The organism is Bradyrhizobium sp. Mp19 (assembly GCF_029952935.1).
Classification (GTDB): domain Bacteria; phylum Pseudomonadota; class Alphaproteobacteria; order Rhizobiales; family Xanthobacteraceae; genus Bradyrhizobium; species Bradyrhizobium elkanii.
Map to the genome: position 1 here is coordinate 1 of NZ_JASAUT010000068.1, position 41511 is coordinate 41511.

Genomic DNA, 41511 nt, shown 5'->3' on the forward strand with positions numbered 1-41511 from the left:
CTATGCGCAGACCGAGGAGTTCGGTATAGCCGCGTGACTCAAACCAAATGGCCTCCGGCAATCCCGGGGCGGTTCACTTTCCCCGTTTCCAGGGTGCTCGCGAGATCTGGCCACAGACGGGCGCCGCTGACGCGGATGAGTGCATGCTATGGTTGTGGGGATGCCGGCGCGAGCCGTTTTGGGGCGGGGGCTGGAGCAGGCGCCGCCGGTGGAGGGGAGGGCCGGGACGAAGGGCAGCCGTTTGCGGCCTCGGACCCCGGCTCCGGATCGCCCGCACCGGAGGGGCACTTCCGCCGGCGTGGGGCCGGTCGGCGCCGTCGGCGGCATCGGTCCGCCGCTCCAAATTTGCAGAGGCGGCGCGGCCCACCGACACCGGCGCCGCTGCGTCCGCGCCCTTGCTCCGCCCAAGTCTCGACGAATCGACGTGCTCGAAGGACCTGCTTGGCCCACGACCTTCGGCCCGCGGATGGCCCACATGACCTCGCCGGCTTCCTTGAGCAGGCGGCTCGCACAGACTTTGTAGGATAGCCCGATCTTGTGTACCGAGCACTCTTGGCGCGCTCGGCAGGCTGATCGCCAGAAATGCGTAGCAGCCCTTGGCCGCCTGAAAATCCGACGACATTGTGCCGCCAGCAGGAGCGACGCCTCCACAAGAAGGCGGCTCTACGGAAGTAGCTTCTTCATCAAATCGCTGAGGAGCGGACTAGCCTGGGTCAGCGCATAGGCGAAGCTTGCTAGCAGCAGCTTGGCGATGATCGATTCGATTACAGTGATTGAGCGAAACAGGACATTGGTGCTGTTGCTGTAACCATACTTCAGCTCCCAGGCTGTTCTAACGCTGAACATAAGGGCCGTACTCGCACGAGCAACGCTTCGCGACACAGGCCCTTTTCCGCCTGCTGGGTTCGGTAACTGGGTCCAATAGATTCCGGAAAAGACCAAGACGGTGACAACAAACCAGAACAGGACTCGAAGAGGGCGCAGGCCGTAACCCCAGAACCAGCGCGAGGCGACGCTCGTTATTTTTGCGAATGGCTCGTCCTCTGACCCTTGGCCGATTTCCTCTGAAACGCGAAGTTTGTATTCGGCATAGTTTTTGAGCTCGACATTCTGAGCAAGATCAAAGGCCCGCACCAATTGCCGCCAGACCCGACGATCGTCTCTCGTCCGGCGATCGTTGGCGTACAAGCGCGGCGTGTCTTCCCTCCAGACTGCCCACCAAGGTGGTCTGACGAGGAACTGTTTCGCATCAATGTAGAGCCCCCTATTCAAGGTAATGTCTTCGATGTTGATCTCGGAATTACCCTCATCGCCGGATTCGTCCGCGTTGGGCCCCATACCCGGCAACTTCACGTCTTCGAAGTGCAGGTCCCCATCGAATGAAACTGTCCGAAATTTGAGGCTGGAGCGAACTTCACAGCTTTGGAAATCGACGGAATTTTTGAACGCCGTGCGGATGAATATCAGCTTGTCAAATGCTGCGCGCCGGAAGACGGCTTCGCCGTCTACGATCATTGAGCCTCCAAAATTATTGAATTCAAGCTCTCTGATCGATCTGGCGTCGTCAAATCCGAGCCGCCCCGAAAAGGCGACGCCGTAAAATTGAAGTCGCTTTCCCGATGCGCCGCGGAAGTCGGCGCCTGCGCGGAAAGTGCTTCGAAGAAATCGAAGGCCGGTAAAGTGGGCAGTTCGGAAGTTGGCGAAGCCCCCGAACTCCGTGCCATAGAACGGGCCAGAGGCGGGACCCACCACGCCAGTTGACGCCAACGTGGCGCCACTGAAGCTGACGCCGCTGACGAACTGCACGTTTCTGAAGTCCATGCGGTTCATGAACATGGTGTTGATGAAGCTTGCTTGACGACTGAAAACGGCTTCTCGAAAATCCGCGTTTCCTTCAAATGTCGACTTGCGTCGGATCATTCGAGTAAATTCCAGGTTCCCAACGAACTTTGCGCGCCAGAAGCTGGTGTTCGACTTGAACTCGGAACCAAGGATCGCGGCGCCGGTTTTGAATTCGGCGCCGACAGCCGACACATTTGCTTGGAAGGTGGCGGAGCGGATATCGATGCCGCTTTCAAAAGTCGATCGGCTAAGATCCATCGGGCAGGCAACCCCGAGAGAGTCGAGCTGAAAGCGATCGTTTACGATGCTTTCCTTGATGAGCAATGGAATCGAAAGCCAACGTTCCGGTCCGCCTGTTGTATCGTCGGTTTTTGTGTTGTCCGTATCCTCTTCATCTGGATCTTGGGCGGTCGGTTTGGAGGGCGACGTCTTGAAGTCGAGCTTCACATCGCCCCGAATGACGCCTTTTTCGATACGCAAGCCTGCGTTTGGTAGGCATTTGCTATCGGACGTTATCCACGTTCTGAGAACTGCAACTATGTCCTCACCGTCGATCTCACGGCCAATGATCGTTTCGCCCTTCTCGACGGCGTTCTTCAGTTCAGCTCGCGTGATCGATTTGGAGACGGGTAGAGGGTCCGGCTCGGCGGCGAGTGTCGCGTTCACTTGCGAAAGACCGAGCGTCAACGCAAGGACGAATAGAGGCGCTGTAATCCGCAGTTCTTTGCAGTTGATCTCGACGCGACGACGTAACCTTAGTCCGCACATCCGAGTGGTGCCCCCTTAATCGCAGCAGAACTGTCAAGTAGATCGACGCTCGGTCCTATTCTTCGGCAATAGTGTACGAGGTCCCGTGATTGTCGAAACACCTCCACGCCTGACTGTCCTTGAACACGATTGCATCCGATCCGGTAGCTCGTGTTTCTCGCGTCTCGTTCGCTCGTGATCATTACGTGCAAGTCTTTGAAGCTGTCGGAGACAGGATGAAGGACGTTAGATAATGAAAGAAGAAGCCATCTTAAATAATCCGTCGACAGAGTATCGGGTAGATGCGCCTGCCAGCGAGGCTTCACCCAATGCAAAGCTAAAACCGCAGGGTGGCCTTCAGCGGACAGTGGTCCGAGATCGCCAGCAGCGGGTCCGGGTGGTTTTGGCTCGCTGGTCGCGTCCCACCCAATCGACCGATCGCCACCTTGGTGGCGGGGGCAGCAGCAGTCAGGCTGGTGCTGATAAGCATCTGGTCCAAGCCAATCGGATTGCGGCAACCCAGGCTGTCTGCGCGCCTCAGCGGCTTCAATGCGTCCTGGTCGAATAGTTCACGCTTCGATCGCTCGCAGATTTGTTTCGCAACAGCATTCACCGGACATTCGGGCTCGAGATGAGTAAGTGCGCTATCCGCCGGTGCCCCATCATTCACTTCGCCGTATAGGCTGCGCACGAGAACGCCCGCCGGTAGGGGCGAGACAGGGTCGCTGCCATCGGAGCGGATCGCAGATGGCATGATCTTGTTCTTCTCGTGAGAGAGGTGGCGATTGAAATCTCCCATGACGATGACCGAAATGCCGGAGGATCGCGCCTCGAGCCACGCTTCGAGAGGACTTATCTGTTGCTGCAAGATCGGGCATGCGTTGCCCCCGCCATCGAGCTTGCCGCGCTCTTCGAGCGGGCTGACACATGACGATTTGAGGTGCACGGTCAGGATCCTCAATGGCTTCCCATCTATCTGCAATGTCATCGACAATCCTGGTCGAATCTGATCGGTCGGACCGAGCAGCGGTAGCGATAGCGGCTTGTCGACCATGCAATCGGATGAAGTGCCCAGGGCCCGCTTCCAGGCGATCGCAAGCCGCTGGACCTTGAAGCCGTCGAACGAACAGATTTCGAAATCGGCGCCGTTGTTCGGCAGCACCTCTCTGACGGCAGTCTCGCCGCTCACTTCCTGAAAGGCCAGGATATCGGCATCCAAATTCGCCCCAATGAAGTCTCTGATCTGTTGCGCGCGCTTTTGATAGGCAACTTCGGTGACCGGGACTATCTTATGAAAATCGGTCTGAAACACATCGCAAGGTGGCTTTTGTGCGATGTCCCACTTTATCTTGGCATCGCGTCCCCATTTGAGCTCCCAACCAGGCTTGGTTGCTCCCGTTGTCGAAGGCTCGAAAAGACCGCTCGACTGGTTAAAGGCGAACGGCTGCCCGCAGTCCCTGATCCATGCCTGGGCTTCTGCCTGGCTTAGATGCCATCCGAGATTCCACGTCGCGACGGTGAGGTCTCGAGCGTGTGCACCATCTGTGAGTCCTACGAGTAAAGCTGCTGCTACAAAAATCGCTCTTTTGAGTATCATCATCTGCCCCATAATCGCTGCGGCGGGACGAATTACTTATGAACTGTGCTCTGACACAAGGCACACCTTCGTCGTTCTGTAGGTGGCTATTGTGCATTCATGCGCATCTACTAGGAAAAGCGGACTCCTCTAGCGTATTCGCGATTATCATGCACGATTAAGACGCTCGCGCAATACGTGCATTGAGTCTGTAGCGCGCGCTCATTTGTCGCCGCTCCAAGGCAGCATTGCCACCCGTATCCGAAAACCTGGTGCCGACCGGGTTGAAGCTTCTGGTCGTTTGGCTGCGCGAGCGGCCAATCGGTATCGCCATCCAGCCACCGCTAAAATCGACATTCTTTGGTTGGAGTCGATTCAGCCGGTCGTCCGTGGCTCCCGGTTCGAGCGGAAGCGCAAGCCGAAGCCGCGCCACGCGAAGGCCTCCTGAATCTTTACGTCACCAAATCAGCACCCCGGGGACTCCAAGACGTCAGCGATCCGCTTGTTTACCTTGTCGAAGATAGCCTGGTATTGCGCCCAGATCGCATCGCCGTCCGGGCGCTGCTTCGCGTATCTTGCACGACGAGAAGTGCCCGGTTTAGTTTCGTCCGGAACGGACCGAATCCCGCGGACTATTTGATCCCGAAGTGTCCTAGCGCCCAACGTCCAGTCGTGAGCTGCTAATGTGGGAACGCGATCGAGTTAGGCTCGCTTCGGCAGCAGTTCGGCTGTCCGGTCCGCGCCCGAATTCTCGCTTCTTTCAGCGAGTAGCGTACGGTTCGGACGGTGTCGAAAGAATAAGGCCCGCGTTCGCCTCTTCGATTTGTCAACCGAGCTTGACCGTGCACGCGATCTATGTACGATCGGCAATCAAAGATTGCAGATGAATTTTCGATCGGAATTTGTTGCTGAATAGGTATTGTCGCGGCACCCGGAGAGGGCGGCGCTTTCATGGCATCGCGAGCATTCGAGCGAATCGGCGGCTTGTTTCCCGCGCGATCTCTGATGGACCGCCGGATGCAGCATGCTGGGATTTGTGACCTTGGCGTGACGTCGGGACGTTCGGACATGTGGAGCGCGGCCGCGTCCCGATGTCCGCTCCACGTGCTTTCGAGGGGGATGGGCTGACTTATGGAAATAGATCAGGCGCGCTTCCGCAATGTCGTCGAGCAGACGCGCGAAGATCGCGATCGCGTGCGCAAGCTCGTAGAAGGCAAGCAGTGGCGCCAAGCCGAGCCGGACCGGACGCGCATGGCGATGTTCAGCTTGCGGACCGCACGACAAACCATGCCGCGAGGCGCTGAGGCTGTGCAGGGGCCCGACGACATGCAGGCTTCGTGGTTTCTGCCGGGTGGCGCGACGGCACGGCGGGCGATCGCATTCGTCGAAGCGACGGGCGGAGGCAAGTGGACGGCAGGCTCCGGCTTTCTGATAAGCCCGACGCTCTTCATGACGAACCAGCACGTGGTCCAGGACGAAGCGGCTGCGCTTTCGGCCCAAATCACTTTCGACCGGGAAATGGGAGAAGACGGTTCGATGCGGCCCACCACCGCCTTCCGTTTGGCGCCCGACCGTTTCGCCCTGTTCTCGCAACAGGAAGAATTGGACTACGCTCTCGTCGCGCTCGGGCAGAGAGTGGCCGGCGACGGCGATGCGCGCGATTTCCGATATTGTGTCCTGTCCGATCGGCCCGACAAGCATGCGATCGGCATGAACATGAATATCGTGCAGCATCCGAATGGTCTGCCGAAGATGATCGCCATTCGGAACAATATTTTGCAGTATCGAACCGATCGTACGCTTCTGTACGAGACGGACACGGATCACGGTTCGTCAGGCGCGGCGGTCTTCAACGATGCCTGGGAGCTCGTCGCGCTTCATCATTTCGGAGAGCCGTTCCTCGAACGTAAGGACGAGAACGGCAATCCCATTCCGACGAACGTTAATGAGGGGGTGCGGATCAGCGCCATCTATCGACATCTCTCGGAAAGGCTCGCGAGCCTCGACGGGGAGCGTCGCGACCTGCTGCGGGCCGCGCTCGATCTGTCGAAGACGGCTCTCGTGCAGACGGGCGGAAAGCGACTCTCGCCGCCCCATCCTTCTTCGGATGCACAAGAGAGTCTGGTGATCGGGGAGGAGGGCGTGATGGCCAGCGAAGCCGGTGGAAACGAGATCAAGGTGACTATTCCGATCGAGGTGAGCGTTCGGGTGGGGGGAAACTATGTCGCTGCCGCTCCAGTAGCGCCCGCGCCGCAGAAGACGCTCACGCGCGCGGCGGAGAAGATATCGGTCGACCAGGACTATTCCAACCGTGACGGCTACGACCCGCGGTTCGTGCACGGCGTGACGTTTCCGCTGCCCACGCCGGTCGGCAAGCTTTCGAAGCAGGTCGCTCCCCTGCGGGCTGGCGAACGGGACGCCGAGGCCGGTGAACTGAAGTACGAACACTTCAGCATCAAGATGAACAAGGCCAAGAAGATGGCTCTCTTCACGGCCACGAACATCGACGGCAAGAGTTTCCTGAACGTGGATCGCTCTACCGGCGAGGTTACCGATGGCGCCGAGGGAGAGACCTGGTACGGCGACCCCCGCATCAGCGCGAGTTTCTTCATCGACCAGACCTTCTATTCGGGGTGGTCCAATCTTTTCGACAGGGGCCATTTGACCCGCCGCATGGACCCGGACTGGGGAAGCAAGGAGCAGGCCGAACGCGCGAATGCCGACACCTATCATTTCACCAACTGCACCCCGCAGCACTTCCGCTTCAACGAGAGCACCAAATTCTGGCAGGGCGCCGAGCAATATGTCCTGGAAAACGGAGCCATTTCGGAAGAGACCGCGAACCGCATCTGCGTCTTCCAGGGACCGATTTTCGACGACAAGGTCGATCTTTGGGCTGACGACATCCAGATTCCATCCTCGTTCTTCAAGGTGATCGCCTGGAAGGGCAAGAACGGCGTGAAATCTGTTGGGCTCGTCGTCGATCAGCGTCAGTTGCTGTCCGAGCAGCGCAAGGGAGGAATTCCGCCGAAGCCGCCGGCTTTCGTCGACGTCTCGCAATGGCGGGTCGCCATCACCGAGATCGAACGCCGGACCGGCCTGGATTTCGGCGACCAAGTTAGGTCGGCCGATACGTTCGAGACCAAGGATCAGCCCGTCATAGGCGAGGCGCGGCCGGCGGTTCCTGTGAAATCCGCGTCGGATCTTCTGCCTCGGAACCTATGACGATGGCGACGCCTGACGCAGGTCTTGGAATACTGCTGACGTTAGTGCCGGCTGCCGCGCTTGGATTCTCGCTCTACCAGTATCGTATCAACAGCTTGAGCTCCGAACGCCAACGCATGCGCGAGCGCGCGATCAAGGCCGCGGACGAAATGGCCATCCTGCGCAGCGATGGCGACGTCTCGCTTGCATTAAAGCTGCTTGACTATGGAGATGTCTCAATTGAGGTGGTCGACAGGAGTTCCGGTAGCAAGACCCAGGTCAACGTGAACCGGCAGCAATTCGCGCAGGCTCTCGACTATCACGGCAAGCGCGAGAAAGCATCGGGTACGCAATCAACGGAAGACAAATTCGGGCCGTTCGAGATCAGAATTCGGGATATCGTCGATGCGCTCCTCGTCTATCTGGAACGCGTCGACGCGCTGATCGCCGCGGGCGTGATCGACAAAGCCGAATTTGGCGATCTGTTTTCCTATTGGCTCAAGCTGATGGCCGAGCAACCGCTTCCACAGGATTCCAAGCTCGATCATTTCGACGACGTGAGCCGCGCTGCGCTGTGGAACTACATACGCAAGTATGAATTCATCGGCGTCGTACGGCTGTTTCGCCGGTATGACCGTGCGGCGGTCATGAACGCGGCGTCCGAGGACGCGTTCAAGCCCAGGGCGGCGGCAGCTCTCCTCAAGCCCTGAGATCCTCCCGAGCCAAGCCCGGTCATGGTCATTGGTCGCTTTTCGGCGGCTTCTGCGATGCCTTCGCCACCAGATAGGTGGCATGGCTGAGACCGAGCAAGGCGGTGAAGGAATCGCTCACGTCCGGCATCGCCGGAAACAGCGGATTGCCGGTGTTCAGTGCCGACACGACCGACGCGGCGGGAATGTTCCGGACGCGCGCGAACAGCAGCCCGGCATAGGCGACGACCAAGATTGCCGTAATGATCAGATTTTGCACCCTGGAGATATCGATCTCGTTCGCGTTCCCGGCTTCTTCGCCCGTGAAAAAATCCATCACGGTGGCGTAGGCCGGCGAAGGATTCTTGACGAGCGGACTAGGTGCGATCATGCCACCAGTGAAGCGTTGGACGTCTCCTTCCCGGCGCAAGCCGCCCTCGGCGAGGCTCAATTGAGTGTCGCCTTCCTTGGCCTTCAATATCAGCTTCGACGCCATCGGCGAAACGAAGGAGATGCCGAGGGCAAGAAACAGCGTCTGGTTCATGGCGGGAAAAAGATCCTTGTCGCCCACGCCAAGAAAAGCCACGTTGAACAGCGAGAGGATGCCGTAGCCGCCGAGGATCGTGAGCGTCCATACGCTGACCTGCGCACGAGCGAGCGACATCCTGTTCTGTGCATTGATCCACAAACCCAGGACGTGGTTCTTCAATCCGAGACCCGCGGCCATCACCAGCAGCGTGATCGCAAGCATCATGCCGGCCATTTGCAGACCGAGCGATAGCTCTCCGGTGGAATTCGCCATGCCACGGAGATGGCTCCCGAATATTGAGGAGAGGATCCATTCGACTGTTCCACCAGCCGAATCCGCGGCGAGCAGCGCAAGCCGCCATGCGACCGCGCATTCCTTCTCCAGTGGCGGGATCGGCGCTCCGGCCGCCGGCGGCGCAGTAGGGGTGCATTTATTCGTCCGGATATCTTGAGACCATCCGTCGAACTTCTGACATGCGGCGGCGTTGGCCGCATTGGCTTCGCATATTTTCGATTTCTTGAGGTCCGCCGCAAACTTCTCACTGCCCGTCGTAATTTGCCCGCGCAGCAGGGCATGAGCCTCGGCCGCGGATCGTCCGGTCCACATCACCGTTCCCCCCACGTAGGTGAACAGCAGGATGGCCAGATAGAGCACGAGGAAGGGGGCACCAAGCAGGTTGGGCTTGCGTAGGACCGGCGCGCGGCCGTTGCCCGTCACGTCGGAGATGAAGCGCACTTCGCCCGCAGCAGGCTCGGTCGTCCGTTCGTACAGTCCGAACTTGCGCCCGCCGCCGTCTTTGCGCTGCGAGAAGATTGGCGCTTGCGGCGTATTGTCGATGATCCTGCGTTGCCATTCGGAAAAGCCGCCGGGCGGTAAAACCGGGCGTCCGGCCGCGTTCAACTCCAACAGCATGACGATGCCTGGAAGATCGCGGCCATTGTACTGGCCGTTGCTACCGGCCTCGGCCGCCGTCCGCATTCGATCGAATGCCTCACGGTCCGCCGACACGATTGACGGAACGAACCGTGATGGGAAAGCCGCGGCGCGCTCGTCAATGGGCGTGCGGTCCGCGATCCGTGCCACTGCGGCCTGCAGGCGCGTCAGCATCGGCGCTCCGTCTTCGGCCACGAGATCCCCGGTCTCCGCCCAATCGATCGCGAGGATTTCTGGACTGAGAGGCATGTCGACCCCCATGCAAAATTCGCATCGGCATTGCGCCGACGCAGATCATCAATTCTGCCGCCACCAGGGGCGAGGAATGAAAAAAGAACGCAGTTGTTGACTTGCAACGAAGATTACTGGAAGTTGATATCTCTTAAACTAGTCGTCAAGTGATTTTTCGGTTCATTTCGGGCGCGCCGCCTTGGTTGACCTAGTTGTTTTCAACGAAGCCAATTTGCGGCTCTGGTTCACTGCCGGACAGGCAGCGGACGGCCTCTTCGACGTCACAGCGCTGCATGCAAAGGCTTCACCCGACCAGTCGCTGGATCTGACCTTCGCGCAGAGCGTCAAGCTCGTGCTTCCGGAGCAGCTTTTCTCGACTGACGGCGACAACCGGACACTCAAGAGCGCTGCGGCGCTGAAGGCCGAAGCGCAACTGATCGCGGACGAAATGCAAGCGGCCGCGAGCGCAGCCTTGAAGGAAGAAAAGGCGCGCCGGCTCGAAAAGCTGCGCGAGTCCTTGTCAGTGGCGCGACAGATCGACATGGCGCTTGACGCCTCCGGCGATATCTTCGGGATTACCGGGATCGCCGGCGCCACCTCGCTCACCGCGAGAGCCTCGCTGGACCTGTCGCATCTCTTGCCGACCGACACCTTCGACGATCCGCCCTCACCACGCACACTCGCATTGAGTGTCGTGCTCGACGCCGATGCGCAAGCCAAGGTCGGGGCCCTGAACGCGGACGTGTCGGTGCACGTCGAAATTGCCCTCGATCTCGCCCTCGCAGAGTTTCACTGCGATTTCGGTCTCGATCTGCCGCGGTTGCCGCGCCTTCCGCCGTTGCGATTGAAGCTGCCTCACTTCACCTTGCCCAAGTGGCGCTTCGGAGCGATCGCGCTGCCCAGACTGAGGGCAGAGTGGCTGCGCTTCCTGCGGCTCGATCTCCACGTTCCGTTGGATGTCGAGATCTCAAACGACCCGCAGATGTCCATCGACGTCTCGCAGGGCAAGCTGACGATCGGTACGACGACGCCCGTCGACGGCCGTCTCACCTGCAAGGACGACGCGAATAACAACGTCGAGATCCTGGGCTTTACCGGAGTTGGGATCAGCGTCCCGTCCGGCGGAGCCATTTCGTTCACGGGCATCCTGCAGACGCCAAAACTCTCGCCACCGAAAGTGACGATCCCGCCGCGTGATATCGACGCGGCCTTCCTGCCGTTCACGATTCGGATTGCGGCCGCCACGGTAACAATCGGCGCAGGCGCGGCAGCGAGCTTCGATCTTGCCGCCGGTACAGGCGAACTCTCCGCCAAGAACGTGGTGGACTTTCCGCGGATCGAGCTGAGATCGAAGGCCGATCCGTCATTGACGATTGCGCTGGCCGCCACCTACGAGGTGGACCTGAGCACCCGGGGCGGCGAGCACGGCAAGCTCACGCGGCTCGAGATACTGACCCCTTATCCGCTGGCGCTGATCGCGCGGGCGGGCAAGGAGGTCATCGCGGGCATTCTGCGTCTGGCCTCGATGATCAAATTGCCGGACGCGCCCGATGGACCGGACTTTCCGCCGATGCCGAATCCGGCGCCACTGCTCGAGCATCTCGGCGCGTTCCTGCTGTCCTGCGTGCGATGGCTTGCCCGCCAGGCCGGCGGCGCAGCCAATGCGCTGTTTGGCCTCGTCGAGGCCGCGCTCGAGGCCGTCGGTCGAATGCTGGAGGCGGTTCGCCATGCGGCCAGCGAGGCTGTCAGCCATGTCGTTGTCGAAGTCCGGCTCGATGCGGACAGCCTGGCGCTGCGGCAGATCGTCATCACGCCGCTGCACCGCGACGGGGCGGCTACTGCGGCCAAGAAGGACATCGTTTTTGCCGGGTTCACCCTGACGCTTCCAGGCGATGCGCGCCCGTCGCTGGTCGTCGATCTGTCGGAGCCGCGCGCCGTGGTCGCGCTCGTCGTGACCCCGACATCGGACTGGGCAACGCTGTCGACTGATCTGTGGCTTAATCGAACGTCGGGCACCGAAGCCGTGCGCGACAAGGCCGACAAGGCACAGACGGACAAGGACAAGCGGCCTCTGCTTGCCGTCGACGTCAAGAATCCCAATCCCATCGCGCTGGTCGCGCTCGCCGGAGAGAAGCCGCGGTTCTTCCAGGAGCTTGTGGTCGACGGTCCGCTGGACGAAACCGAAGTTGTCAGCGGTAGACAGTACAGGATGATGCTGCTGAAGGGCCGTCCGCGCTTTTCGAGCATCAAATTTGCCGGCGCGCTCAATGTCTCCCTCAACACGGACAAGGTCGCGCGGCTATTGCCTTTCCTGTCCTCGCCGACCAAAGAGTCAGCCGGGGACGATTCCATCTTCAAGGGGTTGGGCCAGTTCATCCGGATCAAGCATGAGCAGAACGAGGCCACGATCGACGGGCGGGTCGCGAAGGTGCCGATTGATGTCCAGATTGTCGTCGGAGGCGACGACAAGAGCGGCATCGAAACCACTCTGCAGGTCGTCCTCGACATCGAAACGCTGGAATCCCGCATCGAAGGCGGCCGCACCATTACGATTCAGGGTACTGACGCGCCCCGCGATCTCCTCGGGCTGCAGCTCCAGATCAAATCTCTGGATCCGCAAGTCGGGCACAACCCATTTCCGCAGTTCGTTCTCGATTTTTCCGGCGGCGATGCGCGTATGGCACTCGCGCCGGACGCCATCGCGGAACTCTCCTATACCCGCGTCGCATCGCGGGGCCGGGGCATTCTGTTCAAGGTCGACCAGTTCGCAATCACGCGCGAGGGGATCGATCTCGACGCTACGGTCAACGCGGACGAGCCGGTGCAACTCGCCGGCGTCGATATGCCGTTTCGCTTCTCCAGGGGACAGCTGTCGATCAAGCGCGGCGAGGTGCAAAGCTTCTGCATCGATGGTGCGGGGCAACTTCCGCCGGCGTTGGTCGGTGAGGCCAATGCGAAGATATCCATCGCGATGGGACGTGACGGATCGGGCAGGCTTAGAGTCCAGGCGGCCGATGCGGAGCTCGAAAAGGCCGGCAGTCCGCTGGTTTGCAAGACGACCCGGTTCACGTTTTCGATCAGCAAGCTCGGACTTTCGTTCCACGATTTCGGACCCGACGGCACCCACTTCTTCTTCCTGCTGACCGGGACAGCGCGATTCACGCCGGGAAGCGGCGAGTTCTCATCGGGTCTTCTGAAATATCTGCCAGACCTGACGATCACTCTGGATAAGGCGCCGCTGGCCGGCGATCCGCGGATGTTGCTGCGCCGGATGTCATTCCAGGTGGCGGTCACGCCGCCGCGGCGGATCAAGTTCTTCGAATTATTTGACTTCGAATTGCGCGGGATCGGCTTTCATCCATCCAGCGATCTCTTCGGGGGCAAGCCGGCGCTTTCGATCTCGGGGCAGGTCAGCTTCATCGAAGCCGGCGACGCCATCAGCACGACGATCGACTTCCATCAGCTCTGGATCGCGCCGCCGAAGAACCGCGAGGCACTGCCGCAGGTTCGTTTCGATGGGCTGACGGTGGCGCTGGGCCTCGGCGGCGTCGGCTCGGTCGAGGGGACGGCGATCACGGTCGACGGCCAGATGCCGACCCTCTACAAGCCGGACATACTGCCGTCCGATGTGACCGCTCGCGGATTTTTGGCTTCCGGCCGGCTGAACATCACGGGCTGGGCACCGCTCTCCGCCGCCATGGGTTTTCTCGAGATGGAGAAGGCAGGCGGCGATCTACGCCACGCCTTCTTCCTTTACGGACAGCTCAATCGCCTGAGTGTGACGATCCCGACCCCGATCGGCTCGCTCTACCTGCGCGAAGCGGGCTTCGGCTTCGGATTCCGCTATACGCTCGCCGCGCTCGCGCAGGCCGATCAGGTCACCGATCCCAAGGCGCTGGTCAAGGTTCTCGACAGCGTCAGCCGATATCAGGGTGAACTTGCGAACGTCCGCGCATGGCAGCCGGAGCCTGACGGCGATCGCGTGACCCTGGCCATGCGCGCGATGTTCTCGATGTCGTCGCTGTCGAAGAGCGGACAACTCGACGAACGGGAAGAGAAGCTGCCGAATCCCGTATTGTTCGATGCCACGGTAGCGCTGCGTTCCGACCTCACTCTCCTGATGACGGCGCGCGCCTGGATTGCCGTGAACTACTGGACCTGGGATCACAGCATCTCCACGGCCCCTCTGCGCGATCATCCCAGTCTGCGCGGCTACATGTACGTCTCGGTCCCGCGCCAGGAATTTTTGGCGCGGCTCGTCGCCTCGCGCGACGGCATCATCGGCGACACACCGCCGCTGCATCCAGCCTTGAAGATGATGCTGCAGGCCGTGGACTGGTCCTCCACGCTGTTCATCCGGCCGGGCTTGTTCCATCAGGAATTCGGCTGGCCCTACGAACTCGGCTTTGCGCTGAAAGACGACAACGGGAATTTCGGGGTCGACTGCCGGGGCGGCATGATTCTGCGTATCGAGGACGGGGCCGTGCTGCAGGGTGTGGCGTTCCGTGCCTCCGGCTTTGCCCAGTTCGGAGGCTCGGTCGGCGGCGGCTCGCTCGGCGCTTCGGTCTATGCGCGAGCAGACTTTGCGATCGATGCGAAGTTCATCAGCTATATTTCGCTGAAGCGGATCGATGAAACGCTCTTCTACGGCTCGCTCGCCTTCAGCATCACTTTGCGCGTCAGCGTTCGGGTCTGGCTCGATCTCGGGTCCGGCCCTTTCCACATCCACCTCGAAGTTGGATTCAGTGCGTCCTTCTGTCTGACGGTGGCGTTGGAGCTTGCGGCCTCGCCGCAGGGGCTCGCGGGACGGGGGGCCGCGCATCTGTCGGTCTCGGCATTTGGCCGGTCGCTTGGGCTCGGCATCGGATTCGGCTTCAACGAGGGTATGCTGCAGGGCGCACGCGGCCGCGTCGACCGCTTCCTGTCGCTTGGTCTTGCATCCTCGGTGCCGGACCCAGCGGCCGGTTTGACACCGACGCCACCGCCTCTGGTCCAGGCACCGCAACAGGCCGCGGCGGATGCGGACCAGGCATCGCAAGATGCGATGCGGGCGCACGATACGCTCAACGACGGCCCGCAAGACGATTCGGGCCTGGTCGAGATCGGACAGTCGCGCTTCTGGGCGATGATCCGTCCGGCGGTGCTGGCCGATGGTTACGTGATGACCCTGATCCCCCGCGATCGGACACACCACGCCTCGGAAGGCTTGCCGACCCTCTCTGACGGCGACGGCGCAACCTATTTTGGCGACAGCGAGTTCTATGCCCCCGATCGCACGGTCTACGAGTTCGCGCTCGAATCGACCCGGGCCACGCTGTGGCACCTGATGCCAACGGCGGCGGCGCCCCTGGCAGCCGGGCCGACGAATATCAGAGCCGACTACGCCAGGGTCGTTGTGCAGGGAGACGATCCGACCAAGAGCGCTTCGCTTGCGGATATCGTGGCTCAATGCTTCGTCAGGGACAGGCTTGGAAATCTTCGCCAGCTCAAGTCGCCATTGCGCACCAACGCCGCCAAGCAGCGGCTGCCGCAGGATGCGGACAAAGCCAACGCCGAGTTGCGCAAGGCCGCCGAAAGGCTGGCCAGCGCACCCGACCGCGTGCAGGAGATGATCGCGGCCGAACAGAGGCGATCGAGCCTCGTCGCCGCGGTCAATGACAGCGTCGCCGACATCGCCGCCCGCATCGTCATCGTCAATGGCATTCCGACTGCGCCCCCGCCGCCAGAGTCAGTGCCTGGCCGCACGCCGGTGATCGACGCGCGCGATTTCGGCCTCACTTTCTTCGTGTCGCGGACGGACATCCATGAGCTCTTCGAACCCGAAGCGCAGCCGAATCCCGAGAAAGGATTCCTGCCGGGTCGTTCGAAATTCACGGTTAGATCGATGGATGCACCCGGCGTGGCCGGCGTCGCCTATCTTTTAAACCCGCCCGAGCGTTTCTTCGCCAACAAGTCGCCGGCACTCGCCGGAGCCAAGGTCGCAGCCGAGGCCGACGCGATTCGCCTCGACTGGGACCTCGAGCCCTGGCATGCGCGATCGCGCGGTGTCTACGATGATCCGGAATTTCATCTCGTGCACTATCGCGTCGCGCGCACGATTGTTGCGGATGGTGCCGTTCTTGCCAATTTCCCCGCCAGGCCCGTGACGGTGAAGGCGGCCGCGCCGCTGCATCTGATCGGGGATTCCTGGACCCCGATCCGTCCGGCCGCGCAGTACACGGACCGGCTGGACGACATGCCGGAAGCCAGCCGACGCGCGTTGCTCGGCTCGGGTGATAATCCGGCCGAAGATTGGACGAAATCCTTCGCCGCCGACAAGATCGTCCTCACCTATACGGTCGTGCCGGTCGATCTCGCCGGGACCGCAGGCACGACGCGAATACTTACCCTCGAGATCCGAAAGCCGGCAGCGCAGACGAAGCCGCTCGCCTCGGCCCAAATTGTCTTCACGTACCCGGCGTTGCCCGCGCTGGGCGAGAGCTCAATCAATCCATCGGTGCTGCTGTCGATCGTCGATCCGCAGCCAATCGTGTCCGACCCGACCTACACGCTCAGGCTGCGCCGCGAACGCGGCATCTTTGGCGGGCTCTATGGCGCAGATTCGGTGACCGAAGGCATGCAGCGCCCGCAACCGTCCAGCTTTGCGAAAAAATTCACCGACGACCAGGACTACGTGGTTACGCTGAAGGGATCACTCAAGGCGCTATCTGCCGGATCCGACCCGATCGAAATCCTGGATCGCGATCCGGGCGGAGGCCGTGCCTGGTATCAGCTGCGTGATAAGAAAGTCGCCGATCTGCAGGCGGAGCTGCTTAAAGGGGCGGCCGGCCGCGATCCGTATTCAAGGCGAATTGGCGTTCTTCGCGGCCGCTATGTCGAGGGGGTGAAATCCCCAGCCTGGTGCGTGGCCGATCTGGCGGTCTCGATCAAGGCCGCGCCCAAGCAGGGCCAATCTCAGGAATCGCCCGCTGCGCTCGTCTCGGTCGAAACCTTCGAGCATCCGGTGCGGATTTCGTTCGATGCCCTGCATTTCGACGACCTTAATGGCTTGGCGGGCCGTGTACGGATCCTGCACCCGACGTGCGGCGGCACGATCCAGGATTTGATCCAGGGTGACGGTGCCGCGTTGTTGCGCGACCAGAAGCGTCGGGTCGGCGCGCGCCTGATCTGGAACGCGCGGCCGTCCAGGGGAACAGGCAATGCCGGTCTGACCCAGGCATCGGAGCGGCCCGGCTTCGTCGGCGGCTTCGACGTCTTTTCGATCGATCGTACCTCGCTTCTCACCGCCGAGCGTTCCGCAGCGGAGGCGCGTCGCGTCGCTCGCGTCCAGGCGCTGCCGGCGCGCATGCGCGCAATCGATCCCGCGCAGATCGACGACTTCGGCGCGATCGAATCCTACTATCCCAGCCTGACTGCGCGGATGACGTTTCCAGGCGCCGACCAGCATGCGCAAAGAAGGTCCGCAGATGGTCTGCGGCCGTGGTTCTCTCCCGCCGAGAGCCTGTTGGCGTGGCCGAAATGGGGCGTCCGTCGTTCGCTGGGCCTGGATTTCGAGGAAGCCGACCTCACTCCGCTGTTCGCCAAGGGCACGCCGACCGCGTTCCGCTTCGAGCTCGATCGGCCCGACGGATTGCCTGCGCTGAAACTGATCGGCGACGCCGGTTTCGTGGGCGTGGTCAAACTGCAGGATGGAGACAAGCCGCAGTCAAGGTTGCGCCAGGCGTTACGTGCGCTGGTGTTCGATCGAGGTGGTTGTTCGGACGTGGACGAGCGAATCCGCACGGCTCGCGCGGCCACTCCCCTGCCGGACGCCGCACCCGACCCGCTCAAGTCGGTCAGGCTCAAAATTACCAGCTTCAGGGAGAATCGGGAGCAGGGCACAGCCTTTGTCCCGCTCGATCTGCTGCCTGTCGTTCATCCCGTCATCGCCGACGTGATCGACTGGATGCGATGGGCAGGCGACGCCGCGGGAGAGGTTCCTCATCGCCGCTTCACGCCGGTGATCGATGCCCCGCCGCAGACCAAGGCGAAGACGATCGGCGCCTTCCTCGACGAACGGCCGGAGCCACGCGATCCGTATGGCTGGGCGGTGCTGCGCACCTTCGGCCTCGCCACGGGCTTCAAGTTGTTTGACATGGAGCGTGCCGACTATTGCTCGCCGAAAGAGACGCTCACCAAGCTGAGGAAGGCGTTGGAGGCGATCCTGCCGCGCTATGAGGGTCTCTGGCTCGGTGCCCCCTTCGTCGACGTGCTGTCACGTCCTGACGGCCTGATCTGGCTCGAATCCTTCGACGGCAACACGCGCTCGAATGCACCGGAAGCCAGCACGATGCTGGAAGACGAAGCGCTCTCGCTGGTTCAGGTCGCGCTGCGGCCGGTGCCGGAGATCATGACGGGAGCTCCAGAGGACGTGCTGGCGGTGCGATACTTCCGTATCGCAGACAGCGCCGGTTCCACCATCTCGATTGACCTCGACCGCCTCGACGCGCCGGCGGCGATAATAACCAGATCGCCCAGCGTGCTGGTCGAGGTCATCGACTTGACCACGGGGCTCGCCGCTTCGCGTCCCACTGCGCTCGCACGGAAAAACGACTACGTCGCCCGCTACCTGCTCTCCCGCAACAAGCCTGCCGGCGCGAAACTGGCAATCAAGCAGCGCGGCCAATCAGCGGCCTTTGTGCGTGTCGTTGCCCTTCCGCCGGATGGCGCGCCGGTCGATCTGGAAGCGTTGCTGCGAAGCTGCATCGAGGTTACGAAGCCAGGGAGCGAGTCCGCCGCACCCAATGGAGTCGCGCCTGATCACGTGGTGGTTGCGATCGACCAGCCACGCGCCACGCGAAACGACGTCTTGGATCAGGAGCGCGAGCCGTTCGGCGCGTTCGATCCGCTTTCTGCCGGTTGCGTGAAGGCGCTGATCTTCGGGACTTCGCTCGAGGATATCGAAGCGAGACGTGACCCGCAGGACAATCCGCCGGCAGAGGATCAAGTCAAATATCCGCCTCATTCGGTGGCGGTGTGCTACTACAATGCTCTTGTTGCCGCGGCCAAGCCGCAATTCGCCGACGGCTGGCCCACACCGACGGCGGCGGCGACTGCGCAACTCAATTTTGCTGAGCGGGTGGTAACGCTCTCGCGGCGCTTCCTCGCACATGGTCCGGTTGGGCCGGCCCGCGTCGATGCGACGCCGTTCTCGCTGACGTCGCTGCTGCGCGTCGATCCCTGGCGCGTGGCACCCACGCCGGACGGACAGATGGAGATCACGCTGCTGTTCGAGGACCGGTACGCGTTGCGGCAACGCTACGTGGTCCGGCCGTTCGGGCGCTACGAGAATCTCGACGCGGCGCTGGCGCAGCCCGCAGAAGGCGTGGCCAAGGCCTTTGGCCGCCAGCCTGTGCTTACCGACATCGCCGACAATGATGCGGCATTTTCCGCGCGCTCGCTCGATATCGTCGTGCCGCGCACCCATCCCATCGACCCGCCTGTCATCCTGTCGACAGGACGGCTCGATTCTTGGGCCAACCCCGACGAAGTCGGATCCGGCGCCGTCGCTCCGATCAGGAAGCTCGGCGCAGTCCAGGAGATCGTCCTGTCGCGTCATCCCGAGGAGATCCTCAGCGAGGCAAATTTCGACGTCGCCGATCGGCTGTCCTTTGCGCATGTCGGGGTGGGGTTCCTGCGGGGGTTCGCGTCTGTCGCCTGGGGGACATTGTTCGCGCGCGACGCCGTCGACCTCGAGGAAGGATTTGGAGACGGCATGATCGGGAGCGTGCCGGCGCTGAGCTTCGAGGCGGATTCCTTCAGCAAGGATGCGGCCGTGGGCGAGAGCCAGACGCATTTCTCGCTCGCCGAACGCATTCCCGATGGATGGCGGGGATTGACGGCGCTGCGGATTCGACAGACCCCGCATGCCATCAGCCTGCACGCAGTCGCCTATGCGGCAGCGGGCGTCGTGGTGTCGTCCCCGGTCGCGGCGCCGGTGGCCCAATCGCGCTACACGCTCGCGTTTCCGTGGGGACGGGGAGCGCCACTTCCGCTCGACGAGCCGGCCTGGTCGGTGAACGACGCCAGAATGATCGAACTCGTCATTCCATTGGTGCGCTATCTGGACGGCATGTTCCCCGAGGATCGGCGCGATTGGTTCGGCAACGGCGATCCTCCCAGGCTGTTCAAGCTTCCGGACTACGACGTTAGCTTCGCGCTCGAACTTGCGCGCGCGATCTCCGCTCAGGGCGCCGGATCGATTCCCTCCGCGCCCAGGAGTGTTGCAACCGAGATCGAGCTGGCGCCCAAGCTTATCGATCGGGCAACCGATCCATCTTACGCTGCAAGGGCCAAAGGCTCGCGCTTCCAGGTGGAAAAGAGCAAGGTTGAGCTCGATCCCAGCGCGAAGGGCTGGACCCTGAAGCTAGAAATCGCGCGACAGCCGCTTGCGCCAGTCAAGCCGCCGTCCGGTCTGCTCTCACCCGGTGACTATGATGGTCTGAAGGAGCTGGAAATTGCGGCGTTGAAATGGGCGGCCTGGAAACCGCTCGCGCCGATGTCGTTGGCCAACGTCACGATCAGGCGGCCCGATGACGTGCCGGCCCCGGGACAGATCGACTGGGCACCCTTCAGAACCGAGACCGGCGCCGCGGCTGACTTCTACCTGGCCTATACGGGCTCGCCCGAGGCGCAAACGCTTGCGGCCGACCTGCAGCGGTTCCGCAACGTCGCCTCGCTGAGCGACTGGCTCGCACTCGAGCCCAATTCGAACGAACACTCGTCAGCAGTGCCGGCACTGCCCTATGGCCTGCCGTGCCCCGGCGGGACCTTGCTGCCAGCCGCGACGTTCCTGAGGATCAAGCTCGATGAAACGAAGCGGACACCGCCGCCGGTCCCTGTCGATACCGATGGCGCATCACGCGGCAATCGCAGCGTGCTTGGTCAGGATCCCGCCGGTAGCATCTACCGCAAGGCATTGCGCCGCCTCGATATGGGCGCGCGCGCTGCGATCGAAGCGCAGCCGAGCGCAAGCACCCATTACGCGGCTTTGTCATTTGCCCTGCCGAACTACGACAGCCCCGCAGAGATGGCCCAGGCGGCACTAAGTCGGATCGTAGCCATGTCGTTCTGTGAGCCAAGGAGTTGCCAGACATATTTGTCTTCCTAAGACCGCTTGGCCTCCGACTTGTGAGCCAAGGAGTTGCCAGACATATTTGTCTTCCTAAGACCGCTTGGCCTCCGACTTGCTCGAGGCGAAGAGTGGAGCAAACGGACGGCTGCGAAAAGGAGTAGGCGACGCCACTGCCGTACTCGCCTCCCTGGCCGACCGCGGCAAGGCCGATGTTCGGCTGACCTTGCCGCACCGCCTGACCGCGGACCCATCGATTGCAACCGAGTTGCAGGCCTTCCGAAGCAGCGTCGGTGATGGCGGGGAGCCACGCCAAAGAGCGGCCGGACTCGTGCTGCACGAACCACCGAGCCAGACGGAGCTGGCCGCGATACGACGCGCGTGCGACGATCTGGCGGCGGCGAAGCCTGCGTTGCGGCGCGCCGTCGAAAGGCTTCGCCTCGAGATCGAGGCGCGTGCACACGAGCAGCTCTTCGGTCCCGACCGCGAGTTGCAGTGGAGCGCGTTCCATGGCTTTGCCGATCCCGTGCATCAGATCCTGGCGAGGAAGTCATGAGCGGCAACAACGGCCTGCGTGTGATCCGGCTCCATGGTCCCGCCGTCAAGGGGCAGCCCAGCCTGTGGAGCGGTGACTTCGATCTATCGGTGGTCCCGGAGAGCGTCCTGCTGGGCGACGGACTGGTCCGGCATTTTTCGCTGCGTCTGCAGACTATGGCGGCCGCACGCAGCAGGCTGGCCTGGTCCGGACACTTCGATGCGCCGTTCCACGAGCCCGGCCTGTTCGATGCCACCCTGTCGCTCGATCGAGACGGCGGGCACGGTGAGGGCGTGGTGAACGTTCTCGACGCGACCGAAAAGTTCAAAACCGACCCCGTCGCCACCCGAATTCGTCCGCTGGACGATGGCGCCTGGCCCGACAAGCAGACGGAGCAGATCGAGGCGCCCGATATGCGCCTTGTCGCTGGCGAGGTCTCGCTGGCCCTGGCGCCGGGCGAGCGCAAGCTGTGCTCGCTGTTTGGCATGCGTCCCCTCGGCTGGATCGCCAACAGGCCCGAGCAGATCTTTGGACCGGGAATTTCGATCGGCATCTCTTCGAGACTTCGTGCAGAGGCGAAACTGGTGCCCGACGGCATCGTCTTCGACTTGAAGATACTCGATCCATTCCGTGGGATCGTCAGCGCCGCGGCCAAGCCGGACGACCCGCCGCATGAGCTTACCGTGCTGCTCTATCCCGCAGCGGATGAGACCAGGAACCCTCAGGGAACCGTGTTCCGTCTGCGTTTGCTGGAGGATCGATACGGAAGGTTTACCCGCTCGTTCGCGGCCTATCTGACGGCGCTTTCCGCCGCCAACGCGCCGCTGGCCATCGACATTGCATCCGGAGTTCCTCCGATCGAATGGCCAGTGACGCGGGCGAGCGATGGAAAGCTGAAGGCCGATTCGAGCGTCATGCTCATCAGGCGTGATGATGTCGGAGCGACACTGCTGACCGGCATTCCGCCACGCAGCCTGCAGCGAGGCGCGGCCGTCCTGATGCCGTATCGCACGAGACTCACCCGTCATCCCGACGGCAATTCCGTGAAGCTCGTGATCGACAGCGGATCTGTGCCGGGCGCGAACGTCACCCGTTGCGATATCGACTGGCAGAACGGGGCTCAGTACACGACCTTGAAGGGGCTCGGCATCGCGCCTCAGCCGACATCGACCCCCTCGGAGCTTCGGCCATTCGCAGCGGTCGCCGACACCGATGCCGTTCGCGAGCGACTGGTCGAGCGCTACATCGCCGGCAGACTGCGCGAGCCGGCTTCGCTCGATCCGGTCTATGCCTTCATTCCGCTCCAGCGCGGTCTGCTGCAGGCTCCGCTGCCGTGGCCATCCGAGCCGGCGCAGCCATCCGAGCCGGCGCAGCCCTTGGTGCCGGCGCCGCGCCGCGAAGCGATATCCGGCTTCATTCACGTGCGCAATGCGAACGGCTCCGCGCTGGTCGACATCACCTCAGCCGCTCACGTGAGCGTGACGGCGACGCTCAACCGGGCCGCACTCGCCTTTTCGATTGCCGTTTCCGATTTCCAGGGGACAGTGACCGGGCCGCTGCGGGTGGCCGAGACAATTCCCGTCGATGGTGAGGTTCTGCCCTCGCTCGCCAACGGACCGGCGGCGAGCAGCGCGATGGCGATCAAGGTCGGCCAGTCATCGGCCAACGGCTGGACCGTCGTGGTCGATCCGCTCGGAATGGCCGAGCCCGGTCTGCGGATCGCGGGGCTCACCGGCGACGCCAACGGCACATCGTTCGACGACGAGGGCAGGCCAATCGCCAAAGGCGCGGCGGCGATCTTCGTGGCATGGCTGGCGCATCGCGAACTCGCATTGGTCTCGGCAATGTCGATGACGCAGCTCGGTAGCGCTGCGCACAGGGTCTCCAGAACGCGCGACCTCGTTCCCCTGCAAATCGGTTTGGATCGCTCCAACAAGCCGCAGTACGACATCCACCTCGACCGGCTGGCGGAATCCTATTTGCCGCGTCTTGCCACCACGGGTCTCGGTTCGAACATGTATGGCTGGCCGCGTCCCGCACCAGACGAGCCGCTTGATGGCGAACTTGCGACCGATGAGCCAAGGAAATGGGCCCCCGGGGTACCACTGGTGCTGCTCACCCTGCCCGGGATTGAACTCGCTCCAAACCGGACCGGCAACGACGTCTTTGGATCTGTGTCCACCTCGCTGCGTTTCGATCTGCCCGTGCTTGGCGAACTGTTCGCCGATGCGGCGCTGAAACGTCCTGCCGTCTCGGATACGTCCGCCCTCGTCGCAGAGGCGGCGGCAGCTTCGACGCTCGAGCCTCAGCACGCCGACGAGAGGGCGGATCAAGCGCCCGCGCGCCCTGTGACCGCGATCGATCCGCAGGCGCTCGAAGCCGCCTGGAAAGAACAGGCCGACAAGCTGGCGCGGACGCGCACCGTGCTGGACCGCGCCACACCCTGGTCCGGCGCGACGGGGAGCGTCACGATCACCGGCCTTGTCGAACCCTACGGCTGGACGACCACATTCGGCTTCGACGTACGCGGGCACGCCACCCGCGATCTTCCCCTCGGTCTCTATACTCTCGGTGGCACGGCGTATTCCGGTAGCGCCGCATTGGCCGGATTGACCCAGAACTTCGCGATACGGGCCGGCCGGATAGCGCCCGATGATGCCTCGCATGACGTCGAGGTGGTCGGAATGGTGGCGAAAATGCGCGATGTCGGCGCTGCGCTGGTCGACATGCGCGGCCTCGGCCTCGCCAAGGCTGCGACCCGTAAAGGCGATCTAATGTGGCGCGAGGTGACGCTCGAGGGAACTGGCGGGGCCGCGCGGGCGCTGGCGAGCTTCCGCGCGCAATGTCCAGGAAATTTTGGATTGTCGTTCGAGGCGCGCGATCTGCCGATGCTCATGGCGCCTCCAGAGGCAAGCTTCAGCGCGGACCTGTCGCAGGCCGGCCATGATCCGGAGGGGCGCATTGGTGCCGACGGGCGGATGTTCATCCGGGCCAATCTTGCGGGCGCACCCGCCGAATGGCGGCTGTTTGAGACAGGCGCGGCGAGGCCGCGCTTCACGGTACCGCTTGGTCCTTTCCGCCTGCGCCCGCTTCGGCTGCTCGAGGTGACCATCTCTGCGTCCAACGGGCCGGTCTCGCTCAAGACCCTCAAGATTCTTGGCAGCGTCGAACTCGACACGATCGGTGGCGACGGCGATATGCCGTTCGACGACGATGCGCCCTATGCCAGCGGCAATCTCGTGGCGCTCAGGTTCGACGACCATGGCCTTGCCGGGATCGAACGCGTGACGATCGATCTGGATGGTCCGCGAATCCTGGTGGAGCAGACACCGGTCCGGATCGTCCTCACGGGCCGCGCGCTCGTCGCGCAAGGTGGCACGGCCCGGCAGCCGGTAGCGCTCGATTTCGTGCTTGGCGTGGCGGCCGGGGCGGTCACCTGCTCGGATGTCAATCTGAGAGTACGGTTGTTTGGACAGAACTACGAATTGCGCGATGGCCGGTTCGCGGTCGGCGCCTCGCCCGCGTTCCCGGTGACCTGGGCATTCCGGAACGAGCCGCAGCCGAACGCGCTCACCATCGACCGGATCATCTTGGGATTTGCCGCAGGTGAAGCTGTCATCGACATTGCAGCCGATATCCGGCTTGCGGCCGTCGAGGCTCGTGCCAAGGCAGGACCGGTGCTGTTGGCGCTCGCAATCTCTCTTTCGACGACGCCGCGGCCGCACCGGTGGTTCGACACCGATCTGACGGCCGATCAGCGCGTGGCGATCAACCATGACCTGGGCATGGTTTCGCTGAACGAGGCCACATGGCAATGCCCGGCGATCAACGTGCTGCGGGGGCTGACATTGCGCAGCAGCGCGGGCGCGAACGTGCCCGTCACTGGAACGGTGGCGCTTGCCGTCGCGGTTCGCGACGAAGATCGCCTCTCGGTGACGTCCAACCAGGGCTTTGCATGTCCGATCGCCGCGGGTGTGACCGTGTTCGAGACCGGTGATGCATCCGCAGGATCGCTGCGCCAGACGATGCTCCTCAAATGGGATGCCGCCATCAAGAAGCTGGTTTGCGAGGCGCGTACGCGCATAAGCCTGCCGCGGATGGATCGCCAGAGCACGATCGGCTGGCCCGTCGGCCTGCAGCGCGAGGAGCCGGCGACGGCACGTCCCCTGATCTGGACCTTCAAGATCGCTCCGGAGATCAAGTCCTGGACGCACAAGCTCGATGTCACTCTCACCGACGCAGAACTGCCGGCCTCCATCCTTGGACGCGACAGAAGCGATCCCAAATCTCCGCTGTTCCTTCGCCACGCCTGGCGGGTGCGCGCGGCAAGCGTGCATTCGTTCGTCGAGGGCGGCGCGACGAAGTGGCAGTTTCAAAGCCTCGATGAGGTAGCGTTCTTCGACCTGCGCCAGTTGGTCGTTCAGGCGCGGCGCGACGCCGACCGACCTTTGCCCGATTACGAGGTCGACGAGCCCTCCTATGCGTTCGCGCCGCGGTACCGGAACGAGGCAAAACTGCGGAACAACATCGCGGCCGCCGGTATCGTACGGCGGGGAATGGCGCGCGCGGGATTTCCGACCCGGGCCATTCAGGCAACGCTCGCGGACCTCGATCCCACCGCCGCTTCGGAACTGGTCATGACCGGGGCAACATTGGTGGACGTCTCGTTACAGGCCGGACAGGGCGTCGCACTGCCGCTGCCGTGGATCGTCGTCGAAGGATCGGTTCCCGCGCTGAACATTGCCCAGCGCCCGCAGGCTGGAGCTTCGATCTCCTGTCGGGTCTCGGCGCAGGACGCCGATCCCGCCAGAACCTATATCGCGGGCGCGGGCGAAATCTTCCCCGCCGCCGGCCGCTCGGTGATCGAAATCGCTGCGATGCTCGCGGAAAGGGCCGGAGCCGCTCCCTTGCCCTTCATCGTGGCCGACCAAGCGTTTTCGACGGATGGGGAAGACATGCCGGCCAGCATAGCGGGCCATCCGCATGCTCCCGCCGATCGCTACGATCGTCCGGTGTTCTGGCGCGCCGCTACCGCCATCGATTGGATCGCCAAGCGCCTGGTGGAGAATCGCAACCAGGAGCTTCAGGCGACCACAGTTCTGGGCAGCCCCGGCCATGTCAGTCTCGGCATGCGCCTGCGTGTCGGGCAGGGACCTGCGCTGCAGCGGCCTGCCTCATCCGATCGGCAACTCGTCGTGATCGGACGGGGCCCGCTGTTCCAGATGTCCGTGCCGGCAGCGGATATCAACCTATCGGCGGCACACACCGGCGACGTCGACCGTGTGATGGTTCACGCCTATTCAAGGACGCCGGCGCCGCTTGCCGTGGTCGCGGCCGACTATGCCGGCGTTGACGAAAAAAGCCCGCCATTGGCCAATGCGAGGATGCGCGTCGTTCCGATCAGCGCGTCCACGTCCGCGGCGGCCGCGTTGCGCAATCGCACGCAGTGGCTTTCCGCGTCTCCTTCACTCGGCTGGCCGCAAGCGCGCGACGCGATCGTTCTCGATCCATCGATCAAGCTTGGAGCCGAGCAGCCGATCCAGGACAAGGAGAAGGCCTGGAGCGGCCGGGCACGCGCTTTTGCAGTCGCGCGTCAGGCTACGAAAAGCAAAGAGGATCCGGTCTATCTCGCATTTGGCCGCAAGACGCTGTTCCGCCGACGCGACCAACGCAAGGACCCGACCCTGGCGCCACCCGATCTCGCCTTGTCATTGCTTCCGCCCCGCGCGCGTGCGCCGCGCCAGCAGGCGATCAACGGTGCGATCGTTCCGGGCGGCGATAGCACCTTGCACCTCTCGGCATATCTCCCGGGTGGCATCGAGATGATCACGACGGGTGCTCGGGCCGGTGTCGTCGGAATCGATCATCTCGGCCTGATCGTTCCGGGCGCCGATACTGCGTTCGACGAGGGCTTCGCGCGTTTTGGCCGCCCAGCGCATCGTGGCCCGTCCATCGTGCAGAATACCCGCAATCCCAGATCGTCGTTGCTGCCGCTGACGGGCACAGCCATCGAGTGGCGGCGCCGAACCTTCGTTGCGCAGAACTTCGTCGAGAATGGAGAACTGACGACGTTTCTCGCGACACCCGGCGCGATGGCGATGTTGCGCTATGCCAAAGACGACGCGTTGTACGGCGTGGCCCTGGTCATCGCGCAGAGCGAGGCCGAAATCGGCCCCGGCTGGGACGGGACGCTCGGATTGTTGGCAAGCGCGCCGAACGAGCCCAACATCGCCGACGTACTGGCGCAGCGTGGGTTCAGAGAAAAGATCCAGGCGGGCGATATCGGCACACGGATCGATGTCGTGGTCGGAACTCGCAGTTTCCCGTTTGCGCGGATCGTTCCCGACCAGCACATTATGGGCGAGTTCGTCCTCAAGCTCGCAGACGATCAGATCATTGCCGCGCAGACAGCATTGCGCGAGGCCGCACCGGATACGGCGGTACGATTATCCTTCAGGCTCTCGCCAGAAGATCCGTCTGCAACCTGGCCGGTGCAAGGTCATCAGCTGCAGGAGCAGATGCTCGTTGCAGGTAGCGGCGATGAGGACCGTCTAAGGCCCGTGGAAGCCCGCATAGTGACGTTGCCACTGTTGCTCGCCAACGGCGACGCCCCGCAGCTCAGTCTGCCGCTGCGCACGATCGCGTTCGGCGATCCCGCCTACGATCGCGAGCTCGCCTCGCCCACCAAATCCGATTCGATCCGGTCGAGCGCGAAGACGTGGATGCTGGCGACGGACCGGATGGAATACGACCTGGACTCCACCATCCATCTGGCCGCCGGCGTGATCATCGAAAAGCTCGGAGAGAGGACCAAGTTCGACGACAAGCATGCCGATCTAAAGATCTTCATTGCGGTCCAGCCGAAACTGACCCCGGGCCCTGCTGAACAGCCGCAGCGAGCGCTGCGGATCGAGGGGATCAAGGACCCGGCGAAGCTCGCCTCGAGCACGGCTGTCGCTTTCACCATTGCTTCGCTGCGTGAGGCCGGGGATAGTGAGGGGCGCAAGGCCGGTGACCCGGCCGCCCTGTCGCCAGGCGACCGGCTTGTCATCACCGTTGTGCCCGACGACGAGAACGTCGTTCCGTTGCGGGTCGAAGTGCTCCTGGTCGACACTCCGATATTCGCCGCTCCATCGAGCGTCTACGGTCTTGTATCCCTGGTTAGGCCGGATTTTCGCAACAGCTCGACCCCACCCGGCGAGTGGCTCGCGGAAACGTCGCTGTTTGCGACGGCGCCGATGCCTGACGTGATTGAATTTCCAAACCTGCTCAACGACCTTGCCCAGGGGCACGTGCGGCGCCGCGCCGTGTTCAATTGGAACTTGCTATCGGCCTCGCCCCTGGGTTGCGCGAGCCTGGCCAAGTTCGATCGAACGGGAGGGGCGCAGCTCCCCGACGATCTTGGCGGGTTCAAGCCAATCTGATTCCGATATTGCCCGTAAGCCGCTCAGCACATGGAGAGTCGAGATGAACCTGCAACTGACATTCGATGACGGTCCGCTTCCCGCGCAGACTGCATTGGTTCCGATCCTGGCCGAACTTGCGAAGCGCAAGGTCAAGGGCGGGTTTTTCGTGCTCGGAGAGGAAGTTGCGCAGAAACCGGACGCAGCCAAGAGCATCTTGGATGCCAAGCACGTCCTTGGAAATCATTCGTGGGATCACCTCAAGAACGGCACCGGCTCCTACAGCGACCAGCAGATCCTCAAGCAGTTCAAAGACACGCATCAACTTGTCCTCGACAAGGCCAATGTTGCCATGCAGCACTGGCGCGCGCCACGGAACGACGCCTTGGCGCGGCTTACAGGTATTCTGAGCGGTCCCGGCAAGCTCTATAGTTTGAGCCACTGCGACTTCAACGCGGACAGCAAGGACAGTCAGGGCGTAACGACGGCGGCGGGCATGCTGGCTGCCATCAAGGAAGACCTCAAGCACACGCCCTCAAGTCAGCCGCGGCTCCTATTTCATGTCGTCGAGACGACCGCCAGGGCGCTGCCTGACGTATTGGATGGGCTCGTTCAGGCAGGACATGGCTTCGTCGACTTTACGCAGAGCGTATGAAGTTGGACAGCCAGAACAAGCGCTTCATGTCTCCGAAAATCAAGCTGGTGCCCAAGGACGCGTAGCGGTTACCGTCTCTCACCGTGCGTTGCGGCGGGATGCGGCCGCATCGGAGCGGCCATCGTCCACGGAGCAGCCGTCGTCCGCGATGTGGAAGCGACTCGCCAAGTGCTGCAGTAATGACCAGCGTAGTCGACCTGCTGGCTCGGTCGCTGAACGTTTGGTAAACAAACTTTCTGCCCGCGTCTCTTTGCCACAACTCCGCATCCAATTCATCATCAAGGATTTGGCTTGAGACGGCAGACAGCGGCAGCCGAGTTTGTTGGAAGACGGAATTCACGAAGATCCCGCATCGATGGCTCAATTCATGCCATGGCTTACTCTCCAGCCGGGACAAGGGAGATTTCCAGCGGGTTGCAAACGACAAAGCACGCAGTTTGCGGCCGCCACCCTTCTTCACGGCGCCACGCGCCAGGCCGCCAACACGAGCCCCTTGATGCCGCATTGGGAAAGCCGAAAAAGCAAGTCAGTGATCAAAAAGAGGAACGAGAGTCAGAATCTTTAGTCATGACGTTATCGAAAAAGCAATCTCGTCAGGCTCTCCCAAGGCAAAACACGTCGGGCAAACATGGCTTCAGTCTGCGGCGTTTCACGATCATCCATTGTGATGATCGCAGCCGATATGATTCGGGGGTCCTCACCAGCAGCCTCATTGAGCCAAACAATCATTCTGCCGTTGTTTAGATGTTGATAGACAAAGCGGGCATCGTCGTTGGCGATGTTTCGATCGTAATAGCCCGGCGTCAGATATTCCTCGAGCCAGCTCAGCCATTGGGCCTTGAATCCCGCATGGGCCTCCGGCATTGGGAGTCGGTTGGACTGGGGCGTGGGGTTGCAGAGTCGATCGATGGCCGCGCGAAACTGCTGGATATTTAAGCTTTGACCGTTCGGCATCAGAGGTGCCTCACTCCACGTTGAGCTTTGAATAGCAGTTCACACGCCGCCGTGTCGTACCTAGATCATTGTATTGCCTCAATCATCATCTTCTCGCTTGCCAAGTGGGTGCTAACCCTCGTCAACGATTCACGCCAAGCACAGTCGAGCCCGACCTCAGTCGTGTGGTAGATCACCGTTTGTCAGTTCTTCCAAAGGGGATAGAAAGTCCCGAGCACGGATATGACGAAGGCGATACAAAGCAATACCTGGATCGTGGTAATCGTAGAGACATGAAATCTTCCGCCCTTGGTCGTCACCTTCAATTCGCCATCGAGCTTGTTCAAGTTGCTGATGTAGCCGTTGAAAGCTTTCCGGAAGCGAGACATCACGTTTACAAAGCAGATTGCCGCGATCACGGTGAACGCGAAGACCGCACTCGCTATAAGCGGCTTTTCGGCGATGTTCTGAACGGCGAAGTACCAAAGGCCGCCGATGACACCCGTGAAAAGAGGAGGAATCTTGTAGAGCGTATCATTCATGCCTCGAAAATGGCGTACTGCTCCTTGTAAATTTCGTTGGGCGTGATTCCGTAGCTTTGCGAAACGGGTTTGTTCTCGATCGATGTCGTCCCGGACATGGTACCCCTCACTGCAATTTTGGATTGCTTGGATTGTTGACTAGTCGCCCGTGAACAAGCCTGTAAGCGATTGAGCAGGAGTCTGTTTTTTGGATTTGAGGGCGTTTGAGATTGCAGGGATTTGAAGCTTGAGCGCCGCAAACCCTGCAAATTCGTTTTGCGGATTCCCCTTCGCTGTGAACCGTGCTTGTGTGGCGCATCGAGGGGACGATGCGGCCGAAGAAGCACAAGACGACGGGATCGAACGATCTGTTCCGGGCACGGCTGGACCAGATCATCAACATGAAGCACGAGCTGGTTCTGCTCGCCGGCAAGATCGACTGGGACTGGATCGACGGGGAGATCGCCCCGCTCTACAGCGAGAACGGCCGACCAGGAATCGAGACCCGCTTCATGATCGGACTGTTGTTGCTCAAGCACATTTACGGGCTGTCCGATGAGGGGGTGTGCGAGCGCTGGGTCCATGATCCGTACTTCCAGTTCTTCACCGGCGAAGAGTTCTTCCAGCACGCCTTCCCGCACGAGCGCTCGGACCTGAGCCACTGGCGCAAACGGCTCGGCGACAAGCTGGAGCGGTTGTTGGCCGAGAGCCTTCGGGTGGCGCACGAGGCCGGTGCGTTGCGCAGCCAGGACCTCAAGCGGGTCACTGTTGACACGACCGTGCAGCCGAAGGCGATCAGCTTCCCGACCGACGCCAAACTGCTGCATGCAGCGATCCGCGGGTTGAACCGCCTGGCGAGGAAGCACGGGGTCAGGCTGCGGCAATCCTATGCTCGCGTGGCCAAAAGCGCGGCGATGATGGCGGGCCGTTACGCTCATGCCAAACAATTCAACCGGCATCAGCGACAGCTGCGCATCCTGCGCAGCCGGCTGGGCAGGATCATCCGCGACATCCGCCGCAAGACCGAGGGCCAGCCCGCACTGGAGGAGGCATTCGCTCTCCCGCTTGGCCGGGCCACGCAGATCCGCTCGCAGCAGCAGCGCCAGCGCGGCTTCAAGCTTTATTCCTTCCACGCCCCGGAGGTCGAGTGCATCGGCAAGGGCAAGGCTGCCGCGCCTTACGAGTTCGGCGTAAAGGCCTCCGTCGTCACCAACAATCGCCGCGCTCCCGGTGGCCTGTTCGTGCTGCACGCCAGGTCGCTGCCCGATAACCCTTACGACGGTCACACGTTGCGGGACGTTATTGACCGCACCGAGACACTCACCGGCTGTGCGATCGAGCGGGCCTATGTCGACAAGGGCTACCGCGGTCACGATGCGCAGAATCCCCGCCGCGTCTTCATCTCCGGCCAGAAGCGCGGCGTCTTCGGCGTCATCAAGCGCGAGCTGCGCCGCCGCTCCGCCATCGAGCCCATCATCGGACATCTCAAAATCGAAGGACACCTCGGCCGGTGCTACCTCAAAGGCCGCGCCGGCGATGCCGCCAACGTCGTCCTCTCAGCCGTCGGCCACAATTTTCGCCGCATCCTCGCCTGGTTCAGACAACTTTTGCGTCTGCTGTTGGTCTCGCTCTGGCGCGCGCTCAACTGTCCAGCTCAGCTCAATTCGGTTTCTTAACGGTCGACTGACTAGTTTCCTTGATAGATGACCTGCCGTCATTCAATCTTGAAACTGGCGCAGGCTGGAGGCGACATCGCCGTAGCGCGCCGTTAGCGATGAGTTGTTTAGCGATCCGATCACAGTTCTTATTCGGTTCTCGAGCGACAATCGCTGCTGCCGTTTTAGCGTGTCGCTTTCGTAAAGCGATCGGTGCAGAAAGAGGAGCCGGCTTTCGTCCGAAAGGATTTGATCCCGTACCTGCTGATCGCGAAGATAGACAGTCGTGACGCGGTCGAAGAGCGAAAGGGGAGCCGAGAAATCGGGACCATAGTGAAAAGCTATGGATCGCTTTGCGAGGTTCAGCGTCACAATATCGGCATCCTCGACGTCGCCGACAAGAACGCTCGCACAGCCGATCAAACCTCGCAGGACTGCCGGCAGTTCGCCTATCTGTTTGGCACTAAAGTGATAGCGTCCGTCGCCATATCCATTGAGTAAGCCCGACTCGAGCGCGGAGCGGCATGCGGCCTCCACGACCCCATTGTCCCCAAGCGAAAACAAGAAGCGGTGCGCCTCCGATTTGGCTGTCGCGAAGCTGCCAAAGAGTAACTTCACATCCCTGCGCAGTGGGAGCGGAAGGGTCTTGAAGGCTCGTGAGCCGGAGAAAGCCCCGAGCGCGAAGTGGACAAGCAATTCGTCCCGTCTCCGACCTGCGCCGACTTCCAGAAGGCTTTGATCGAATATCGAGCGGCACCAGCCAAACGCACGCTCGATTGAGACGTTCGACTTAGCCAGGTCCGAGTAGAGTTCCGGTATCTCGTCGCGTTCCGGGATCCGCCCGATATGGACCGACCTGGCCCAAAGTTGCTCCAGGATTGGTCGTAGACGTTCGGATAGGGGCTCGATTGGCCGAGTGACGCGGCCTCGCGCGGCCGGCGCCAACCGGAGAGTAATCGGAGATGGCGTGCGGCTTCGCCGACTAAATAAGAACTCCTGTTCCGCGTCAGGTTCGCGGAAGACAAACACGATTCCAGGAGCAACGGCCACAGGCTCGACGCCGAGCGAATCTCGGACGAACGCGCGGAGTTCATAAGGACTGAAATACTTCTGGAATGTGCCGCGCGACGTGAGGAACCCATCGCCGAACGGCGTCAGCCCCTGCACCGAATAGTGGCCCTCGATCATGACCGCAACGGAGAGCACTTTCCTCGTGAGTTCCCAAGCTTTCTTCAACGTCAGGACGCGCTCTTCGATATCCTCTATGACGTTGAGCACGAAGCCTAAGTTGACGAGAGCCGCGGGTCGAATCTCTGCGTCTGGGCGGAAATGCGGATCCCAGCCACCGGCCTCGATGCCGCCATGCGCAAGCACCCGGAGATCATCTCCTTGGCCGCATCCAAAATCGAATACGTCAGGGAATGTCTCAAGAAAGCCGTGCCGAGCGAACATTTGCATCGGAGATGAAAGGCCATTGCGGGGTATTGCCGTCTTGTGACGGCTGACGTGGATCGCGCACGAGGGCGGCTTGTCCGTGACGGACGGAACGATCGCGTGATTTCGAATGACGATACCCGCCTCATCCAGGCGACGCTGCCAGGCAGTACGAAATCCGATCTTGTGATTATCGAAAAACAAGTTTCGTCGATCCAACTCGGCGGTCAGAGCAGCGTAAGTGGGGCGTCGGGGATGATTCGATGGAAGCAGAAGCTCTTTCCGATGCAGGATCGGCGGATTGGCTGATGAGGAATAATCTCGGATCTTGCTCGTGCGGGAAGCACGTTCTACGAGCGCTGAACGCAGCAGTGCCGGAAAATGCTCTTTTTCGAAATCCTCGTATTCGAGTAGGGCAATGCGACCTGGTTCGATCCGAGCCACATTCCAACGGAAATTGTCTACGGTCGCAGCCGCCTCTTCGACTGCGCCCCGCGTCGATGGATCGATCTCGATAAGCGCGTCACGGTGAACGTAGAGTGCGTCCCGGACGCGCTTGCCGACCTGGAAACCGCGCTCCGGCATGGTCCACTACTCGGCGGCGAAGGTCCTCATCTGCGCAACAAAACCCCTGTTGCGCCACGCCTCCTTGATCGTCGCGGCGAATGCTTCCGTGTCGATCTGCGAGAGGAAGGGTACCTGAACATACATGTTTTCGTTCAAACCTTGAAGCTTCGCGATCATATGACCTTGACCGAGGAGCCGCTCAGCACCTTTCTCGTTCATGGCGATTTCGGATGTCTTCTGATCGTCTAAGCGCAGGATCAATCGATTTCCGAGAGCGTTGCGTAGCTGCATGCTCATAACGGTTACATCCGGGCGCTGCGCCATCAGGACCAGGTGGATGCCTGCGGCTCGCCCCATGTTGCCGAGGCGGGCGGCGGTTGTCGTCACGTTGTCCCGATAGTGATCGTCCATCATCCAATCGGAGATCTCGTCGTGGAACACGAAGATGCGAGGCATCTGCTCGGACGGTCCGGCTACGCGATTGAACTCGACGATGTTTCTGCACTTCTTCGAGGTGATGCGCCGATAACGTTCTTCCATCTCAGTGACGAGAGATCCGAAAATGCGGGAAGCCTCGTCCATTTCAACGACGATGCGCTCTTGCAGATGCGGCAAATCCTCGGCCCACATGTAGTCGGCGCCCTGCTTGGGATCGATCAAGTAGAACCTGCATGATGCAGGCGAGTCGAAAGCGCAGAGGTCGAGGATCAGATTGGCGGCAAGAATGCCTTTTCCGCTGCCGGTGGATCCGGCGATAAGCGTGTGTGGTGCGACTTGCGGCTGGCCATTGAAGGGCGCCGTCACGGGCATGTAGAGCATCTCACCGTCGTCCTCCTTCTCACCTAGCAGGAACGCCAGGTTGCTATCCGGAGCTGTGGGCGAGACCGTTCGGCGGAGCCAGGCATCCGCGAGGTGCAGCACTCTTCTGGAGGGGCGACGGAAGGCGATGAGGATCGATCCAAGCTCGGCAGTGATCCGGATAATGTCGAGACCGTGAATGGTTTTGAGGTTGGTGCGTTGCTTCTCGAGCTTGTCGATCGTCAGCGACTTGCTTCCTTTGATCCGCAGCAGGCCAGCGTTGGGGGTTAACCATTGCTTTTGAATTTCTACTGCTGCTCCCTCAGCCTGGAGCGATTGACGGAAGTCACTTACCTGCTGATCGAGCCATTCTCTGGCTTGGGCATCTTGGCTAGATGTGTTTGTCGCAACCTTTAGCGCCAGGGCTTCGACCTCAGGCAGCCATCCAGGCCTGCCCGTTCGCTTCTCGTCCACCATCGGTTGGTCGGAGGATCGTTCCTCGCTCAAACTCGCCGCTGGCGGGGAGACGATCGTTGTGGGCGGCCTCTCCTCCTCTTGCAGGACGGGCAATGCAGGCGGGTTCTGCGCATCGCTGTCGGCGCGAGAAGCTATCTGTGCCGGGGAGGTATCATCGGCACGGCAAACCGGTGTATCCGCCACTGCTGCTGGTTTGGTGATCGGGGAGGCCGGATGATCGATTGCCGGAGGGGCAGATGCACTCGCGAGATCGAGCAGCATGCTCGTGATCTGAGGTTTTCCAAAAAGCCATTGCAGTAGCGGCCGGCGCTCGGCTGGTGGCCTCTCATCGTCAATTTCAAGCCGTTGGTCCGGAGTGATCAGACCGTCGTCGTGCTGGAAGATCATCGAGTGGCCCGACAGTTCGATTCGTAACCCCGCCGGGTTGCGAACCTCCTCGATCCAGCGCTCGAAGGGGAAGCCAGCGACATGCTCGAAGGGTGTGAAGTGCTCGACGAGCATGTCAGCGAGCCGATGTCGCCAGATCTCCGGGCTCATTACCTCGTCAATATCGACGAATTTGGTCCTCAAACTGTCATAGGTGCTGATCAATTGGCGCTTCGATTTCGTCATCGCTGGAGCGAACGCGGCGGTACCTACGTACTTTGACTCGATGACGAGCATCCTCACAAAGCGCTGACCGGCTTGCGACACGAAACTGACCGCCAAGATGTCGGAGCGTTCGTTATTGAGATCGAGCCAGCGCGCTATTTCATCGACGAAGAACCAGCAAGTTTTGCACTCGTCTTGGTCAAGCAGGAGTTCCACTTGTCGGCGCGCGAGCACCAAGCCGATCAATTCGAGGGCAGAATTGGGAAGCTGGACGGCCCGCATAACGATTTCGCCAGACAGATCGGCGGACTCGCGCTGAATTAAGCGGCCAATCGCCGTCCGTCCAGCTTGGTCCGTGCCAGGCAGGACAGGCTGAAGATGATCCTGAAGGAGCTTGGCAATCTCATCGACGCCGACGGTCGTCGACACGATTACGTTGTGATCCGAGCCAGGGGCCGTGAAGTAGCGGATTATGCGCCGCTCTTGCGTCTCGCTTTGTTGCAATAGACGCCGTGGCGCGCATAGCCCGAATCTATCCTCTGTTTGTTATTCTCTTTCTCGTTGAGCTCTTGACCGGACCGATGGTCTGGCCATGGCTTCTCGAAACTAAGGCGGCAGCCGAGGGATTTTCGTGGCACATTGTCCCGTTTCAACTCGGGATGATTCAAACCTGGTTCTTCGCAAATGTAGCCGGCGTTGCCCCCGTCTGGCAGTACGAAGAGATCGGCATCGTCTCCTGGTCAGTCAGCACCGAATGGTTCTTCTATCTGGTGTTTCCGCTCGTATGCCCGTTACTTGCGCGAGTCAGAACAGTTCCTGCGGCGATCTTATGCGCGATTGGCGCAGTCGCAATCGAGCTTGGCATCGACCTTGCGGTGCTCATGCTTCAGGACCGCATCAATCTGTTTGCGCTTCACGCCTATGGGACGGATGCGGCTCTGCCGAACTGGAAGAACACGCTCATCCTCTGGATCGTCTACTTTTCGCCGGTTTGCAGGGTATGGGAATTCGTCCTCGGCTGTTGTTTGGCGAAGCTCCATGAAGCGTGGCTGGCCCAGGATTTCAGACCATCTCGAGCTCTGCTCGATATCGCCGCAATCGTTGGTGTCGGCGCGATAGGCTGGGTGTTCTGGTTTACCGCCCACAAAGCGCCGTTTGGGGCGACCATGAGCCTGTTCGATATTGGGCGCAACAATATCGCTCTGGCGGCACCGATTGCGCTCATCCTTGTCGCGGCGGCTCAGCCCGTCAGCAGTGCAGGACGGCTGTTGTCGGCAAGGTGGCTCGTCTTCCTCGGAGAGGCCAGCTTTGCGCTTTATCTTGTACACATCATTATCTACCAGCGTTTTCCGGTGGTACGTTGGGAAACCGCAAGCCAACTGCTGGGCCATCTCGGCGCGCTCGCGCTTGCTTTCACTCTGGCCACCTGCGTCGCGATCCTGCTGCATTTTGGCCTGGAGGTGCCGGCCCGAAGGCGAATTCGCAGCTGCTATCAGGCGGCCTCGCCAGAACAGCGCAGGCGCCTGGTACGATTGGGAAGTGTTGGCCTTGCCACTCTCATCGGTGCGGCCGCAACGTATGCGCTGCGCGATGCGGCGGGGGACGTCGTCACGCAATCAGGGATTTCGGTCGTTTCTGCCACGTATGGCGGCAATTGCCGCTGGATCTCGGCGCGCGGCAACGCCACGGGTGCGGTTGCAGCAGCCTGTAACGGCAAGGACGCATGCACTTTCAGTGCAGGCACGGCGCGGATCGGTGATCCTGCTCCGGGCTGTGCGAAGGAGTTTACGGCCGCCTGGTTCTGCAAGGGCGACCGCACCATTCGCTCCAGCTCGGCTGCGGATGAGCGTGCCATGATCTCCGCTCTGCAACTCTCCTGTAACGCGGTCACGCGCGATGAATGAGTCGAAGGTTCAGACGTCATTCGGATTCCGAGCCTGAGGCGAACTGGCTTCAGCATTAGGTCTTGCTGCCGGCTGCGCAGAGCGTTCGGGCCGCGTAGGTTATACGACAAAGAGGTCGCGGACGTGACGGGTGCAGCGAACCGGCGTCTCTTTGTCCACCTTGATGGCTGCGAGACTCTTCGCTAGATCACAACGGTTCACTTATGGAGATGCCGCCGTGGCAATGGGTATTGTGAAGTGGTTCAATTCGACCAAAGGTTATGGCTTTATTCGGCCGGAGGACGGAAGTGCCGATGTCTTCGTGCACATCAGCGCCGTCGAAAAGGCCGGTTACACCACCCTCGAAGAGGGGGCCCGGGTAAGTTACCAGCTCAAGGCAGGCCGTTCGGGCAAAATGTCAGCCGAGGAACTAAGGGTTGGCTGATCCAGTTCGCCTCGGGAAAGCGTCTGCCTGCTAGGCGTATTCTCGTACCTGCGTCTGGTGATGTCTCGTCACCGGTGCGCCGGACGCTTGCCGTACGACTGTCGTTTCCAATCAAGGCTATGCCGCAATACTGCCTGAAGGCTTGATTCAAGCCGTCGATCGCCAATGCCGGAGCAGTTCCAGATTTTTTCCCTCCTCGTGCAGGTGTGAGCGTGGCGTGAAATCGTCGGTAGCCATGAATGGTCCGAACCGTACGCTCGTGCCCGACAGGTCGAGAGGTGCATGTATCGCCCGAAGTCACGATGCGCCGACCGGCGCTCACGATCTAAGAGCGATGCTGTAGCGTATGGAGCTCCCACAATGGAGTTCGTCCGTTATGGACAATGGGCGCGCGGCGCTCCGGCTGCGGGTCTGTCCTGCTACGCTGACGTACCGGCCCTCGATGAAAAGTCGTGCATTAGCTTGAGCGAGGGCGAGGTCAAATCCCAGGAGCTGGCCCCGCGGGATTAGCCAATATAGTTGAGGTTAACGGCGTCGTGCTGTTGACGATCCGCCCCTGACATTGATCCATTGCAGGGGAACTGCACACACACACAGCCATCGGAGACACGGCAAGTGTCCTTCCAGCTGACCGTCCTGAAAGTATTGGCCGGCCAGCCTGGCGGGCGAGCTTCTGTTGCCGAAGTCCGACGCGCCGTGGAGATCCTGATGAACAGCGGCCGCGACTGGACCGATCGCATGAAGCGGTTGGCCGAACATGCGCCGGACCTGAATATCTTTTCGGCGAAGTTTGTCTTTCGCGATGCGTTCGGCTGGGAAATTACGGAAGACGGCCGGCAATTCCTCTCTGCGCTCGAAAGGGCCGTCGCCGATCAAAGAGAGTCATCTCGATCAACGATCGACTCCTCGCGCAGCGAAGTCGCTGCGCAAGCGGTCACAGATGCGGCAAAATCACTTACTCCCCGCAGTCTTCGTCAGAGGCCGCGGCGACGCCGCAGGAAAGGTGGATTCAATCGACGTACAGCATGAAGCGGGAGCCCGACCAGGTGCGAGGCGCGCACAGCAGCTGACCTTGGCAGAAGTGCTATCGATCTCGCGCGGCATCGATCAAAACTGCGGAAAAATATCTTGCAGTGTAACCTGGGTCATATGCAGCCCCACTTCTTCACGGGCATTATCCGGAAGGCAGTTTCGGTGGGGTACTATGGACGACGAGTTTTGTAGAGAGAGGGCGCGAACCGTCCGGGAACTTGCTGAGCAAGCTGACCCGTTCATCAAAAAGCGCTTGTTGCAGTTGGCCGCCAATTACGAACGGCGCGTTGGTCAGCCAGAAAGAGCAGACCCAGATCGCGCTGACCTGCTGGTATGTAGGGCGCCCATCCACCCGTCGTGATTTCAGAGATGGCGCTTACCATTACAATCATTGGGCGGCGATGCGGGGCGTCATCGCTGCCAGCCTTTGCCGTTACGCCACTGGTGAAGGGGAATGCATCGGACCTTCACATCACGTTGCCGGATATTCTTAGCCCGGAAGAGAGCGTCGAAGTGGGTATTTCGGGATCGGGCTGAAATCGGGTCGTAAGCAAGCCTACGCGCAAATCGCGATCGAGGATTATGTCGAGGAACTCAAGGCCGGACAAATCCCCGAGATAACCGATATGGACGAGCTCCGCGCGAGCCACGAAATCCGCGTCATTGCTGATGGCGGAGGGGAAGAAGCAGAAGCGCAAGCTGTATGACTGCTTCGTCTACGAACTGACGTATACGCTGCCAGCAATGGCGCCTTCGAATTCGTCGTTGCCGACGCCGGGCGAGCGGTGCTTGCAAGCCTGCGGGAAAATTCGGAGTTTGCCGGCCTTGAAGACTCCGGCGCAGCATTGCGGGTCGCTGCATCCCACGGCGCGTCGCGGCTCGACCGCCGCACGGGCCGCGGCTACGGGATCGGTAAGTTGTTTCGCGCCCTGGCTCACGATGCCGCCGAGCTAGTTTCGCAGCGTCCCACGAACCATCACGTCGCTTCCCACATCCAGAGCGGCTTAACGCACAACTGCTGAAACGCCTTCGAGCCTAACGAATGAAGTTCGTACGTGGCCGGAGCAGCAAAGGCGGTCGGTGCACTGGGACGAGTCATAGGGTCAGGTGCTGGCCAGCTCAGGCATTTCGAACTGCTTCGCCATGGCGGACGTCTCAGCCCAGGCGTGGCCGGGGATACGTTTTACAAGCTTCGTAAAGACCGTAACGAACGCGGCGCGCTCGGCTTCGGCATCAAAATCCTCGGCGTCGTCCGCGGCAAGTAGCGGGCGCACGTCGGCCAAAAACGATGGATCTTCCAGCTTCGCCCACATGCGCTCCTCGGCCTCGGCGCGGGAAATGGCTTGGCCGGAAGCACCTAGATATTTGCCCAACAGCTCCACGATGCGTGCGGCGTCTAGTCCGTCGAGCAACGCAACAGCTTTGGCAAGGTCGACGAGGTCCCGGCCCTTGTCACGTTGGAGAAGCGCGCGGAGCTTCGTTGCCAGGATTTCCTCCCGGCTGAATGATGCAATGTCCGCCTTGTCATTGAACCAGGGATTCTTGACCTGGAACGGAAACGACTTTGCCCTGTCATAAGCAATGCGCTCTCGCGTGGCGATCTCGACTTTGACGCGGATCGGCTGAGAGGCTGACCGGAAATTGAAGTTGGGTGATTTCAGCAGGTTGTGATTCTTCGAGGTGTTCGAAGCCATCGGAGAAGCAGATGACCTGGACCGAAA

At 61.4% G+C, this 41511-nt stretch carries 20 protein-coding genes; 10 read left to right on the top strand and 10 right to left on the bottom strand.

Features of this window, described 5'->3' with window-relative positions; genetic code table 11:
* Nucleotides 1–663: 663 nt before the first annotated feature.
* Together QJT82_RS39260 and QJT82_RS39265 are read right to left on the bottom strand one after the other, a co-directional pair.
* Entirely contained in the window at nucleotides 664–2508 is a 1845-nt protein-coding gene (locus tag QJT82_RS39260; RefSeq protein ID WP_264641769.1) for a pentapeptide repeat-containing protein, read from the bottom strand.
* Between the two features lie 418 nt (nucleotides 2509–2926).
* Nucleotides 2927–4189 (bottom strand): endonuclease/exonuclease/phosphatase family protein, encoded by a 1263-nt coding sequence (locus QJT82_RS39265; RefSeq protein WP_026192354.1) that lies wholly within the window; start codon nucleotides 4187–4189, stop codon nucleotides 2927–2929.
* Between the two features lie 1107 nt (nucleotides 4190–5296).
* On the opposite strand from QJT82_RS39265, the gene QJT82_RS39270 reads away from it, so the two are divergent.
* Together QJT82_RS39270 and QJT82_RS39275 are read left to right on the top strand one after the other, a co-directional pair.
* On the top strand, nucleotides 5297–7390 hold the full coding sequence (locus tag QJT82_RS39270) for a DNA/RNA non-specific endonuclease (protein WP_018270074.1): 2094 nt from the start codon (nucleotides 5297–5299) through the stop codon (nucleotides 7388–7390).
* A 2-nt stretch (nucleotides 7391–7392) separates the two neighbouring features.
* The gene (locus QJT82_RS39275) at nucleotides 7393–8079 is read left to right on the top strand and encodes a hypothetical protein (protein WP_141382013.1); all 687 of its coding nucleotides are present in this window, start codon (nucleotides 7393–7395) and stop codon (nucleotides 8077–8079) included.
* A 28-nt stretch (nucleotides 8080–8107) separates the two neighbouring features.
* On the opposite strand, the gene QJT82_RS39280 is transcribed toward QJT82_RS39275, so the two are convergent.
* Nucleotides 8108–9781 carry a hypothetical protein gene (locus QJT82_RS39280; RefSeq protein WP_028345386.1) on the bottom strand — a complete coding sequence of 558 codons (1674 nt, stop codon included), beginning with the start codon at nucleotides 9779–9781 and terminating at the stop codon, nucleotides 8108–8110.
* A 169-nt stretch (nucleotides 9782–9950) separates the two neighbouring features.
* Between QJT82_RS39280 and QJT82_RS39285 the strand changes: the two genes are divergently transcribed.
* Nucleotides 9951–20900 carry a hypothetical protein gene (locus QJT82_RS39285; protein WP_281446692.1) on the top strand — a complete coding sequence of 3650 codons (10950 nt, stop codon included), beginning with the start codon at nucleotides 9951–9953 and terminating at the stop codon, nucleotides 20898–20900.
* Nucleotides 20901–20964: 64 nt separating this feature from the next.
* Nucleotides 20965–21417, top strand: coding sequence for a hypothetical protein (locus tag QJT82_RS39290; protein ID WP_281446693.1), 453 nt, complete (start codon nucleotides 20965–20967; stop codon nucleotides 21415–21417).
* 83 nt (nucleotides 21418–21500) lie between these two features.
* Here QJT82_RS39290 and QJT82_RS39295 read toward each other — a convergent pair whose 3' ends face one another.
* Complete coding sequence (locus tag QJT82_RS39295; protein WP_155258908.1) at nucleotides 21501–22817, bottom strand: hypothetical protein; 1317 nt, start codon at nucleotides 22815–22817, stop codon at nucleotides 21501–21503.
* 47 nt (nucleotides 22818–22864) lie between these two features.
* Nucleotides 22865–23179 (bottom strand): hypothetical protein, encoded by a 315-nt coding sequence (locus QJT82_RS39300; RefSeq protein WP_259245113.1) that lies wholly within the window; start codon nucleotides 23177–23179, stop codon nucleotides 22865–22867.
* Nucleotides 23180–23198: 19 nt separating this feature from the next.
* On the opposite strand from QJT82_RS39300, the gene QJT82_RS39305 reads away from it, so the two are divergent.
* Together QJT82_RS39305 and QJT82_RS39310 are read left to right on the top strand one after the other, a co-directional pair.
* A complete protein-coding gene (locus QJT82_RS39305) occupies nucleotides 23199–28820 on the top strand; it encodes a hypothetical protein (RefSeq protein ID WP_259266177.1) in 5622 nt (1873 codons plus the stop codon).
* Nucleotides 28821–28863: 43 nt separating this feature from the next.
* A complete protein-coding gene (locus tag QJT82_RS39310) occupies nucleotides 28864–29454 on the top strand; it encodes a polysaccharide deacetylase family protein (protein WP_018270081.1) in 591 nt (196 codons plus the stop codon).
* A gap of 573 nt (nucleotides 29455–30027) precedes the next feature.
* Here QJT82_RS39310 and QJT82_RS39315 read toward each other — a convergent pair.
* Nucleotides 30028–30408 carry a hypothetical protein gene (locus tag QJT82_RS39315; protein WP_018270082.1) on the bottom strand — a complete coding sequence of 127 codons (381 nt, stop codon included), beginning with the start codon at nucleotides 30406–30408 and terminating at the stop codon, nucleotides 30028–30030.
* 182 nt (nucleotides 30409–30590) lie between these two features.
* Entirely contained in the window at nucleotides 30591–30929 is a 339-nt protein-coding gene (locus QJT82_RS39320) for a hypothetical protein (RefSeq protein WP_018270083.1), read from the bottom strand.
* Between the two features lie 308 nt (nucleotides 30930–31237).
* Here QJT82_RS39320 and QJT82_RS39325 point away from each other — a divergent pair, with 308 nt between their 5' ends.
* The gene (locus QJT82_RS39325; RefSeq protein ID WP_259245115.1) at nucleotides 31238–32584 is read left to right on the top strand and encodes an IS5 family transposase; all 1347 of its coding nucleotides are present in this window, start codon (nucleotides 31238–31240) and stop codon (nucleotides 32582–32584) included.
* A gap of 42 nt (nucleotides 32585–32626) precedes the next feature.
* Here QJT82_RS39325 and QJT82_RS39330 read toward each other — a convergent pair whose 3' ends face one another.
* Nucleotides 32627–34582, bottom strand: a complete 1956-nt coding sequence (locus QJT82_RS39330; RefSeq protein ID WP_080650315.1) for a DNA phosphorothioation-associated putative methyltransferase — start codon at nucleotides 34580–34582, stop codon at nucleotides 32627–32629.
* Nucleotides 34583–34588: 6 nt separating this feature from the next.
* Entirely contained in the window at nucleotides 34589–36859 is a 2271-nt protein-coding gene (locus QJT82_RS39335; protein ID WP_155258905.1) for an FtsK/SpoIIIE domain-containing protein, read from the bottom strand.
* 83 nt (nucleotides 36860–36942) lie between these two features.
* On the opposite strand from QJT82_RS39335, the gene QJT82_RS39340 reads away from it, so the two are divergent.
* The 3 genes from QJT82_RS39340 to QJT82_RS39350 all read left to right on the top strand — a co-directional run bounded on the left by QJT82_RS39340 (nucleotide 36943) and on the right by QJT82_RS39350 (nucleotide 39787).
* A complete protein-coding gene (locus QJT82_RS39340) occupies nucleotides 36943–38334 on the top strand; it encodes an acyltransferase family protein (protein WP_028345382.1) in 1392 nt (463 codons plus the stop codon).
* A gap of 217 nt (nucleotides 38335–38551) precedes the next feature.
* Complete coding sequence (locus tag QJT82_RS39345; RefSeq protein ID WP_028345381.1) at nucleotides 38552–38758, top strand: cold-shock protein; 207 nt, start codon at nucleotides 38552–38554, stop codon at nucleotides 38756–38758.
* Between the two features lie 615 nt (nucleotides 38759–39373).
* Nucleotides 39374–39787: a hypothetical protein gene (locus tag QJT82_RS39350; RefSeq protein ID WP_155258903.1), complete on the top strand. Its 414-nt coding sequence runs from the start codon at nucleotides 39374–39376 to the stop codon at nucleotides 39785–39787.
* 1106 nt (nucleotides 39788–40893) lie between these two features.
* Here the strand turns inward: QJT82_RS39350 and QJT82_RS39355 are convergent.
* On the bottom strand, nucleotides 40894–41511 hold a 618-nt coding region (locus QJT82_RS39355; RefSeq protein WP_281446694.1), incomplete at its 5' end, for a nucleotidyl transferase AbiEii/AbiGii toxin family protein.

Excerpts from the sequence above, each read along its gene's own strand:
- QJT82_RS39320 (WP_018270083.1), bottom strand. The coding sequence starts at position 30,929 with ATGAATGATACGCTCTACAAGATTCCTCCTCTTTTCACGGGTGTCATC.
- QJT82_RS39310 (WP_018270081.1), top strand. The coding sequence starts at position 28,864 with ATGAACCTGCAACTGACATTCGATGACGGTCCGCTTCCCGCGCAGACT.
- QJT82_RS39265 (WP_026192354.1), bottom strand. The coding sequence starts at position 4,189 with ATGATGATACTCAAAAGAGCGATTTTTGTAGCAGCAGCTTTACTCGTA.
- QJT82_RS39330 (WP_080650315.1), bottom strand. The coding sequence starts at position 34,582 with ATGCCGGAGCGCGGTTTCCAGGTCGGCAAGCGCGTCCGGGACGCACTC.
- QJT82_RS39280 (WP_028345386.1), bottom strand. The coding sequence starts at position 9,781 with ATGGGGGTCGACATGCCTCTCAGTCCAGAAATCCTCGCGATCGATTGG.
- QJT82_RS39325 (WP_259245115.1), top strand. The coding sequence starts at position 31,238 with ATGCGGCCGAAGAAGCACAAGACGACGGGATCGAACGATCTGTTCCGG.
- QJT82_RS39270 (WP_018270074.1), top strand. The coding sequence starts at position 5,297 with ATGGAAATAGATCAGGCGCGCTTCCGCAATGTCGTCGAGCAGACGCGC.
- QJT82_RS39275 (WP_141382013.1), top strand. The coding sequence starts at position 7,393 with ATGGCGACGCCTGACGCAGGTCTTGGAATACTGCTGACGTTAGTGCCG.
- QJT82_RS39315 (WP_018270082.1), bottom strand. The coding sequence starts at position 30,408 with ATGCCGAACGGTCAAAGCTTAAATATCCAGCAGTTTCGCGCGGCCATC.